Below are 57,671 nucleotides of genomic sequence, written 5' to 3'. Positions count from 1 at the left end.
ATCAATTTACGTCGAATCCTTATTTGAAGCGGATGTTTACGGATAAGTGATGGCGCATCCTTTTCTATTAGGGGAAGCCTTGATAGACTAAGGGATAAAATATACAGGAATGGCTGTCATGGACGGCTATTCCTGTATTTAAAATTGCGCACAAGGATAGCTCATTTGTTTCGCTAGAGATCCTAAATCTTCTATAGTATTGTTGCTTCTTCTTCCATAAAATGTCCGCAGGAACTTCACCCCGAACGAATCATTGGTATCTGTATGGCCTGGCGCAAAATAAGTTATACCAAACACACCCTCTGGATTTAGCGATGCTCTGCCCAACTCCAACGTTTTGCCAGCACGCATAATTCCTATGCTTACATAGGACATAAGATTTTCATCCGGGGAATACATCGTCTTATATCAAAGTTTGCGTTTGAACCCACGTAGGGGCGAAGGCTTACGGACATCACAGCCGTTATTTGTGCCAAAATCGCATGTTTTGAAGGCTTACGGACACAGAAGCCCTTAACGAGGCTTTTTTCTCCTGTTTGAACCCCATTCAGGGCAAATAAGGGATCTCATGTCCGCAAGTTTTTGGAATGGCCTCATTTCAGGGGAATAAAGGATCTCATGTCCACTACCGCTTCGTTCAAAATGTTCATAACTGCCTAAAGCCCTCTTCAGCGTCGGAATCTGGCCAGTCCCATGTACGTTATTACGTAATTAAGTAATAATGAGACATGTAGGTCAATCCAAGTCAATAAAGACTAAGGAAAGCAATTTGACACATTAATAAGTTCCTATAAAATGTAAATATGCAGGTTTCTAGGCCACGCTTGGCGGGCAAAATAATAACTTTTGAAGCAGGCTCATAAACATGGTAGACTTTTAAAAGGCTATCTTTTCTACTATATTGGACTTAAGTACCATGAAAGGGTGATTGCAATGCGTTATGTGGTGATTGGCGGAAGTGGGCATGTGGGTACATATTTGGTTCCTATGCTAGTACGTTTGGGTCATGAAGTGATCAATGTAAGCAGAGGAAGTCGCCAGCCGTACGAGGCAGATCCCGCGTGGAATTCCGTTAAGCAGGTTACTGCTAATCGCGGTGCTGAAGAGGCGGATGGCAGCTTTGGGCCGAAAATTGCTGCTTTGCAGCCGGACGTAGTTATCGATATGATATGTTTTACGCTGGATAGTGCGAAGCATCTAGTGGAGGCTCTTGAAGGACATGTTCAGCATTTCATCAGCTGTGGCACCATATGGGTGCACGGTACTCCCGTGGAAGTGCCTGTAACTGAAGAGCAGCCGCGACGTCCCTTCGGTGATTATGGCATAGAGAAAGAGCAAATCGAGGCCTATTTGCAGCTTAAAGCGAGAAGAGATGGCTTTCCGGCTACGGTGCTGCACCCCGGGCATATTGTAGGACCTGGATGGGCACCGATCAATCCCGTTGGGCATATCGATCCGCAGGTGTTTGTTCGCTTGGCCACTGGACAACCTGTCACCCTCCCGAATTATGGACTGGAAACCTTGCATCACGTTCACGCTGAAGATGTGGCGCAGTCTTTTGTTAAGGCATCCCAGTACTGGAGTCAATCGATTGGCCAAAGCTTTCACATCGTATCTCCAGCAGCTGTAACGCTAAGGGGCTATGCAGAAACAGTGGCATCATGGTTCGGACAGGAAGCGAATCTATCTTATGGACCTTTTGAGGTTTTGCGCCAGTCCATATCTCAGGATGAGGCCGAAGTGATTTGGGATCATATATCCCGCAGTCCAAACTGTAGTATAGAGAAAGCAAGACGTCTGATCGGGTACAGCCCGCGGTATACTTCTTTAGAAGCCGTGCGCGAGTCGGTCAATTGGTTGATAGCTCATAAAGTGATTGAAATTTAAATATCGTAAAAATGGCTATGTTATTAATGTTACGTTTATGTTATATTTAAGCAGGGCTATGTTTTAGATATTCTAGCTCTCGACAAGAGAAGTTTTGTGATTCTTGATTTAAGAACTGAGCGCCGGTTTCCGCAGCTGTCTTGTGGGCGAGGCGTGTCGGTGATTTTTTTTGTGCGGAGATTTCCAGATAATTTGCAAAGGATGTTTTCGCCAGCCTCTCTTGGTAAAGTATAGTAAAGGTAAGGCTTACAAAACAGCATATGGAGGTTCGCAGTGAAAAATATTGTTAAAAGAGTAATTGTAGGTGCAAGTAATCCGCCGACTGATGAAAATATAATGGTGTCAACACAGCAAGTTATCCGCAAAGCACTAGATATTATGGGTTACAATGAATCGTTCTATGAATTGTTAAAAGAGCCTCTACGGCTTCTTACGGTTAGAATTCCTGTTCGTATGGATGATGGCAAAGTGCAGGTATTCACCGGATATAGGGCACAACATAATGATGCAACAGGTCCTACCAAAGGTGGAATTCGCTTTCATCCAAGTGTAACAGCAGATGAAGTATCGGCGCTGTCTCTCTGGATGACGATTAAATGTGGAATTTTCGATCTGCCCTTTGGCGGCGGTAAAGGCGGTATCGTGTGCGATCCGCGGAGCATGTCCGTTGGTGAGGTTGAACGTTTGGCAAGAGGCTACGTAAGAGCAATCAGCCAAATCGTCGGTCCGACCAAGGATATTCCGGCCCCAGACGTTTATACGAACGCGCAAATCATGGCCTGGATGCTTGACGAATACAGCAGTATCCGCGAGAATGATTCTCCGGGCTTCATTACGGGCAAGCCCATTGTACTAGGCGGCTCCCGCGGCAGAGAAAAAGCAACCTCGCTTGGAACCGCTATTGCGCTACGGGAAGCGGCTTTGCTGCAAGGAAAGTCCTTGGAGGGTCTGAAGGTCTGTATTCAAGGGTTCGGTAATGTGGGCAGTAATCTGGCAGAAATCCTGCATTCTTGGGGAGCAACTGTCGTAGGAATCAGCGATGTGAATGGCGGTATTTACAATGAAGAAGGATTGGACATCCCTTATTTACTCGACCGGCGTGACTCCTTCGGTAGTGTAACGAACCTGTTTTCAACTCGCTTATCGAATGAAGAGTTTTTGGTGCTGCCATGTGACGTACTCGTTCCAGCTGCCATGGAGAACCAAATCACGCTTGATAATGCAGATGCCATTCAGGCACAGCTTGTTGTAGAAGCTGCCAATGGACCGACGACGCTCGAAGCATCGGAAAGACTGCATGAGCGGGGAATTCTTGTGATTCCAGACGTGCTGGCCAATGCTGGTGGTGTAACCGTCTCGTATTTCGAGTGGGTGCAGAACAATCAGGGCTACTATTGGGCAGAAGAAGAAATCAACAAACAACTGGAAAATAAAATGGTGGAAGCCGTTCATAACGTACTCGAAAACGCAAAATCACGTAAAATCACGCCACGCTTGGCCGCTTATATGGTCGGCATCAGGAAGGCTGCGGAAGCAAGCAGATACCGTGGATGGCTGTAGGCTTTAGGTTTTTACGTACTTTTATAGATGTTAACAACTAATGCAAAGGGACCCTGAGGGTTCCTTTTTTTAATTTCTATTCTAAATATGAAATCAGGTCAACTGATCCTACAGAAGCAACAGAGGAGGAGAAGATGACAAATCTTTCTTGACAAATAGGGTAGGGGGCTATACTATATTGTAGTGACGAGATGTTTTTAATTCTGAGTTGCATGAAAAGGGAGGAAGAAAATCATGAATAATCAAGCACAGGCTTTACCGCAAGCAGATCCCAAGCGCTGGATGGCGCTGGCTTTACTATGCCTTGCCAATTTTATGGTGATTATGGACACATCCATTATCGGCGTTGCACTGCCAGCCATCAAAGGAGCGCTCGGTTATTCGCAGGCAAGTTTGCAGTGGGTTTTCAATGCGTATGTCATTTTCTTTGGCGGGTTACTGCTGCTCGGTGGCCGATTGTCCGATCTATTTGGCCAGCGACGCATATTCATGTGGGGATTTTCCATTCTGACGCTTGCCTCTTTGCTGGCAGGACTCGCATGGAACGAGGAGTCGCTTAATGTGGGCCGCGCCTTGCAAGGATTAGGTGCCGCATTAATAGCCCCATCCGCGTTAACGATTGTCATGATGCTCTTCGGCGGCAACCCCAAAGAATTAGGGAAAGCATTAGGTTTCTGGGGCGCATCAGCTGCTGCCGGCGGTTCGGCCGGCGTGTTTCTCGGTGGGGTCATTACCGAGTGGCTAAGCTGGCAGTGGACCTTTCTCATAAACGTACCCGTTGGTATTATTGCGTTACTCCTGTCTCCTGGAATTTTGGCCAAGGGAATGCGAAGAAAAGGCAGCATTGATGTGATTGGCTCCATCTTTGTCACAGCGGCCTTGGTGCTGGTGGTATATGGCATTGTTACTGCAGAACACAATGGATGGGGAGCGCCGTCCACGTTGTGGACGCTTATTTCAGGAGTCGTGTTATTTATCCTGTTCCTGATCGTTCAGGCAACTAAAAAAGAGCCGCTTGTTCCACTGAAGATTTTTAAAGCGCCCAATCTGGCTGCAGGCAATATCGCGCTCATTATGCTGGCCAGTGGTTGGATTCCGCTGTGGTATTTCCTCAATCTCTATATGCAGCAGGTGCTAAAGTTTTCTGCCTTCGCCGGAGGAGTCGGCTTGCTGCCGATGACGATTCTAATTGCTATCTTCATGATTTTGATTACCGGTAGATTAATCGGAAAATTCGGGATGAAAGCAAACCTGGTCATTGGATTGATTGCACTCGGAGGTTCGATGCTTCTGTTCGCTGGCAATACGCCGGTTGATGGTAACTTCATCGCCAACGTTCTTCCGGCATCCTTGCTTGGTGCACTTGGCATGTCGCTTGCCTATATTCCGGCTACGATGTCCGCTATGTCGGGGGCAAAACCCGAGGAAGCAGGGCTCGCATCGGGTCTCGCCAATACGAGCTACCAGATTGGTTCAGCTATCAGTTTGGCCATCATGGTTGCGATTGCGGGCTCAATAACTGCTTCCCAAAGCGGTGTTGACCCGGTCGCCGCGCTAAACGAAGGCTTTCAACAAGCGTTTTTGTGGTCAGGTATCGTCGCTTTTGCAGGTGCAGTTCTAGCGTTTCTGTTTATCCGTTCGCCCAAGCAGGGTGAAGCAAACAACACGGCAGCCATGTAATCCATGAATCGGGCTTCGGGCCAAATCGTCGTAGTTGACTGGAGACCGTCGAATTAATAAATTTATATTTTCTTTGCATAGGGTTGGGGGGTATGCTATAATAATAAAAAAGGAGGGATTTCGATGAGCGAAGAAATGATACTCATGGAACAAGCGATGGAGCAAGATCCGGGCTGCTGCTCTCATGGAGAAGGTGAGCGCAAGAGCCATCATTCCGATAAAGCCAAGAGTGGTCTGCTCAACCGATTGAATCGAATCGAGGGACAGGTTCGCGGCATTAAGGGCATGATTGAGAAAGATATTTACTGTGATGATGTGTTGAATCAGATCGCTTCGGTGCAAGCTTCATTGAACGGTGTCGGGAAGCTGCTGCTTGAATATCATATGAAAAGTTGTGTCATCGAACGGATTCAAGAAGGGGATACGGAAGTATTAACGGAATTAATGACGACGATCAATAAACTGATGAAATAAAGCTCGGACCGATTTCAAGCAGCAGCAATGCTGCTTTTTACACCCTTATAATTATAGGGTACATGGGTACCGTAAAAAATTATTGACTTAATATAGGGTAGAGGGGTATACTACAGGCAGGAAGATCATTGGAATGATAAAGGAGCGAGTTGAACATGACCAAACAAACATTGCAAGTTGAAGGTATGAGCTGCCAACATTGCGTAATCTCCATTGAAGGCGCGCTGAAAGAAATCAGGGCAGCCGGCAAAGTGAATCTGGCAAGCGGCACGGTGGATGTATCGTATGAGGAGAACGTTGTCACCCTCAAGGCTATTAAAGAAGCGATCAAGGAACAGGGATACGACGTCGTTTAATCCACCTATGACGAGATAAGGGGCGAACACCAATGGCAACAGCAATCGCAACAAACCAGAAGAACAATCAAACGACCTTGCAGCTCACGGGCATGACGTGTGCTGCCTGTGCGAATAAGATCGAGAAGGGGCTTGGCAAACTCGACGGCGTAGCAATCGCAAACGTAAACTTCGCTTTGGAGAAGGCAAGTGTGACGTATGATCCGGCGAAGATGGATGTCCAGCGGTTGGAAGAAACCATCAAAAAGCTTGGCTACGGCACGGCAAAAGAAGTCGTCGATTTCAGTTTGGAAGGCATGACCTGCGCGGCTTGCGCAAATAAGATCGAGAAAGGCCTCGGCAAATTGCCCGGCGTCACGAACGCTTCCGTTAACTTTGCAATGGAAACGGCGCGGGTTGAATACAATGCGGCGGATGTGTCTATTGCCGATATGCAGCAACGCGTGGAGAAACTTGGCTATAAAGCAATTACGAAGCAAGACGAAGCCGATCCAGCGGAGCATCGTGAGAAAGCTATTCGGCAGCAAAAGCGGACATTGCTTATCTCAGCCGTTCTCTCTCTTCCGCTGCTCTGGTCCATGGTAAGTCACTTCACGTTCTTATCCTGGATCTGGATGCCGGATCTATTTATGAATCCATGGTTTCAACTGCTACTTGCCACACCGGTTCAATTTTACATCGGCAAGCAGTTCTATGTGGGCGCGTTCAAGGCGCTGCGTAATAAAAGCGCGAATATGGACGTACTGGTTTCGCTCGGCACGTCGGCTGCCTACTTCTACAGCGTATACTTAACGATTGAATGGGCTTCGATGGGCAGCATGGCTCATCACGGTCCCTCGATGTACTACGAAACGAGCGCGGTTCTCATCACCCTAGTCATTCTCGGAAAGCTGTTTGAATCGCTGGCCAAAGGCCGCACATCTGAAGCCATCAAGACGCTGATGGGCCTTCAGGCGAAAACTGCCCTTGTAATTCGGGACGGACAGGAGTTGACGATTCCGGTTGAAGACGTGCTTGCTGGCGACATCGTGGTCGTGAAGCCCGGCGAGAAGATCCCGGTGGATGGGGAAGTGCTCGAAGGCAGCTCATCGGTTGATGAATCGATGCTGACCGGCGAGAGCATTCCAGTTGATAAGAAAGCCGGAGATACCGTCATTGGCGCTACAGTCAACAAAAACGGCAGATTGAGATTGAAAGCGACAAAGGTCGGCAAAGAAACGGCGCTTGCCCAAATCATTAAAGTCGTGGAAGAGGCACAGGGCTCCAAAGCACCTATTCAACGGGTAGCAGATGTGATTTCCGGCATCTTCGTGCCCATCGTCGTAGGAATCGCGGTTGCCGCGTTTGTTGTCTGGTACTTCTGGGTTACCCCTGGCGATTTCGCAAATGCGCTGGAGAAGGCGATTGCGATCCTGGTCATCGCTTGCCCTTGCGCACTGGGGCTCGCTACACCGACATCGATTATGGCGGGGTCCGGCCGCGCGGCGGAGCTTGGCGTGCTGTTCAAAGGGGGCGAGCATCTGGAATCCACGCATAAGATCAATACGATCATTCTCGACAAAACCGGCACTGTAACCAAGGGGAAGCCAGAACTTACGGATGTTGCCGCTTCAAATATGGATGAATCTGTTTTTCTTCGCTTGGTTGGCGCTGCCGAGAAGGACTCCGAGCATCCGCTTGCGGAAGCGATCGTTGCCGGAATCAGAGCCAAAGGCATCGAACTTCCGGCAACGGAACAATTCGAGGCGATTCCGGGCTTTGGGATCCGCGCCGTCGTCGAAGGCAAAGAAGTCCTGGCCGGTACGCGCAAGCTGATGGCGAAATATGAAATTTCGGTTGAACAGGCGCTTGACCGCATGACTCGGCTGGAGGAAGACGGGAAAACGGCGATGCTGATCGCGATCGACCGCAAGTATGCAGGTCTTGTCGCGGTGGCCGATACGATCAAAGAAACGTCGAAAGAAGCCGTAACGCGGCTGAAAGAAATGGGCATTGAAGTCATCATGATGACTGGAGACAACGAACGCACCGCACAGGCGATAGCCAAGCAAGTTGGCATCGATCATGTTCGCGCCGAAGTGCTTCCGGAAGGCAAAGCGGAAGAAGTGAAGAAGCTGCAAGCGCAGGGCAAGAAAGTAGCGATGGTCGGCGACGGCATCAATGATGCCCCGGCGCTGGCTATGGCAGATATCGGCATGGCGATTGGTACCGGTACGGATGTGGCTATGGAGGCCGCGGACGTCACCCTGATGCGCGGCGAACTGACGAGCATTCCAGATGCGATCTACATGAGCCGCAAAACGATGAACAATATCCGGCAGAATTTGTTCTGGGCGCTCGGATACAACACGCTCGGCATTCCAATCGCCGCGATTGGACTTCTCGCCCCTTGGGTGGCGGGAGCAGCGATGGCGCTCAGTTCGGTGTCCGTCGTACTTAACGCTTTGCGGCTGCAGCGGGTCAAGGTGCGCTCTGCATCCTCCAACTTATAATGAAACGGAGTTGTACGAACCATGAAGAAGAAAATCATCCTCGTCGCTGCAGCGGTACTTGCTTTTAGCGTATTGGCTGCATGCGGCAAAGCGGAGGACAAGAAGCCAGCAGGCGGAAATAACCATGCCGGGCATGCAGCAAGCAGTGGGCAAGAGAACGCCGAGAAGTCAGCAGGAAATGAGAAAAAGGAGGCGGGAGACATGGAGCACGGAGGCGGCCACGGCGATCATGGCGCAGCTGCGAAGCCTGCATCGGAGGATCTTAACGTATCGTTTACCTTCCCCGCAGGCGCCGCAAAAGCAAACGAAGAAACGGAATTGACTATTCAAGTTACGGAAAAGGACGGGAAAACGGTCAATAAGTATGATGTTAATCATGAAAAATTGCTTCATCTCATTATCGTCAATCACGATTTGTCGTTCTTTAACCACATTCATCCAGAGTTTAAGGGAGACGGCAAATTTACGGTGAACACTTCGTTCCCGGCTGGTGGTGAGTACAAGGTATTTTCGGACTTTATTCCGACTGGCGGCGCCAATACCACGCTTAGCGAGTGGGTGAAGGTGGAAGGCAAGGAAGGCAAGCATACCGCGATTGCAGCTGACGCGAAGCTGGTGAAAGAAGTCGATGGCAAGGAAATCGAGCTGGCAATGAGCGCCACCAAGCCGAAAGAAGACGTGACCTTGACTTTCAACATTCGCGATGCAAAGACGAAAAAGGGAATCGATAATCTGCAGCCGTATTTAGGCGCAGTCGGCCATGTTGTGATTCTATCGAAGGATGCGGAGCAGTATCTTCATGTCCATCCGATCGACGAGAAAGCGACCGGACCGGAAGCTCAATTCGCGACTTCTTTTCCACAAAGCGGAACGTACAAAATTTGGGGACAATTTCAGCACAATGGCGAGGTCTTCACTGTTCCATTCGTCGTCAATGTGAAATAACGGAGGCACAAAGGGAGAATGATCATGGGAGAAAAGACGAAACTGGCGGTATCACCTGCCATTCAAGTCGGGGGAAGTCTCTTTACGCCGAATCAGCTTGCCAAGATCGGTACGATCGCCAGTTCGGACGCCAAAATTGAAATGACCTCGTTCAAGCAGCTTTACGTGGAAGTGCCTCTCGATAAGCGGGAGGCTATCCAGGAGGAGCTGGAGCGAGCCGGACTGGAAGTGTACCCGGCAGGGTTTGCGACCAAGAGCCTGATTGCCTGCAACTTCTGCAAAGGCGCGGAAGAAGCCGGTCTGGAGACGGCTCGCAACTTGAATCGGGCGATTGCCGGCATTGCGACGCCTACGCCATTGAAGGTTGGCTACGCAGGCTGCGCGCTGGGCACGAGTGAACCGCTGCTGAAAGATATAGGCGTTGTTAAAATGCGAGACACGTTCGATATTTACGTCGGAGGAGAGCCCAAAGGAATCAAGGCCGCGATGGGGCGCCTGCTGATCACCGGCATAACGGAAGAACGGCTTGTTCCTGTCGTATCCACGCTGATCGATTTATACAAGGAACAGGCGAAAGGGAAAGAAAAGTTCAGCAAATTCGTGGACCGAATTACGATCGAGCAGTTAAAACAAATTGTCGTGTAAAGGAGCGAACTTTTATGCTGAAAATCGATTCGAAAGCACCAGTCAAAATGTACACGATTCCGACTTGCAGTGATTGCCAATTTGCCAAGCGCTACTTCAATGAGCATCAAATTCCCTACATCGACTTCAACTGCGAAGAAGATGTGAATTATGCGAAAGAAGTGCTGGAGCTGACCGGCAAGCAGATCGTACCGACCATTGTCATTCAAGACAAGATATTCGTTGGTTTCTCTGAAAACTTGAACGAGATAAGCAAGCTCCTGCAATAAACTTATGACCCGGTCAATTGACCGGGATTTTTTTTTATATAACGGTCTTAAGAATGAAAGGCAGGATCGCATCAATCGGATGAACTACGATGTAAACTGTCTATAAAAAGATTGTAGACAATCATACACTATGCGTTTATACTAAATGTAATAAGATCATCGAGTTATAATTTTTCAATTAAGATCCCGAAAGGATGGGTTACCTTTGACAGAGATGAAAAGTCAGAACGTAAGAAAAATGAGCTTCGAGGGCGATGCTCTGCGGATGTCCATGGATTGGACTGTGTCCGATTTGGATAAAGTACAAGTATTAGTAGAGAGCACACAAGGCTCAAGTCATCCGAGCTCCTATCATCTAGGAGAGCTTGTTTCTGAAATGGAAAAGGGTGTTCTGCAGAGCGGCGGTAAGCCGGCAATCTACACGACCACTGATATATGCGACGGCATTGCCCAGGCACATGGGGGCATGCATTACTCACTCGCTTCGCGGGATTTCATTGCTTCTATGGTAGAAATTCATGCGGTGGCGACCCCTTTCGATGCCATGGTGCTAAGCTCTGCAGGGGATAAGGCTGTTCCTGCACATTTAATGGCGATTGCCAGATTAGATATTCCATCCGTTTTCGTACCGGGCGGAGCCATGGGCGCGGGTCCTTGTATGAAGTCCAACGAAGAGCTGTGGCATATGAGCGTGGAAGTAAAAGAGGAAAAAATGACGAAGGAAGAGTTTCTTGCTTTCCAACGCGCTTGCTGTCCAACCTGTGGCGCATGCCAATATATGGGAACTGCAGCGACTATGCAGGTTATGAGTGAAGCGCTTGGTCTGGCGCTGCCTTGGTCGGCACTTATTCCGGCTACGAATGCGGAAATTCGCCGTATGGCTAGAGCAGCTGGTCAGCAGGTGATGACGCTGAGTAAGAACAATTTGCTGCCTTCGCATATTTTGACGAAGAAAGCTTTTGAGAATGCAATTATGATTCATTCCGCCATTGGTGGCTCACTAAATGCAGTTATGCATTTGATCGCGATTGCAAGGGAAGTCGGTATCCATTTGTCACCTGAGCTGTTCGATGCCATTCATAGAGAAATTCCGGTGCTTGTTGATACAAAAACTGCGGGTAAATATCCGACAGAGCTTTTCTGGTATGCAGGTGGCGTACCGATGCTGATGAAGGAGCTGAAGGCGCATCTGCATCTGGATTGCATAACTGTAACAGGAAGTACTGTCGGCGAGAATCTTGTGCAGTTTGATAAGAGCGAGATGCCTCGTTTTGCCGAAATGTTCCTGGCCAATTACAAGCTGAATAAGCGTGACGTTATTTATCCAATATCCAAGCCGCTTAAGAATGAGGGATCAACCGCCTTATTGAAAGGCAATCTGGCACCTCAAGGCGCAACAGTGAAGAAATCCGCGGTCGTTGAAGAAATGATGGTCCATCAAGGACCTGCGAGAGTTTTTGACGATGAAACCACTGCAGTGAATGCACTAATCGACCGTACACTCCAGCCAGGAGATGTAATTATTATCCGCTACCAGGGACCAAAAGCGATTGGTATGCCGGAAATGTTCTATATGTCGGAGCTGATTGCTTCAGATCCTCTGCTGTCCAAGACGACAGCGCTTGTTACGGACGGCCGTTTCTCTGGGGCTACAAGAGGCCCTTGTATCGGTTATTTGTGCCCAGAAGCTGTAGATGGGGGACCGATTGCATTTGTGGAAAATAACGATATCGTGCATATCGATATTCCTTCGCGTACGCTTTCCATTATTGGAGCCGATGGTGTGGTGCTTACAGAAGAGGCGATGGAGCAGCTGCTTGAGGAGCGTAAAGCACGGTGGACCGCGCCGGTTATAAAGCACAAGGGTGCACTCGGCCAATATACACGCCTTGCAAGACCAGCACTTGAGGGTGGATCGATACAGCTGTAATCTGGGAAAGAAATCGGACTTAAGCCGTCATAGGAAAACCTACGGCGGCTTTTTATGTTGTCACGGAATAGCTATTTACAAAGCGCTAAAAAAAAAGTATCATTTTAATAATGAAACTAATGTTTCTATCAGTGAAACAGTGAAGGTTTTTTTACAAATATTTGCCGTCACTGGGCTTGACACAATCAAATCATATTTTGAAGGGACGATGAATCATGTCAATAGCTAAGAATGTTGCAGCAGCTCCACAATTTCCACTTCCATTTTCACATTCTGTACGTGCGGGGGACTTCGTGTATGTATCCGGACAAGTAGGTGTAAATCCTGCTACCTTGGAAATTGTAGGCACTACGATTGAGGAGCAAACCAAGCAAAGCTTGCGGAACATCGAAATCATTTTGGAAGCTGAAGGCCTTACGCTGGATCATGTTATTAAATCAAACGCTTATGTAAGCCACACGGAAGATTTTCCTGGCTACAACCAAGCTTATAGCGAAGTATTCAGCAAGCCATATCCGACCCGTACTACAGCGCCAGTAGATTTGGGCAAGTATCTGGTAGAAATTGACGTGGTTGCTTACGCACCATCCAAACGGACTGAAGGCTAGTATACGCATAAAAAGATTGTGAATAAACAAGAAGCTTGAATATGGACCGCATACCGATGGGTGCGGTCTTAACATATAAGAACACGCATAAAGGTACCCTCTGCTCTGATGTAAGACGGCAATTGCGCTTGTCCTTAAGGACCGTGCTGCCCTCCACCCTTTTTTTAGGAGAGATGATCAAATGAAAATTGCAGTTATTGGTGTTATACATGAAACGAATACATTTGCTCCTGGCTTGACACAGATCGAAGCCTTTCAGTCCGAATGGGTGCATGGCAACGAAGCTTTTCTTCACCGCTATTCCGGTACACGAACCTCCATGGGTGGTGCCATAGATGCTGTTGCAGCGGCGGGTGCTGAGCTTTCCGTAGGCTTCTATACAGCAGCGACGCCAAGCGGGATGGTTACCAAGGAAACAGTGAATACGATCATCGAAGCACTTGTGGAATCGGCTGATACTTCCGCTGACGGCATAGTGGTCATTTTGCACGGTGCTATGGTGGCAGAAGGCATGCCGGATGTGGAGGGGGAAATTTTACGCCGCGTCAGGGAAAAGATGAGTGCTTCCCAGCCGATCGCGCTGACCCTGGATTTGCATGCCAATATCAGTAAGCAAATGGTCGAAAATGCTGATATTATCGTAGGCTACGACACTTACCCGCATATCGATATGTATGAAAGGGCGGATGAAGCTGTACAACTGCTAGTTCGTACCCTAAAAGGAGAAATCAAACCCGTCAACGCTTTGGCACAGCCTCAAATGATCGTGGTTCCACAGGTGATGCTGACCGATAAAGAAGGACCGATGAAGGACATTATGGACCGGGCTTTTGCTATTGAACAGGATCCTAAAGTACTGAATGTTACTGTAGCTGGTGGATTTCCGTACAGCGATGTTCCCGATGCAGGAATTGCTTTTGTCGTTACAGTTGATGGGGATTTGCAGCTTGCCGAGCAGTATGGCGCGGAGCTGAACAAGCTGGCTTGGGATCTTCGGGAGCAGCTGAGATATGCAGATCATCCTCCTGATCAAGCCGTAGCCATGGCGATGGAGTTAACAGAGGGACCTGTCATTCTTGTTGAAGGCTCTGATAACGTCGGCGGAGGAGCTCCGGCTGATGCAACGCATACACTTGTTCATTTAATCGATCCCCCGAAAAAAAGTCTGATCGTCATTTACGATCCGGAGGCCGCTCTGGAAGCTCACCGTCTTGGTGTCGGAGCTGCATTTGATGCAGAAGTTGGCGGTAAAAGCGATAAGCTGCACGGCGACCCGGTTCGTATACAAGGCGAAGTGCGACTGCTGTCTGATGGGAAGTACACCCATATCGGCAAGTACATGACTGGCAAATGGGCGTATATGGGGAAAACGGCCGTTATTGAAGCCGGCAACCTGACCTTAATCATAACAGAAGAGCGTTCAGCGCCTTGGGATCCGGGCCATGTAAGCTCAGTTGGCTTGCGTGCAGAGGATTTCCATGTAATCGTCGTTAAGTCTGCGGTTGCCTGGAAGACCGCGTTCGGCTCCATTTGCCGCGCTATCGTGCCTGTTGATACGCCTGGATGCTGTGGGTCTAATCTTTCACACTTTAGCTATGAACAGCTTAGACATCCCATATTTCCGCTGGATGTATTTCCAGAGTAAATTTTATCAGCAAATCAAGAACTACTAATTCTAGGAGGCAATCATAATGATTAAAACGGACATCACAAAAAGTAAATTCGAACAAGCCAAAGCACATCTTGCCGGAGGGGTAGCGAGCTCATTACGCGCTTCCATGAAGCCTGCTCCGCTCTATGCCGAATCCGCTAAAGGCGCCCGCCTTCGCGACGTTGACGGTAATGAATATATCGATTATTTGCTGGCATACGGGCCGCTGATTCTTGGGCACGCTCACGACGGATTGACAGAATCCATTGTCAAAGCCATGCGTCAAGGCTATACTTATGGTTTACAGCATGATGGCGAGATTGAGCTTGCTGATCTGCTGACCGAGATTCTCCCTTGCGCTGACAAGGTTGCACTTAGCGGTTCCGGCACAGAGGCAGTAATGCTGGCGCTTCGTCTATCCCGGGCTCACACTGGCAAGCGCAAAGTAGTACGTTTCCACGGTCATTATCATGGCTGGTCCGATTCCATCTTCACTTCCTTCCCAAGCGCAGGCTTGGCTCAGAATGATGCAGGGAGCGACGGCGCAAGCATTGTGCCTGGAACAGCCGGTCAAAGCGAGAACAGCCTTGAGGATATCATCCTGCTTCCTTGGAACGATCCTAAAGTGCTGGAAGAAACGCTTCGCGCTCACGCTGCTGATATCGCGGCAGTTATTTCCGAGCCGGTTATGTGTAACTCAGGCTGTATTCAACCGAAAGAGGGCTACCTGGAGCTGATGCGCCAATTGACCACAGAGCTGGGTATCGTGCTTATTCTTGACGAAGTCATCACTGGCTTCCGTTTAAGCCTGGGCGGTGCTCATGGAAGATTTGGCATTAAGCCGGATCTGGTTACAATCGGTAAAGCTATGGGCGGGGGCATCGCAATAAGTGCCGTTGCTGGCAACGCGGAATTGATGAAACTGATTGACGACAGTACAGTTAGCCACTTGGGAACACTGAACGGAAATTGTGTATCGACAGCAGCCGCGCTGGCTACGCTTCGTGAGCTGGCGAAGGACAATGGTTCCGTGTATGAGAAGATGGAGCAACTGTTCATTACACTGGCTTCCGGCATTCGTGAGCTTATGAAGAAACATAACCTTCCAGGTGTCGTAAATCAAATCGGACCTGTATTTCATATGATGTTTATCGATGCTGAGGAAGTAACTGATTTTGAAACTTTCAACAAAAAAGATGGAGCCAAGTACGCCAAGTTTGCCGAAATCATGCTCGATGAAGGCATCTTGATCCGTCCAAATGGTCTCTGGTATATATCGACAGTTCATGGCCAGGACGAAATTGACCAAACCCTGCAAGCCATTGACCGCTCCTTAGCCCGTCTAAACTAGCAGGCTGGGAAGGTTGGAGGGATTGGACCTTTTGTAACTGCCGCATTTTGCATAAAAGGTGGGTAAGCAGTGGGACAAAATAAACAGGATAAGGCTGACGTTGACAAAGAGAAGATGGACAAAGAGAAGGTTGAAAAAGATAAGGGTGATAAAGAGAAACAGGATCGTTACTCTATTCATTCCATTGAGAAGGCTCTTGATGTGATCGAGGTTTTATCGGAGCATGATTCTCTAAGTCTAATCGAGCTGGTCGAGCTGGTGAATCAACCGAAATCTTCCCTTTACCGGATCATCCTTACCCTGGAGAAAAGGGGATTCATCAGCCGGAGCGAAGAAGACGGCAAGTACTGCCTCGGCTTCAAGCAGCTAGTGATCACGAAAAACTTGCTTGAGCGAAGTTCCCTGCGAACCGCCGCATTGGCAGAAATGAACAAGTTACTCGTTACCTACGGAGACACGGTGAACCTATGTGTGCTTTCCGAGGACGAGGTCCTGTACGTGGAAATTATTGAAGGCACTTATGCGCTGCGAATGACAGATAAGGTGGGTTCTAAATCTCCTTTTCACGCAACGGCGACTGGCAAAGTATTGACCTCTCACCTTCCGGTAGAGGAAGTAAAACGGATGGTCCGCCAAAAAGGGCTGCCGAAATTTACCTCTCATACACTAGATACAGAGACATCGCTGCTGCAGGAATTGGCACGAGTTAAACAGCAGGGCTACGCCATTGACGATGAGGAGATTATCGAAGGCGCCCGCTGCATCGCTGCACCGATCTTTAATATGTTCGGCCGTGTCGAAGGGGCGATCAGCATTTCAGGTGCGCGGCACCGTTTCCCTGATGACCGCATTTCGACGATAGCCGAAGATATGATGATGACCGGACACCGCATATCGCAGAAGCTTGGACATGTGCAATAACATACGACACAAACGCTCTCGTCTTTTAAGACGGGGGCGTTTTTTTGTTCGTGTGTGTGGTTTTATTGGCTCAACACCCGAGCCAGTACTTGAGTAACCTTAGCTCAAACCATCAGATAGGCGTGCTGACTGACCCCAATAACCTCAAATAATCGAGGATTCAAGGCAACGTGATGTGCATGGCAATTGCAGAGCAAATGTATGGCAAATGTATGCCAAATGTTTGCCATATCTGCTTGCATATACATGCCACATCTACATGGTCAAAAAAACTGCAAATATACATCATTTTAGGGCACTTTTTAACCAGATAAAAGGAAGTGTTTCAAAAATACAGGAATTTTCCCTTTCCTAGCCCGTTTCGGTAACCCAAGCCCCTAAATTGCTGCACAATTGCAGGAATTCTTGCTCTTCATCCGATTTTGAGGTGAAATTCCTGCACTTATGCAGGATTAGAAGCATTCGAGCTGAGACTTCTCTCCAAACTCATCTAAACCTAATTTTCTACGTTCAAGCATTTATTTGGAGGGAGCCTCAAGCCCAATGTTGTCAGGTTAATAGGCAAGTGGGAAGTTGGGCTTTTCCCAATTAAAAGGGAGGCCTAATCCGAAGCAGCGGAATGTATTGGAAAAACCATACACAATTTGCTTGAGTGTGGCTGAAGCGGCAGAATGTAGGCGGAAAACCGACCATATTGTGCTTACACGTGGCCAAAACAGTAGAATGTAGTTGACAAACCAATTACTTTGGCCGGCTTAACCTGACAACATTGGGGGGAGTCTGGAGACTGGAGCGAGTAATTATCAACTACACAGTGCAGCTTTGCAGTAAAAAACGAGCGATATCACCCTTCATTCTCCAAGGGAATCAAATAGGAAGGGCAGTTTTTCCATATGCCCACTATCCCTTTCCCTCAGAAAGCAACTTCTGCTGGCAGTCCGTTTGAGCGTGGAATGTTCGGCCACTTTGCCAGCCCGCCTCCCCGAAAGGAGTGTGTGCTTGACTTTAACGATGTTTTTCATTGTTAAAGTAAGGTTGTGGAGGCTACCTCGTACATTTAATGATGAACATCGCTAAAGTAAGAGTGGTTTGGCATCCTTTCCTAGAGTCTAATTGAGCCTGCTTCTGGTCAAATAGGGGATCTGATGTCCGTATGTTTTTGAAATGGCCTCATTTGAGGGGGATAAGGGATCTCATGTCCACTACGGCTTCTTACAAGCCGACTATAACCAGCCTTGGCCATCTTAGCCAGCCCCCTAGCCTAGCAAGCTTAGTATACTTACATCTTCAAACTCTGGCCAGCCCCCAGCATGTTGGTAAAAAAGAATGACAAGAGCTCTTATCGGAAATCCTATATAGAATGATGATATGCAATTAACAACAATTTTTGATTGAAAAAATCATAATTATGAAGTATAGTTGCATTATAATGATGAAAAGCGAGGTAATTCTATGACATTAGTCTCTTCAACTCCTTTATTGCAAACTGCCCGGGCAAATGGCTACTGTATCGGTGCCTTTAATGTGCACACACTTGAAATGCTGCAGGCGGTGGTCGAAGCTGCAGAAGAAACGGAATCGCCGCTCATTATCCAGTCTACGGTTGGTACGGTTAAACATTTGGGAGCGGACTATATTGCTGCCGCTGCGGAAGTGGCTTCAAGAAATGTTAAGGTTCCTATTGCTTTGCATTTGGACCACTGTATGGATCTATCTACTATTGTTCAGTGTATCCGTGCGGGCTATACTTCGGTTATGATCGATGCTTCCCATTCCCCGTTCGAGGAAAATGTCAGACAAACCAAGCAAGTGGTAGAGCTGGCTAAGGCGATAGGCATTAACGTAGAAGCCGAGCTTGGCAAGGTAGGCGGCGTGGAGGATGATATCGTCGTGGCCGATAACGAAGCGCTGATGGCTGATCCGGACGAGTGTGCCAAGTTTGTCGAACTGACAGGTGTACCTACGTTAGCACCAGCTATCGGGACTGCTCATGGTATATATAAAGGTGAACCTAAAATTGATTTTGACCGGATCGCAAAAATTGCTGCCAAAGTAAGTGTTCCACTTGTTCTGCATGGCGGTTCAGGCATTCCAGAGGAGCAGGTAAGAAAGTGTGTTGCCCTTGGTATGGCCAAAATGAATGTGGCTACCGAACTAAGAATCGTTTTCAGCGACGCTATCAAGGAAGTTTTTGCAGCCAATCCGGAGGAGAATGATCCGCGCAAATATATGATTCCGGCTAAACGCGCCCTCAAGGAAGCAGCGATTGAAAAAATGCGTCTTTGCGGTTCCATCGGAAGAGCGAAGGACTTTAGATAAGGATAAGGGATAAAGGATAAAGACGGGCAGAGGTGAAACGACAACGTGATCACAACGGTTACCTTGAATGCTGCAATTGACAAAACATATGTCCTCTCCGATTTTCAGCTGGGCAAGGTGAGCCGGATCGGTCAGATCCATGCCGTTGCTGGAGGGAAAGGCATTAATGCGGCCAGAGTGCTTCACCAATTGGGCATTAGAACGCTGGCAACAGGTTTTGTCGGCGGCAGTAATGGCGATTTTATTTTAAAAAACTTGGATCAACAGCAGATCAGCCATGATTTCGTCAAAGTGGACGATGAATCCCGCATTTGTCTTAATATTATGAACGCATCGAATGGTGAATCTACAGAGCTTTTGGAAAAAGGGCCTCTCATTACAGAGCAGCAACTGGCAGAGTTTCGTCAGAAAATTGTGTTGCTGGGACAGCAATCGCGGATTGTCATTTTCTCTGGCAGCATTCCCGCGGGCTTGTCCACATCGGTTTATGCAGAGTTAATAGAGGCTTTGCGTAAAACGAACGCTGCTGTTTTCCTTGATACAAGCGGTGATGGCTTAATTCACGGTCTGAAAGCTGCTCCTTTCTTTATGAAGCCAAATGAAGATGAAATCGCACAGCTTACAGGCAAGCGTCCTGAGAATGAGACAGAGCTGGTTCAATCACTGCATCAATTAGCTGATAGCGGTATCGAATGTGCATCTGTTTCACTTGGTGCTTCCGGCTCGATGACCGTATACAAAGGTACGATATACCGTGTGCGGGTACCTTCCATAGAAGCTTTAAATCCGGTAGGCTCAGGTGATGCCTATGTGGCAGGAATGGCTGCTGGTATATACCAGGAGCTGCCGATAGAGGATTGCTTGCGGCTTGCAGCGGCTTGCGGCACGGCTAATGCGCTTTCTGCGCATGCAGGTTTTGTGAAGCGGGAAGACGTAGATGCTTTCTTGAAGCAAATCGAAATTGTACAGTTATAAACGAACATAAAAGAGGAGCGATCAATATGGAACAATTCGGCGCAAAAACTTATCCTGAAATATCGTCACAAACAGAAGCATTAGAGGCAGCTTTAGCTGCAGCAGAATCCAGCCAGGAATGGATTACGAAATATCTTTGTAATGATGCTTTTGATGAAGTTGTATTCATCGGCTCAGGCTCTTCCTTTTATCAGGCGCAAACTATGGCTTCCACCTACCGGGTATGGACGGGAAGAACGGCATCAGCATGGCCATCTTCTGAAGTTTTCTTGTTCCGTGATCAGGCGCTGGCGACCAAAAGAAACTATTTGCTCATTGGCGTATCCCGCTCAGGCGAATCTTCTGAAGTGATTTTAGCCCTGAAATCCGTAAGTGATCTGCCCAACTGGACACTATGCGGCATCACCTGCTATGAGAACAGTACAATGGCTCAGCTATGCCCATGTCTGGTTTCTCCTAAAGGTAAAGAAGAAAGCACGGTTATGACCAAATCATTCAGCAGCATGACTTACATGATGCAGGTTGCTACTGCTATTGCTGCCAAGCATGACAAGGCGGTTGAAGATCTGAAATCAGTTCCACAGCTGAGCGCCGCGGTAGTGAAAAGTGCAGATGGCTTTGTAAAAAACATAATTGATACTAATGATTTTAATAAATATATCTACCTTGGCATGGGAGCTTACTTTGGTTTGGCCCAAGAAGCTTGCTTGAAAATCAAGGAAATGTCCTATGTCTGGACAGAGAGCTACGGTACGCTGGAATTCCGTCATGGTCCTAAATCTGTAGTCGACGAAGGTACATTTATATGCGTTCTGCTTTCTGAGCAAGCGAAGGACTATGAAATCAAGGTAGCTGCAGAAATGAAAGCATATGGTGCTTCTGTTCTGTTGATTACTGCAGAGCGTACAGCTGAAATGGATTTTGCTGATGCTGTATTTGAAATTGGCGGCAAGCAGTTAAGCGATGAAGCAAGAAGCGTGCTTTACTTGCCAGCTTTGCAGTTCTTGGGTTATTATTGCGCTATTAAGAAAAATGTGAATCCGGATAATCCACGTAACTTGACGCAGGTTGTGATTATTTAAGCGACCGGTCTATATGGAGTGAGGCAAGTAAATGAGTGACAAACCGATATCCAAAGGCCAGCTTCGGCGGAATACGATCATGCAGATTCTTAAACAGAATGGCCGAATAGCGCTGCAAGATATTCTTCAGCAATTTCAGTGCTCGGAAGCTACGGCTCGTAGAGATCTGGATGTTTTGGCTGAGCAGGCAAGTGTGATCCGTACGATTGGAGGAGCCGTCTATGACGGCTTGTCCTCGGTTCGGGAGGTTTCCTTTGCGGAAAAAACGGACATTTCCTGGCTGGAGAAGGAAGCGATTGCAGCCAAGGCAGTGACCTTGATCGAAGAAGGCGACATTGTCGGCTTAAGCGGAGGAACTACCACATATTTAATAGCCAAAGGGCTGAAGCATATGCAGGGCATCACAGTGGTCACCAATGCTGTGAATATCGCGATGGAACTATCTGATGCTGAGGATATTCAGGTCGTACTGACCGGCGGTATTATGCGCAAAAAAAGCTTCGAGCTGTGCGGACCTTTGGCCGTCCAAATGGTAGAAGCGCTCCATATCAACAAAATGTTTCTCGGCATCGACGGATTGAGCGCTGCACACGGCATCAGCACCTACTCGGAGCTTGAAGCCCAAATCGCCAAGACGCTTATGAGCCGATCTGCGCACACATATGCTGTTTTTGATGCCACGAAGGTAGGGCGCAGCTCCTTGTTTTCCATTGCCCCCTTATCTGCACTGTATGCTTGTGTCACCAATGAGATTTCTGACAAAATGCTTGCAGCCAGCCTGGAGGAGCATCAGATCCAAGTCTATTTAGCGAGCACGACTACGTCGTGAAGATGAGTATGTAGCAAAACGACTATGTAGTGAAAAGGCAAGTATGTAGCAATAAACGACTGCGTAGTGAAAAAGTAAGTATGCAGCAATAAACGGCTATGTAGTGAAAAAGCAAGTATGTAGCAAAAAACGACTATGTAGTGAAAAGGCTAGTATGTAGCAAAAAAACGACTATGTAGTGAAGATGATAGTATGTGGCTATGTAGGGAGTCGACCCGGGTGAGGTGATAGCATGAAATATTTGATTGGCATAGATTTGGGTGGAACAAATGTGGTTTGCGGCTTGCTGAATACCGATCTGGGGGTATTGAAGCAGGTGAAGATTCCAACAGAGCGGCATCTTGGCTATCAGAATGTACTTCATCGTATTGCAGAAATGATAAAAGATTTGCTGGTTGGTGAAGGCATTAAAACCGAGGATGTTGCAGCTGTAGGTGCAGGTATTCCGGGCTTGATTAACCCCGATGAAGGCATTTCGATTTTTGCTGGCAATATGAATTGGCGCAATATGCCAGTTGCTCAAGATCTAAGCGATTTAATTCATCTTCCTGTATTTATTGACAATGACGTGCGAATGATTACATTAGGAGAAGCGCTGAAAGGAGCAGGGCGGGGATTTCGCCATGTTCTGGGTATTACGCTCGGTACGGGAATGGCAGGGAGCATCGTACAGGACGGCCAATTATTTTACGGCGGAGGATATATGGCTGGGGAAATCGGCCACTTGCGTGTAGACGGTGAATCGTTCCCTTGTGGCTGTGGACTGAAGGGCTGCTTGGAAACCGTGGCATCGGCAACAGGTATTGCCCGCTTAGCTAAGGAGCGTATTCAGCAGGGGGCATCCAGCGTACTTTCGGAGCTTGCACCAAGTGTGGAAGGCATTACTTCTGCACTTGTTTCCGAGGCCTATGATCGGGGAGATTCTGTTGCTGTCGAGGTCATGAATTACGTGGGACGAATGCTTGGCAGAGGTCTTATCAGTGCGATCCACTTGATCAGCCCGGATGTCATCGTCATCGGTGGAGGCGCGGCACATGCTGGAGAGCGGCTGCTGAAGCCGATGCGTGAGGAGCTGCAGGCTGGATTAATAGCACCCTATTGGGAAAGGTTGCAAATTCGGCTGAGCGAGCTCTCGGATGATGCAGGACTTGTGGGCAGCGCTAGCTTTGCGTATCGACGCTTAAATAAATAGGGCTAAGGAACAAAGAGCAAAGATCAAAGAGCACACAACAAAAAGCAAACAACAAAGAGCAAACAACAAAAAGCAAACAACAAAAAGCAAACAATTATGCAACATTGTTATCTGCATATCGATATTACTGAGAAAAAGACCTTGGTCAGGAGACCTGGGTCTTTTCTTTATCAGAAATGAAACAAATACTTCTGAATTGTAACTTTTCGCTCGAGGTTCCACATCGAAGACATCTCCAGACTTGCTTTAACGATGTTTTTCATCGTTAAAGCATCAGGTCCTTCTCAGCTGCGCTCCCTTTTCCTCCCCAGCGCCTGCACCCGCTAGGAAGTCTCTTATAACCAAGAGAAAAAAACCTTGCTGGCAGTCCGTTTGAGCTTGGTGTTCGTGTGATTCGTGCGATTGTAGCTAAAGAGGGAATGGCTGTGGGTGGAAGAGTGGTAGCGTCCGCCTTTAAAGATTTGTTCCCACCTCCTCATCCATCACAATCAAGGAACAAATCTTTAACAGCGGCTGGAGCCCACAGCCATTCCCTCCGTAATGCACAAACGCCATGAACACGCTCATCAAAGGACGCCCAAGCAGGGCGTTTTTCTTAACTATCCCTGCTCCAAGTAGTAAATTAATGCATAGTACTTCGTACAGACATCGGTTCTGTTGCAATATGTATGCGGCTCATCCGCGGTAAAGTGGATCCCGTTGCCTGCTTTGACCGAGTAAGAGTCCTGCTCCAGCTGAACCGTCAGCTCCCCCTCAATCACAAATATGTACTCCTCAACTCCTTCGTTATGAGCCTCAGAGCTGTGAATGCAGCCGGCATCCATTTCTACCAGGTATATTTCAAAATGCTTCTGTTGATTATAAGGGAAAAAAGGAAAGGAACGGTAGGCACCATCCGCTTCGTGCAGGGCTGTAAGATCTTCAAGCTTAACGATTTGGACCTTGGCGGTATCCGTTTCAATAAGAGATGTAAATGAGATCCTTAATCCATTGACGATTTTCCAAAGAATAGAGATGGTTGGATTGGAATCTCCCCGCTCGATTTGGCCGATCATAGCTTTACTGACGCCAGTCAGTTCCGCAGTCTGATCCAGGGAAAGGCCTCTGGTTTTGCGGATGGCAAGCAGATTTTTTCCTATTTTTTTGTGAATCGGTTCTTCTGACTCCATTGTTGGCATTGTTGCCCTCCGATTGGTTCTTAATTTCGATTTTATATTCTATTATACGATGAAGGGTATGCGCAGACAAATGCCAGACCCAAACTTGTCTAACCCGCTCACACACAAATATTTTTAAAAGAAAGCTCAATAAGGTATTGTGCGTTATATGATACGTATGTATAATATAATAAAACGAAAAGAAGCGAGCAGGTGCTAATATGGAACAGACAATGATCGGCCTTGTTAAGGAAAATCGGGCGAGTGGAGCGGTGCTGAAGCATGTAGCGGTTCCGGCCTATGGTCCTGACGAAATATTGGTGCGAATCAAGAATACATCTATTTGTGGCACTGATTTGCACATTTATAACTGGGATGCCTGGGCGGAAAGTGCGGTGGTCACACCAAATGTGTTTGGCCATGAATTTTCGGGAATCGTTGAAGCGGTGGGAGAACGGGTTACGAATGTCATAGTAGGTGATCACGTATCGGCTGAGGGGCATATGGTATGCGGTATGTGCAAATCATGCCGGACAGGGCAAGCTCATGTATGCCCGAATACGCGCAGCTTTGGCATTTCAGCACCAGGTTGCTTTGCCGAGTTCGCAGTCGTTCAAGCTGCTAATGTGATCCACAATGATCCGGCCATGTCATTCGAGCTTGCATGTCTGCAGGATCCGCTGGGGAATGCCGTACAAACTGTTCTCTCAGGCGACATAGTTGGCAAATCCGTTGCAGTCATAGGCACAGGCGCGATCGGACTGATGGCTATAGCAGTAGCCAAGGCATGCGGAGCGGGTCCTATTATGGCTGTTGACATTAATCCTTTCCGTTTGCAAATGGCCCGCGACATGGGGGCGGATTGTACGATTAATAGCAAGGAGACCCCAATGGTAGAAGCGATCAGAGCATACACGCATGGGGAAGGGGCGGAGGTAGTGCTCGAAATGTCCGGGCATGCAGCCGCGATTCGGGATGGCTTTGACGCGGCGGCCCAGGCGGCGCGGGTTTCGTTATTAGGTATTCCTAACGGAGATGTTCCGCTTGATTTGGCTAAGCAGATTATTTTTAAAGGCATTCGTATTGAAGGAATTACAGGCAGGAGGATGTATCAGACTTGGTATCAAATGAAAGGGCTCCTCGATACTGGCCGGCTGAATTTAAATGGTCTGGTTACGCACCGCTTCACTTTGGACCGCTATGAAGAAGCGTTTGAGCTAATGAAAACGGGGCAATGTGGCAAAATAGTTTTCAACCATGAATAGAAATCATTATAGTGTATGATAGGTTTCACATAGGAGTCAAAGAGGCGAATGTAGAAAGGGATGTATGTGATGAATAAGCTTAACCATCTTCTTACCGAACTGGAGCTTTTGAAAAAAGAAGGCCGCTATCGTCCGCTAACTGTTTGGGACAGTGCGGCAGATACGTGGATGGAGCTCGGTTGCAGAAGGATATTGCAGCTGTCCTCCAACAATTATTTGGGTTTAACGAATCATCCCGATATGAAAAAAGCAGCAATTGAAGCGATCGAAGAATACGGAGTGGGCAGCGGGTCGGTTCGTACGATAACGGGAACTCTGCGCATTCATGAAGTACTTGAGCAGGAGCTGGCGGCGTTTAAAGGTACGGAGGCGGCACTTGTTTTCCAGTCAGGCTTTACAACAAACCAAGGAATTCTAGGTTCAATGCTGGGACAAGAGGATATTGTCATCAGCGATGAATTAAATCATGCCAGCATCATTGACGGGATTAGACTGACTAAGGCAAACAGAGCGATCTTCGCTCACAAAAATCTCGACCAGTTAGAAGAGCATCTCAAAGCAAGCGGCTCTTACCGTTCCAGAGTTGTTGTCACCGATGGCGTATTCAGCATGGATGGTGATATCGCGCCTCTGCCTGAAATTGTTGAGCTTGCGGAGCGTTACGATGCCATTGTGTATGTTGACGATGCGCATGCAAGCGGCGTCCTTGGCCGCAATGGTAAAGGATCTGCTGATCACTTCAACCTGCACGGCCGTGTTCATATTCAAGTCGGGACACTATCTAAAGCAATTGGGGCTGTGGGTGGCTACATGGCTGGTTCGCAGCTGTTGAAGGATTTCCTGATCCATAAAGCACGGCCGTTTCTGTTCAGCACTTCCCAGCCTCCGGCTGTTGCCGCGACATGTCTCGCAGCGATTCGGGTGCTGCAAAGCAGTTCAGATCGCATGGAGCGTCTGTGGAGCAATACAGAATATTTCCGCGGTAAAGTGCGTTCACTTGGCTTCGATACAGGACAAAGTGAAACGCCGATTATTCCCATTATTGTCGGAACGCCTGAGAAGACCATGCAATTTTCTGATCGCCTTTTGCAGGAAGGGATCTTTGCCCAAGGCATCGTGTATCCGACGGTTGCTCTGGATAAAGGCCGGGTAAGGCTGATTATTACGGCGAATCATACGATCGAGGACCTCGATTTCGCACTGGATCGGCTGGAGCTTGCGGGTAAACAGTTTGGACTGCTGTAGGATAGCTTAACTTTTTGGGATTAACATTTTGTAACACAAATGAAATATTTCTGTTAAAGAACCTTAACAATAGGTGGGTAATATACTGTCATAACCCCCTTTTAATATAAACACCTTTGAACCTGGCCAATGGCCGGGTTCCTTTTTTTTGCAATGGACCCCCAAAAGTCGTCCCAAACAAAAAAATGTGAACCTGCCACCTCGGCAGACTCACATTTAGCTGTTATTTGTATAATGTTATCAATTCATTCATTCATCAATTCTTAGGTGTTAGCAAGCAAGCACCATCTTTGCACTCACTGTACATTTTTTTGACGCCGCGGGTTGGCAGGGTTCCGATGATTTCGTTGCAGTGCCGGCATAAGATCGTGCCTAATTCTACTTGCTGCTGGACGGGTATTACAGTGCTTTCTACAGTGCTTTCATTTTTCAATTCCATTTTGATTTACACCTCCATGGTTTTAGACGCTGTGTACATTTCATCCAAAATGAGCCTTCTGCTGTCTGGGATTGCTAACAGCTCGCAGCTTTTTAAATAATTGACAAAATCAATAACGCGGCAGGCATAGCCCCACTCATTGTCATACCAAGCCAGGAGCTTTAGCTCATTGCCCATAACAATCGTGGACAAAGCATCAACAATCGCTGATTTATCGTTGCCTACGTAATCGGTGGAAACGAGTGGCTGGTCGCTCCAATCGATAAAACGGCCTATTGAATCAGATCCGTCAATCGCCTGAAGAAAGGCTTCCTTCACTTCTTCAACAGTGACGGAGCGTCCCAGCTGTACAGTTAAATCGATGATGGAAACGTCCTGCGTTGGAACCCTGAGTGAAGTTCCGCGCATTTTTGGAGCCAGATGTGGAAGTACGTCTTTAAGCGCTTTTTGTACACCTGTGGAGGTTGGAATTATGGATTGGGTGCAAGCTCTGGCCCTCCGTAAATCGGGATGTGAATTATCCAGGTGATGCTGGTCATTTGTATAAGAATGGATCGTAGTCATCCAGCCGCTTTGCACCTGAAAGGCTTGATCAAGTACTTGCAGGACAGGAGCAAGACAATTCGTTGTGCAGGAGGCTGTGGAAAGCAGAAAATGTTTCTCGGGATCATAGTCAGATTCATTTACGCCCATGACAACCGTGAGGTCCATTTCCTTGCCTGGTGCCGTAATGATGACACGTGAAGCTCCTGACTCCAGGTGACGGCTCGCGCCAACACGATCATTGAACTTGCCTGTAGCATCAACTACAATATCTACGCCATACTTATCCCAGCCAATGAGTTCAGGATTGCGGGAGGAAGTAATGCGAATTCTTTTACCATTAATGATTATATGATCCTGTTCGATTTCAATTACAGCATTCCATTTGCCATGAACGGTATCGTATTGAAGCAAGTGGACCAACGTTTCCACCGGACTAACTGTATTAATGACGGCAATATCCAGGCCGTGAATGTTATCGAATGCTCTTCTTAGCAATAATCTGCCGATTCTTCCGGTTCCGTTGATTCCTATTTTCATGAAAACAAACCCTCCTATAAAAGATATGCTATATAAATATATAATACACAATAATTAAAGGGATGCATAGTGTATATAGTGTATTATTTAATTGTTTTTGCAGAAAAAAACCGTCCGATGATGATTTTGGGCGGTTTTGATGCATTATTAGCGATAATATTGTTATTTAATTGATTACATATAAGCTAGTTAGGGAGAATCTCGACACGAATAGGTGAGCAGTGGTAACCGTTACAATCACTTTCCTCACAGGGACATGCGGATACAGCGACTATGAGATCCAGCTCTGCCCTCATCAGGATATAATCGCCTGCCTTGGATAAAGGAGCTTTTACCTCAATATTTCCTTGCTCATCGACGATTGTGTTCATAAAAATATTAAACGTGTAGTGCTGATCAGGCTGCGGAATTCCGAACGGGGCAAGCGCGGCATTTAAATTGTGATAGCAGCTAGCATGATTCGTTTTATCATATAAAAATGTATACATTTCAGGACGGCAGGCTGAATTGATGAGATCATGCTTGCCGACAGTATCCTCCAGGATAGTGAGCAGGGGAGTATACATGTTGGAGTACAGAATATCACTGGGCTTAAGGTTCATGGACCGCAGGGCATCCATAGTAACACTTGGATCCAGCCGCTCTTTCAGGTTGCTTGTCCGATAGGCAACGAAGTCAACTACCTGCTGACCCTCCTCATCTATCACTTTTATCAATTGCCCCTTTTCAAGCAAAAAGCCGCGGCCTTCTTTTGCTGGAACCAGCAAGGTCTGATGCGTTAGCTGATGTTTCATTGACTCACTCCTCATTAAGCTTTCCGCTTTCGCTTTCCTAAACAGTTTGGCTTTCACAGCAAGGACTTATTCCAGACTTGGGTAAATCATGAATAACTTCAGTGGATATTACCAATGATATATGGGAAGTAAAACTTTTGGGAGGTATTTAGAACGTATGCATAACTCATATTTTCAACCAGCTTCGGCGCCGAATTCAAACATGAATCCGAACATGAATTCAAGCATGAATTCAAACATGAATCAGGCGATGCGTCCAATCCAAACAGGCATGAATCAAGGAATGAATGCTAACATGAATTCAGGTATGAATCAGCAGAACATGAATCATGGTGGACATGAAATGTTTGATGCCCATGAGATTTTGGCTGGCTTTATTAGCTTGTTGGATCAATATGTACTGTTTGAACCTTTGATTCAGGACCAGGAGCTGAAGCGTATTCTGCATACGCAGCATCATTTTATAACGGACCTGTATAACATTTCAGTTGAAGCTTTCTCAACCGGAATGGATCCTTCGCATCCTACTCAAACTTATAAAATGGATCAAAATAACCAAGTGGTCTATGGCTTGCAGAAGATGTCTCCGAAGAAACCAATGACTTCGATAAACGAAGTTAAGGACGCAGGCATTTCCGCTTATATGCTAGGTCTAGTTAAATCTACTGGATCGCTGCTTGCAATGACTTCTTTAGAAATTACTAACCCTGTGCTGCGCCGTATGATGGCAGATAGTGTGCCTAACTTTATTGAAATGGGCTATGAGCTTTTCCTTTATCAAAATAAAAGACATTACTACCAGGTACCTCAGCTTGCTCAGCAGGATATGGTACAGATGCTTAATAGCTATGCGCCTTCTAATTACCTCGTATAATGAATAGGCTCTGACTCCAGCCAAAGAACCTTTCAAATTAAATTTGGAAGGTTTTTTTGGCTTTATGCTCAAGAAATCAGCCCATTAGAGGCTCGCAAAATTAGTTTTCCTTTAAGGAAATACCAAGGGGTGACTTATGCCAAAACGGCGAGGACATTTACAATGGTGGCATTTATCGTTACTCGGAATGGGATGCACAATCGGCAACGGCTTTTTTCTAGGAACCAATATTGCTATACAAAAAAGTGCCTATAGTGTGCTTGTTCTCCTAGTCCTTGCTGCCTTGGCTACATACGTTGTTTTCGATGCTTTAGCCAGAATGACCGCAGAACAGCCAGAAAAGGGCTCGTTTCGAACCTATGCCAAGCAAGCTTATGGCCGATGGGCAGGCTTTAGCAGCGGCTGGATCTACTGGTCCTCAGAGATGCTGATTTCCGGAAGCTCCTTAATGGCGCTCTCCATTTTTACACAATTTTGGTTTCCGCAAGTTGCCCTTTGGATTTTAACCGCCATCTATGCCGGTCTTGGACTAATCGTCTTAATTTTGGGAGCAAAAGGTTTGGAACAAACGGAAAACTTCCTTGCTGTAATGAAAGTATCTGCTATTGTATTATTTATTTTCCTGGCCCTATCGATATGGCTTGGCTGGATTGACCTGCATGCGGCCATAACAGGGCCTTCCATAAAGTTGTTTACTTTTTTTTCACCGGATTTTAAAGGGATGTGGATGGGATTTATTTATGCTTTTTATGCGTTTGCAGGTATTGAAGTCATGGGCTTAATGGCCGCTGGATTGCGTGAGCCCAAGAATGTTAAAAAGTCTGGCAGGGTGATGATCATATCTGTAGCTTGCCTCTATGTGGCATCGATTGGGCTGCTGCTTGTTCTGGTACCTCTTGAGCGGCTGCAGCAGGAAGGAAGTCCGTTTATATTAGGCTTAACAAGTCTGGGCTTGCATGTACTCGTTCATATATTTAACGGTGTACTCATTCTTGCGGGATTTTCTACATTAGTTGCTTCCCTGTATGGAGTCACGGTGATGTTAACTGCTCTCGCAGAGGATGGGGACGCCCCACCAAGCTTTGCCGCCAAGAAAGGACAGCGAAAGCTGCCGTATCCTGTTTTGGGATTAACCGTCTTGGGTTTAATAGCTTCGATTATGCTGGCTTTATGGGTACCCGAGCATATATTTGAGCATATTGCCACAGCTGCAGGACTCGTGCTTCTCTATACCTGGTCCTTTATTTTAATTTCTGTCCACAGGGTCATCAAGCTGTCTATTTGGGGGTGGATCAAAGGAGCAGCTGCTTTGGCCTTAATGGCTGCAGCCGTATCGGGGACATGGATGGAAGCGGCGAGCAGACCCGGATTCTGGGTTAGCTTGCTTTTGGTAGTTATGGTTGCTGTTGTGACTTTCTTTATGAGCCTGAAATGGAAAAAGCAAGAGATTCAGTAGAAGTGAATTTATTTCAGTGAGTGAATCCTCGAAAAAGGGCACCTGGATGGAGCCTCCTGATCATCGCGCAAAAAATACTGCTTCCACTCTAAGTTATCTTTCTGACCGTACCAGTTTAAGGAAGGGTGAGCAGGGATTCCATCATACTCCACTAACCGGCTGCGGATCGCCTGCTTCATTTTTCGGCCAAAAACCGTAGAATCATTAATCTCCTCAAACACCCAGCGCGGCTGAAAGGCTAACAGAAAGGTAGAGAAGTGTCTGCTTTTGCGTGCTGTATGGGCAGGGGTTGCACAAAAAGTGAAATACGGATGCCCATCGAAGCAAAACTCCCAGGAAGCATGAGCAGGATCAGTTGAAATATGCTGTGGCCATTCTTTCTCGTCATGCTGACTAATCCGGTTTAACAAAGTCCAGAATATTTGCTCATAGTCCTGAACAGTGTATGGACCCGCTAGAGCAGGAGGTGCTTGTGAAAACACAACCAGGGAAGCATACTTGCCTGTTTCTCTGGAGCACTGTCCATATTGTTTCAACAATGCTGCGAGCTCTAACGGAGTTGTCAGTGCTTCAGGGTCACCTACAAAACCGAATCGCAGGTTGTCGGATAGAAAACCGTGTCTTCCAGGAATGCATGGGTACATATTGCCCTCATCGTTAATCATCGCCTTGAAATCCTTGAAAGCCTCCATCTGCCAAGCGGATAATTCCGCTTCGTGCTGATCCAGCCAGCTTTTGGCATACAGTTCGGACATTGTAATAACCCCTTTCATCATGTATGTGTATGATGGGGAGGGGCACTAGGTGAATGTCCTGCTTTTTTAACCAAAAACCGCTTTAAAAGCCTGATAGCCAAAATAAAGTCCAAAACCGATCAGAGATAGGCTGGCAAGCCCGGAGATGGACTGGATAATCCGCTTACTGCCAAACTTAAATAACGTACTCGCAATAGCGGCCATAATGAGATCCCACAGCAAGATGCCGATAAAAATGCCCAAGCTGTAAATAAATACTTGCTGCATGCCGTGAGATTCCACTGTTTTAGCTAGAACGGACCCATAGATGCCTAGCCAAAATAAAATATTAAGCGGATTCGTCAACGCCAGCAAAAAGCCTGACATAAATGATTTAGAAGCAGATCCGTCCGAAGATGCCTTCGAGGCATAACTGCTTCTGATATTCAGCAAGCTTTCAATGCCTGTATACAGAAGAACGAAGCAGCCGAATAACCACAGAAATGTTTTCAAAAATGGAGTATCCAGAAAGTGGGCGAGCCCAAAATAAATAAGCAGCATATATATGGCATCCGCAACCATTGCCCCTAATCCTACAAGCCAAGCATGGAGAAATCCGAGCTTAACCCCCTTGTCCAATTGTGCAGCATTCACAGGTCCGATAGGTGCGGATAACGATAATCCCAGAATCATATAGGTAATAAAAACATTCACAATCAGCCACCTCCAGATGAGACTCGTACAAGTTATATTATTCTGGGGGAGAGATGAATAGAATGCTAGGCGGTTTGAAATGATAGGCTGTTATAAAAAGCAATTGTGGCGTCCTATGAGGTGCATGTGGGTGACTGGGGCGCATTGCAGAGGGAAGGGCTGAAGGTTATTGTTGTCAGGTTAAGCAACTTCTCAGGCGATACGCCGAGCAACCCGAGCAACGGCACGCGGAGAGCGGACGGATTTCTAACGGACAATTTTGCACCTTAGACGCGTTTTTTTCATCCGTCGTCCATCTAACGGACATGAGCGACTCTTAGCCCGCTCAACAAGGGGAAAATACGCTCCGTTAGGGCTGTAAGAGGCGCTAATGTCCGTTAGAATTCCAGCTGGGCTTTTGGGGGGCGCTAAGGAGCGCTGGTGTCCGTTACAGTCACTGGCTTCCCATTCGCGTCCGCTGCCCTCGTTATCCTGACAACATTGGGGCTGAAGGTTGGGCTGTGAGTTCCAAACGCTGTTAAAACAAGAACACATTATACATTATTGCTTTACCGCTGCATAATCTAACTGTATCCATTACACATATTCACTCTACCACTACAGGTTCCTTCTAAAACGTATACTTTCCAGTAACTTCATCAAAAAAACGAGGCGACGGAAGCTTTTAACAGCTTTCGTCGCCTGGTTTTTAAACTAATCAGATGGCTCTGTTCAAATAAGTTGTTGCTTATCGCCTGTGGATAATTGGATTGTGTCGCCTGATGCAGATGAAAGTGGTTTGCATTGCTTCCCATCCCAATCCAACCCAACCCATCGCCCATCGCCCGTCCCCCGTGTGACTTAACGATGTTTTTGATCGTTAAAGTAAGAGTTTCCAGGTCCACACCCACTTTAATGATGTTTTTCATCGCTAAAAGAGAACAAATGGCCGCTCTGGGTGGAAAAAAAGGATTTTAACGATGTTTTTCATCGTTAAAGTAAGGTTGTGGAGATGACACAGTGCTTTTAGCGATGAAAAACATCGCTAAAAAGCACTGCTTCATCCTAGAGCCAATCCGTGTTCCATCCGCAGCTCATCCTCTGCGCCAGCACTAGCGTCCTCCCAAAGCATGCACCATTGCAGGATAAAAATATTTCCCATCAAGAAGAGCGTGCCTTGTTGGCTGTCCGTTTGAGCGAGGCTGTTCGGCACTTTGTAGCTGAGAGAGGGAAGGGCTGTGGGTGGAAAAGCGATAGCGTCCGCCTTTAAAGATTTGTTCCAACCCTCACATCCATTCTAATCAGAGGAACAAATCTTTAACAGCGGTTGGAACCCACAGCCCTTCCCTCTGCAATGCACCCCAGTCACTAACATGCACCTCAAAGGAAGCAACAAGGCATTTTTCTCAATTAAGTTGTATAAGCAGTCGTTAGAGGAACGGTTCCTCCTCCAGTAAACTGGCTGTTATAGAGATCTGCGTAGAAGCCCTCATTGGCTAGCAGCTCCTCATGGCTGCCTTTTTCGATCACGCTGCCTTTATTCATAACGAGAATCAGGTCTGCGTCGCGGATCGTGGAAAGCCGGTGGGCAATTACGAAGCTGGTTCGTCCTTGCATTAAATGATGCATGGCTTTTTGGATATACACTTCGGTTCTGGTGTCCACACTGCTTGTCGCTTCATCCAGTATCATAATGGCAGGATCGGCCAACAGTGCACGGGCAATCGTCAAGAGCTGCTTCTGACCTTGCGAGATGTTGGAAGCTTCCTCATTGAGGATCGTATCATAGCCATCAGGGAGCGTTCTGATAAAGTGATCAGCATGAGCAGCTTGGGCGGCCTGAACGATTTCTTCCTCCGTAGCACCTTCGCGTCCGTAAGCGATATTATCCCGGATCGTTCCATTGAATAACCAGGTATCCTGAAGTACCATGCCGAACATGCTGCGCAGCTTGCCGCGCTTCATGTCTGTTATATCAATGCCGTCTATCGTTATTGTCCCCTCATCGATTTCGTAGAATCGCATCAGCAGGTTGATGAGTGTCGTTTTGCCGGCTCCGGTCGGTCCAACAATCGCGATCGTCTGGCCTTGTTTGACATCAATATTCATATTTTCGATTAATGGGGCATCTTTTTTATAACCGAACTTCACATTCTGGAACCGAACATTGCCTTTGGGAGCAGGAATAACCTTCTCATGAACAGCTTCCGGAACTTCTTCCTCCTCATCAAGGAGCTCGAAGATTCTTTCGGCTGAGGCTATGGTTGACTGAATAATATTGGCAATATTGGCTGTTTGGGCGATCGGCATGGAAAACTGCCGCGCATATTGAATGAAAGCTTGAATATCTCCGATTTGGATCGCATTTCTAGTGACCAATATGCCGCCAACTACGCAGATCAGCACATAGCCGATGTTATTAATAAAAGTCATCAGAGGCATCATGATACCGGAAATAAACTGGGCTTTCCAGCCCGAGTGATACAGCTTTTCGTTAATTTGATCAAATTCCGCAATCGACTTGTCCTCATGTCCAAAAGCTTTGACGATCTTATGGCCTGTATACATTTGCTCCACATGACCGTTAAGCTCTCCTAGCTCCTTTTGCTGTCCTATAAAATATTTCTGCGAACGGGAAGCAATCGCCTTAATGACAAGAAAGCTTAGAGGCAGCGTTAAAAGGAGAATCACTGTCATAAGCGGGCTGATTGTCAGCATCATGACAATAACCCCAAGGATAGTAACTATGGAAGTAATCAGCTGTGTGAGACTCTGCTGCAGGGTGTTGCTGATATTATCAACGTCATTTACGGCCCGGCTAAGGATTTCGCCATGTGTACGCTTATCAAAGAAGGTAAGCGGTAGACGCGAAAGCTTATCTTCCACTGCTTTGCGGAGATCGTATACCGTTTTCTGGGCGACTCCAGCCATAATATACTGCTGAATGTAGCCGAATACGGCGCTTATCACATAAAGGCCAATCAGAATCAGAATAAGCTGGATGATATATGAGAAGTCGAAAGCATCTGTGACACCATTCATTTTCTGCATAACACCTTCAAAAATCTTGGTGGTCGCATTACCCATCAGCTTGGGGCTGACGATGCTGAAAACTGTACTAAGGATAGCCGTTAACAGCACGGCGAGCAGCTTTACGCGATGAGGATACAAATAACCGATAAGCCTCCTGAAGGAGCCTTTGAAGTTTTTGGCCTTCTGCACAGGCATGCCCATCATGCCCGGCCCTGGCCCTTTACCCATTCCGCCGAATCCGGGTCCTGGTCCACCCCCCGGTCCACCTCCAGGTCTTGGGGTATCTGCCCCTGTTTGCGGAGCTTTGTGCTCTTCACTCATGCGATTTCCTCCTCTGAAAGCTGTGAGGATACAATTTCCCTGTATACCATACAGGTATCCATAAGCTCGCGGTGATTGCCAATTCCGGCAATTTGACCTTCGTCAAGTACGATAATCTGGTCTGCATCGATAACCGTACTAACTCTCTGCGCCACAATAAGTACAGTGGAGGAGGTAGTTTCCTGCTTAAGCGCGGCGCGCAGCTTGGCATCTGTTTTGAAATCGAGAGCCGAGAAGCTGTCGTCAAAAATATAAATTTCAGGTCTTCTGACCAACGCACGAGCGATGGATAGTCGCTGCTTCTGGCCGCCTGAAACGTTCGAGCCTCCCTGGGAAATGAGGGAATCGTAACCATCCTTCATGCTGGAGATGAATTCACCTGCCTGAGCGACTGCCGCGGCGTGCTTCACCTCTTCGTCGGTGGCATCTTCCTTCCCATAGCGGATATTATCCGTTATGGTGCCCGTAAAGAGGACGGCCTTCTGAGGTACAAACCCCATGGAAGCCCTAAGGCTTTGCTGGGACATCTCACGTACATCAATGTCATCAATCCGAATGCTGCCGCTGTCCACGTCATAGAAGCGGGGAATCAGACTGATTAGTGTAGATTTACCTGATCCAGTACCTCCAATAATAGCTGTAATCTCTCCTGGTCTGGCTTGGAAGGAGATATTGGAGAGTGCGGGCTTCTCAGCGCCTGGATAACTAAATGTGACTTGATCAAACTCAACCAGGCCTTTCTTAGTGCCAGCGAGCTTGGCTCTTGCTGGATCCTTGATTTCAGGTGCCATATTCAGAACTTCGTTGATCCGGACCGCTGATGCCGAAGCGCGGGGAATCATCACGAACATCATGGAAACCATAATGAGAGAGAACATAATTTGCATCGCGTACTGGATAAACGCCATTAAATCGCCCACCTGCATATTACCCTCACTGATCCGAATGCCTCCAAACCAGATGATGGCAATAGTAGACAGATTTAGAATCAGCATCATTACCGGCATTAAGGCAGCCATAATTTGATTAACCTTGATGGCCGTGTTCGTTACATCCAGATTAGCTTCATTAAAACGCTGCTTCTCATGACTGATCCGATTAAAGGAGCGAATGACCCGAATACCAATCAGACCTTCGCGCAGCACCAGATTTAATTTGTCAATTTTGCTCTGCATCACTTTAAAGAGCGGAATTCCCTTCCGGGCAATGGCAAAAATCGTCCCGGCGAGGATCGGAATGACGGCTACAATAACGAGTGACAGCTTGGCGTCCTTTGATACGGCCATGATGATACCGCCAATGCAAAGCATCGGCGCCATAATCATCATACGCATGATCATGATCAATACTTGTTGAACCTGGGTGACATCATTGGTTGTCCGGGTAATAAGTGAAGCTGTACCCACTTTATCGAATTCTTGCAGTGAGAAATTTTCCACATGGGAAAAAATTTTGCTGCGCACAAGCTTGCCAAAGCCAGTGGATACCCTGGAGGACAGGTAGCTGGCGATAATGGATACAATGGTGCCTCCGGCTGTAACAAGCAGCATAAAGCCGCCGATCTTCCAAATGAAGGGCGTATCTCCTTTGATGATGCCGAAATCCACAATATCCGCCATCAAGGTTGGGAGATAGAGCTCTGAAAGAGACTGTAAAAACACCAAAACCAGAACAAAAGCCACAGAAACACGGTAGGGCTTTAAATACCGGAACAGCTTAATCATACTTAGCGATCTCCCCTTTCTCTTTATTACTTTCTTATTTGTCCTATGGAAACTATAAAGGATGTTTGTAAACTGAATATAAACGAGGCTCCCGTTGGCTAAAATAAACAAGAGCGTGCTTTCCATAACTATCGGAAAAGCCACGCTCATAAATTGTAGTAGGAGCAAGCAGAACACGTAACTACCGAATAATTACAACGCTACAACTTGTCTCTGCTTGTTTTTGTAATAAACCCATTGCGTAAAACCAATTTCCTTCAGCCGATTGCTGACAAGGTCCCAATCGTCGCCAATCCGCTCAGGAATGTGTGAATCTGACCCGAAGGTTACCTCAACGCCGTAGTGTAAAGCTCTTTCCAGGATATCATCGGAAGGATACCAGCCGCCAACGTCTTTAGTCTTGCCTGAAGTATTAATTTCGATAGCAACGCCTTCTTCGCCGATTACTTTCAGTGTTTCATCCACCTTAGGTGTGGGAATATGTGTGAAAGCAGGGTAAAAGCCCTTCATCGCATCAATATGGCCGAGAATCTGAAACATTCCCGATTTTGCCGATTCCTGAATCAGCCGGTAATATTCCTCTTTATGCTCGATTTGCTGCTGATCGCTGAGCCCCTTCCAGCGGGTGCGGTTAAAGATGCTGACTCCGCCTGTGATATGTACAGAGCCGATAATATAATCAAAATCGTAAAAGCTGTATTGCTTACGGTAAATGTCGGCAAACTCAGGGAAATAATCGGATTCCACGCCAAGCAGCACATCAATTTTACCGGCAAACTCTGCCTTGAGCTGAAGCACCTCAGCTATATAATTAGGAAATTCACTTCTTGCCATAGCAATACCAGGCATGGGTTGGTCCTCCACACTTCCAAAAAAAGGCGAATGATCGGAAATCCCGATCACGGAAAAATCTGCAGCAACAGCCGCTTCAATGTAGTCTCTTATTTTACCTTTGGCATGACCGCAGCGGTCATGATGCGTATGCAAATCAAATTTCATTGGTTTTCTCCTTACACGTTTGATTATTCCAAGTTATTCCGAACCCAGGAACTGGGTTTCCGGCATCCCTTTTAAGTCGCTTAAAAATTGCTGCATCGCTGAATTTAAATAACGCCCGGATTTATATACTACACCTACCGGGTGAGTAATATCCAGTTCATTTACCTTCAGCATCTTGAGCGATCCATGACGGAGCTCACTGAGCACCGAAAGCTTGGAGATGACAGCTACGCCGAGATTGAGCTCCACCATACGTTTAACCTCTTCGCTGCTGGAAAGCTCCATAATAATGTTCGGCATAATATTCAGGGTTTTGAACACCTGGTCAACAAAGCGTCTGCCAGCCGTTTCCGGAGATAGCATAATGAAAGGGATGTTGCGCAGCTTCTCCATTGACAGGTGCGAGAAGCGGCTGAGAGGATGCTGTGAGGACACAATAAGCTCGAACGTATCGTAATAAAGCACAGACGTTTCGAGTGCAGGGTTTTTCTCGAATAAATAAGCGATCCCGATATCCACTTGGCCATTCTCAACACTATGCATAATTTGGGATGAGGTCATGGAATGAATGGTTGTTTTGATCAGGGGGAACTGGTCCTGGAAATAGGAGAGGACCCTGGGCAATATTTGCATAGCGATAGAGGTAGTGGTGCCGATATGAATGTGACCTTGTGGCGTATGGTTCAAATCGTCGAGCCGCTGCTTCAGATCATTTACCGTTCTTAAAATCTTCTCGGCATGCTCCAGAAAAATGCGGCCGCTGTCCGTAAGCGTGACAGGCTGATTGCGATCGATAAGAATACTGCCAAACTCTTCTTCTAGACTTTTGATTTGCGCAGAAACAGCGGGCTGAGTCAGATTAAGAATTTCTCCTGCTTTGCGGAAGCTCATCGTTTTGGAAATAGTCAGCAGTGTTTCCAACTGATTGATATTCATAAGCGCCCCTTTCTTTATAGATAATATTTATCGTAATTGTAAAGGGAATAAAAAGCTTTTCTAACAAACATTATATGATATAAAAAAGGGCCGCTGCAAATTTTTTCGCAAGAAAGGCGGAAAAGAAAGCCGCAGCTCCCTTAAAGGGAAGACGGCGGCCTATAGCTATTCCCGAATACTTCCAAAGAAAATTCGTGCAAATCCTTGCAAATCAGATGCGGTTGGACTCCCGCCCGGGAAAGCTGCTCCTTGACATTGTCAGAGGTTGCTACACCGGTTAGCACGAGCGCCGTTTTGCAGCCTGCAAGCTCCCCGCCCTTGATGTCCGTATCGGCATTATCACCGATTACCCAGACATCTGAAGCAGCCAGGCCGAGCTTGCGGATGGCATAGTTCATTATAATCGGGGAAGGTTTCCCGATGATGACAGGCTGGACGCCGGAGGCAGTCGTTATCGCAGCGGCGAGCGAGCCTGCTCCCGGCATAAAGCCTGGGCCTGAGGGCAGCATGTGGTCGGGATTCGTCAACACATATAGCGCACCTGCTCTGAGGTGGTTAACGGCTGCAGTAAGCTTGGCGTAGGTGAAATCACGGTCAATGCCCTGAACGAGTGTCTCAGGGTTATCTTCCGTAAGCTCAAATCCGGCAGCTTCAAGGGCTGTCTTAAGGCCAGTTTCACCGATGACGGCCACTCGTCTGCGTTCAGCGTATTCAGAACGTTCAGGATTCTCAGGATGCTCCAGCAAATATTGGGCAGCAGCTTGCGAAGATGTGTAAATAAAGCCGGGAGGGACATCGATACCTAGCTCGGCAAGGTGCAGAGAGACTTGCTCCGAAGTCCGTGAAGAATTGTTGGTAACTAATAGATAAGGAAGCTGGTTCCTATGTAAATTTGCAATAAATGCGGCAGCATGAGGGATAGGCTCATTGCCGCGGTAAAGCGTCCCATCCAGATCAATCAGGTATCCTTTCAACTTAAATCACTCCTATTTAATCATAGTAACAGAACGCGCCGCTCCTTCCAAGACCTTCTTGCGTATACGCCATTTTGACTATTTTTCAGAAAAAGGAGGGACGTTAGAACTGGTTTTAGCAGCACAAATAGGAAAAAACACACAAAACCAGTATACTTGTCCTAAAAGTTTAGGTATAATGTAGAAAAAAGTCGAAGTCTGCCAATTGTTCATAAAGGAGATCGAATTTATGAAAGCGGAGTACATCAATCCCTTTTTGGAGTCTGCTAGAATTGTAATTGAGCAAGTTGCCTATATTCGTCCTACAACAGGGAAGCTCGGCATCAAGGATATGAAGTTTGAAGAAAACTATATTTGGATCCAGATCGGGATGACAGGGCAAATGCAAGGGGATATTGTTTTTGGATTAGCTGAAGATGTAGCTTTGCGGATGGTCTCAGCCATGATGGGCGGATTTGTAGTAACTGAAATGGACGAAATGGGCCGCAGTGCTATATCTGAGCTAGGCAATATGATCAGCGGTAACGCCAGCACGATGCTTTTCAATCAAGGCGTCAGAGTCGACATTACCCCACCGAAAATCGTCCAGTCAGCCACAGCGGCGTCATTCATTCCCAAGAAGGCCTTGTCTATTCCTTTGATTATGGATAATATTGGAGAGCTAGATATACAAGTTTTAATCACCTGATGAATATATTACATACATAACCAAACCGTTAACCAAATCGTTAAAAAAACAAACCCGAATAAAACCGACAGGAGACTATCTCGGTGAAAATTCAAAACAAAGTTGTCGTGATCACAGGTGCATCCAGTGGAATTGGTGCCAAAATGGCAGAGACCTTTGCCGCGAAAGGTGCTATTCCTGTATTAACGGCCAGATCGATCACCAAGCTGCAGGAGAATGCCTCCCAGCTTTCCGGCGAACATGCGATTTTTAGGATGGATGTTACGGATTCCTTACAGGTAGCGGATACCGTAAAGCTTATCATTGAGAAGTATGGCCGAATCGATATTTTGATTAATAATGCAGGTTTCGGCGTTTTTGAGAATTTCCTGGATACTCCGTTAGAGCAGTTTGAAGACATGATGAACGTCAATTATATGGGGATAGTCCGCTGCACCAAGGCGGTCCTGCCCTATATGCTCAAAGCGGGAAGCGGACATATCGTTAATGTAGCTTCAATCGCGGGTAAGCTCGCAACGGCCAAGTCTTCTGGCTATACGGCTACGAAGCACGCAGTGCTGGGCTTAACGAACAGCTTGCGCCAAGAGCTGGTTGGCACTGGTGTATCGCTGACTGCGATCAATCCGGGACCGATCAATACACCGTTCTTTGAACGTGCTGATCCAGCGGGTACTTATGTAAAAAATATTTCCTGGTTTATGCTCAAACCGGAAAAGGTCGTAGCTGAAATTATCAAAGCGATAGAAAGAAACAGGGCCGAGAAAAATATGCCGCCGATTGCCGGATTTGGCGCTAAGCTCTCGCAGCTTTTTCCCCGCACCTTTGACTGGTTTGCCTACCGGATGCTGAATAAAAAATGACAAAAGAGCGGATCCCCGAAAAGCGGATTTTCGCTCTTTTCCCGTTAAAGGACAAGTCTAAGGGTTATACTGAAAGAAGCAGCAAATAGTTCCCCTCTAAATTTATTCTTTCTGATCAGTTTGATTCTTTTGAGCTTCTTGAACCTTCTGATCCTTCTGATCCTTTTGAGCCTGATGGAGCGCTTTGATCTCCTCGAATATTCGCCGCACCTCCGCTTTGCCCTCAGGATGAACCTGGTTCCAATGACTTGTGAGTGCAGGCATAGATTTATGAATATGATGATAAGTTGCCCAAATTTTGATCTTGGCGGTCATTTCCGGTGAGCTGTCGCCTGTTAGCAGCTCTGCTGTTTTTTCCACAAGCGCTTCGAAGTCACGTTCAAATTCTGGATACATAAAGGTCACGCCTTCCCGTGAAAATAAGGATTAACTTGAATTAATTATTTCCAGTCTAGCCTAGTGAAAAGCCACTGTCAAAAATGCATTCCGCAATAAGGAAGGAAATAAACGATGATGAGCATGCCAATAGAAACGATACAGGACGGCCAAATCTTGGATAAAACAGCGGTCCGCTGTTATGCCAAGGACGTTTCTTTATATATAGTCACTTATAGCAGCCAAGGCCTCCAGGTCAAGGGATTTCTGGCTGTTCCGGAAGGAGTGGGCCCATTTCCCGCTATTATTTATTGCCGCGGCGGCATTCGCCGTGTTGGGATGGTGCGCAAGCGTAGAGTTCTGTCCATAGCCCGGAGAGGTTACGTCGTGTTTGCTCCTTTTTACAGAGGTAATGAAGGTGGAGAGGGGCGTGAGGATTTCTGTGGAGAAGACCGTTTTGATCTGTATCACGCGCTTACGCTTGTGCACGCATTGCCGGAGACGTTGGCGGAGCCCATTCCCTTGATCGGATTTTCCCGTGGAGCGATGATGGCACTGCTTGCAGCTAAGGATTGTACTGGCGTAGGTCCGGTTGTTGTATGGGGTGGCGTCAGTGATCTGCTGCATACCTATGAAGAAAGAGTCGATCTTCGCAGGATGTTGAAGCGGGTGGTCGGGAATCCCCATAAACAGGTTGAGGCGTATACAGACAGATCACCTGTTTACTGGGCCCGGGGCATCCAATCCCCGGTTCTTATAGTCCATGGCAAACAGGATGAGCAGGTGAGCATTAGCCAGGCTGAGAAGCTTGCGTCAGCGCTGGAAGCAGCAGGTAAGGAATATGCAATGGAACTCTTTGAAGGAGCAGGACATCGCTTTTCCAAGGAAGATGAAGTGGAGGCTATGAATGTCATTTTTGCTTGGATTGAGAAAAAAAGAGAAATGATTCGACAAAAAATGTAGAAAAAATTTAAAATTTGTATAAAAATAGCATTTTATTACGAATTGTTTATCATTTTTTTTGTGTTTAATATTGTTAACTGGCCGAAGATGCCCTAATATGAAACTAGAGGACGAATTTGTCTGTTTTGATTCATACCGTCCTGGGGGGCTTTTATGTCGAAGTATCTAATAACGCTGTTTACTAATGATTTTTATACTTTGGATAAGGGTATACAGGAACAGATATATCAGGAATATTATCTGCTTGTTTACCCGACTATTTATTTTATTCTTAGAGATCATGCCGGAGTGGAAGATATTATTCAGGAATCCTTTTTGCGTGCAGTCAGCAAGGCTCCTACGCTCAAGGAAAAGGACAAGTACGAAAGCTGGCTCAAAAAGCTGACGCGCAACGTTACATTGAATCATCTAAGGAAGCATAAAAGGAACCGCAACGAGCTTGAAGAAGGCGGCGTCTTCATTATCAAAGAGTCCGCTCCTGTAGCTGAGAAATCCGTTCCGCTGGAAAAGGAAGTCGAGCTTAAGATCATGCGTGAAGCTATTGTTGAGTATATCAATCAGCTTAGTCCTTCTTATCGGCAAATCATCGCAATGAAATGGATACATAATTTATCCTACAAAGATATGGCAAGTGAGCTTGGTGTATCGGAGGGAGTAATCAGGCAGCGCTTATATCGGGCCCGTGATGCCATCAAGCAGAAATTGCTGGAAGAGTGGGGTACCATGAATGAGTAGTGAGAACACGAATAACGAATTCGATGAGCTCCTTAGACTAACTGTAATCCGGGAGTACGCTGGAACAGCAGCTGAAGTCAGCTACAATCAGCACTCATGGACCCTTGTTCAAAAAAGCCTGGAGCAGCGCCAAATCCGCCGAAAAAAAATACTGAGATTGCAGACGATCGGCCTGATTCTGACAACCTTGATTTTATGTTTTTGTGTATTTTATTCTACTCCTGCAGGAATTTGTCCAATTAAATGAACGGGATCCTGTGAAACATGGATCGCCGTGAAGTGAAAGGGTAATGAGGCAGTAGGCCAAGCCAATAGGGCACAATAAGCCTTTGAAAGAGACCATATGGTGAAAGGAATATGCCAGCGGCAGCGAGGCTGCTCGCCCTGTGTGGTTAGTTAATCCTGGATATCTCACCTAAGGTCGCTTTCTTGCCACCTGCCACTTCATTTCAGTAAAGCGGCACCGTGAAAACCAACTTTCTATCTCTCTGTCTTTCATTTTACTCCCACTGCTGAGCTCCGACTTAACATAAAGCAGAAAAACCGCGATTTTCAAAATTACAGCAATCCATTTTACGCAAATATGATAATTATTCTCATTGATGGGACAGGTACAAGTGTATGAATGATCTGGATCGAGATGCGGGCAGCAATCCACGCCGTTTATCGGTTGTTCAAGAAGCGAAGGAAAAGATTGAGAAAACAATAGCCTATATGGAAGCGCACCTGCACAAGTCTATTACGAGAGAGGCCCTTGCTGCAGTTGCTGGCTTAAATCCGGAGCATTATTCGAGAATGTTCAGAAAATATATGGGAATGAGTCCCGTAGACTATGTCACCAAACTGCGGATGCAGCAAGCCCAAAGTTTGTTGAGGCATTCTAATAAATCAATTATTGAAATTGCCCATCTTGTTGGTTATGTGGACCCCTATTATTTCAGCCGCCGCTTTAAGCAAATGATTGGTGTTGCACCTACTTTTTATATGAATCGGCCTCAGCAGAGAATTCTGGCACTCGATTGTTATGGACACTGCCGGGCATTAGGCATTGAGCCGATTGGAGCAGATTCGCGGGATATAAGCGGGTATTTTACGGATTGGACCGGCCAGACAGAGGATATTGGTATCGAGGCTGAGCCTTATTTCGTGATCGATCAGCTTAAATCACTGCAGCCGGACATCATTATTACTTCAAGGAAGGAATGGGAAAAGCAGCTAAGCGAATTTGCATCAGCTCTCGTGGTAGGCGTGTATGAGGACCCTATTTATGAGCAGTTATTAAGCATTGCGAAGGGTTTAGACAAAGAACGGGAAGCACTGGATTGGGTGCGCCGTTATGAAGAGCAAGCTGAAGTGCTGCGGGAAAAAGTAACAGAGCGCATTGGTGGACAAACTGTCGCTATATTGAGAGTTAGAGATGGGTTATTGCAAATGTACGGGACTATGAATATGGGCTATCCGATATATAGTTCGCTTAAATTAACGCCACCAGAGAAGATGGCCTGGCAGAGCCGATGCAACGATCATCACCATTCAAGTGTAATCACGGTTGAGGAACTGTCTTATTATGAAGCTGATCATGTCTTTGTCGTGCTTCAGCCTGATTCTGGAGCAGAACTGTTATGGGAGGAAATTCAATCCTCGAAAGAATGGCTTGCATTTCCAGCCGTCCGTAACGGAGCTGTTTATCATGTTGATGTAAAACGATGGCTGGCTTATGATCCTGTGTCCATCAAGGAGCAAATGATTGAAGCTGCCAATTTCCTGCTTGGATAGCCTTAGGCGTCATAATAATCCATCATAGTCGCAATATGAATCTATGGATTAGAGAAAGCGGCAGCGTTACAATACTAAGTGATATTAATAATCGTTATCACTTGGGAGGGTATTATGCAACAAGAAATCAAAACATCTAGAACTGCACGGTTCACAGTATTCAGTATCCTTTTGCTGGTTATGCTATTAGCTGCCTGTGGAGTAAATAAGGACAAACCGTCAGAGACATCGTCCATAACGCCACAAGCGACGAATACGGAAAGTACGGAGACGGCAGCAGGATCCTCAGAGACTCCATCTCCTTCAGGGACCGAACAGCCAAAGACCAGAACAGTTAAGGATGATCTAGGCCGAAATGTAGAAATTCCAGTTGCTCCTAAGCGAGTGATTGCTGGAGAGTTTGCCAGTGAGCTGCTGGCAGTTGGCGTGACACCGATCGGTGCGGGAGACAATAGCTTCAAAATTATTTTTACGCAAAAAGAGATGGCCGGAGTTGAGAAAATCGGTGATCCACCGAACGCAGAAAAAATTCTCGAGCTGAGTCCAGACCTTATTATTGCGCCTACTGTATTTCAGGAGATCTATCCCGAGCCTATGGAGCAATTAGCGAAGATTGCACCGATATTTTACGTTTCCTTTGATCAGGACCCGATCTATGATATTTTCCCAAAAATTGCTGACCTGGTGGGAAAATCAACAGAGGCCAAGCAGTGGATCGCCGATTATGAAAAAGAAGCACAAACAGCACGAGAACAAGTCAAAACCGCGATAGGCGATGACACGGTTACCATATTCCGTGTTGAGAAAGGAAGACTGCGGGTCTACTTAAACCGGAATTTTGCCGGCTATATGCTGCACAGCGGCTTGCAAGTCCATCCGCCAGAGGCCGTGGCCGCCGAAATTGAGAAAAACAAAAATGGCTCAGCCTTTGAAATTTCATTGGAAAAGCTGCCAGAGTATGCTGCAGATCATATGTTCATTATCGTGCGTGGCGAAGGCGATGATCAGGGTGCTTTTCAAGAAATTGAGAAATCAGCACTTTGGAAAAACCTCCCCGCAGTCAAAAACAACAAACCTCACTTCCTCGACACAGACAAATACTATGGCTCCGACATCGTGACGATCAGAGAAACGATGAAAGAAGCTGTTGAAATGCTAACAAAATAGCTTGTGAGGCATTCATTGCAAGTGATAGCGAATGAGTTGGCGAGATAGGTGGCAAGATGGATGGAAAGTCAGATGATGAGGACAGATGGTAAGACGGATGACAAGGACAGATGGTAAGACAGGTGACGATGGCAGATGGTCAGAAAGGTGACGAGGAAATGGCAAAGACGATGACGAAGGACAGATGGTAAGACAGATGACGATGGCAGATGGTCAGACAGATGGCAAAGACGATGACGGAGACAGTTGACATTTAGATAACAAATAGACGCAAGGTGGGCTTCTTCATGCAAATGGAGGAGCTTCTTTTTTTAACAAATTAGAAGTTTGAGTTTTTTGGGGAAGAGCAATCGCCCTAGCAGCCATGTAGCATCCAAAGCAGCCCCCGTCTCCCCCATACTGAGCGTGCTCGCGACTTAACGATGTTTTTCATCGTTAAAGTAGGGTTTCCAGATCAAAGCGTCACTTTAATGATGATTTTCATCGTTAAAAGAGGACAAATGGCCTCTCTGGGTGGTTAGAAGGGATTTTAACGATGTTTTTCATTGTTAAAGTAAGATTGAGGGGACGACCTGGTGCTTTTAGCGATGAAAAAGAGGCTGTCGATTAACTGTGGATTAAAAATACGAACCTCTAAAAATCAATTTTTTGTGAGAAAAAAGTCGCTTTTCACCCCGAAAAGTCGATTTAAACAGGTTTAAGTGGCAAGTTTTGATCGATTTCAGTAAACGTTTTGAGTTGTACACAGTTAATCGACAGCCTCAAAAACATCGCTAAAGTAGCAGATCCCCTCAAGCTCTTCATCCCACTTCATCCCCAGCGCCTTTGTTCACTAGGAAATTTCCACTAACCAAGAGAAAAACCCTTGTTGGCTGTTCGTTTGAGCTTGGTGCTCGTGCGATTGTAGCTGTGAAGAGGGAATGGCTGTGGGAGGAAGAGCGGTAGCGTCCGCCTTTAAAGATTTGTTCCTACCTCATCATCGATTTCATTCAGGGAACAAATCTTTAACAGCGGCTGGAGCCCACAGCGATTCCCTCCGCAACGCACCCAAGTCACGAACACGCACATCAAAGGGACGCTGCAAGGCGTTTTTCTTAAGACATTTAACTGGAAGGGAGGATTAGATATCCCCGTGTCGAATAGAGAAATCTAAACATATTAAGGTAAGGAAAGAGGAATTGGAAATGGAGTATGGACTGAAGCTTTCAGAACAGGTAAGGCACCGCGTGTTTCAGCGCGACGAACGGAATAAGGCGACTATTGAGGTATCGGTTCACCTCATGAATCGGGTGACAGGCCGTCTGGAAGGTAGAATATCGACGGGGCCTTGGCGGATAATCGGACACGTAGAGCAGCCAATATTCACAGCTGTAATCGAAGACGTGCCGGTTGGTGAACATGAAATTCAGCTTCGAGTCGTTGCAGATGAGAATAATGTGGTCGCAGAAGGGGCAATCGGTCCTGTATATGTCGGAGATCTCTGGTTGCTGGCTGGCCAATCCAATATGCAGGGGTGCGGAAGGCTGATTGACGTCGAGGAACCACAAGCTGGCGTTAGCTGCTTCTATATGGGGGATAGATGGGATCAAGCAGAGGAACCGCTCGCTTGGCTGATGGAGTCGCCGGATCCTATTCACTGGATGCATTCGCCTGAAGGGATGGACGTAACCGAAGAAAAGCGACAAGAATATATAGCAGAAGATCGAAGGGAAAAGGATCGCGGTACCGGTCCGGGGCTGCCATTCGGTAAAATGCTGCTGAGTCATACCGGTATACCGGTAGGTCTTCTTATGGTCGCACATGGCGGCACTTCGATGAGTCAGTGGGATGCAGCGCTTGCGGGGGAAGGCGGACGTTCCCTCTATGGATCTATGTTACGAGTGATTCAAGCCGTCGGAGGTAAGGTGCGAGGCTGTCTGTGGTACCAGGGAGAAAGTGATGCCGATGATGAGTTGTCCAAGCTTTATTATGACCGCATGATCGAATGGGTAGCAAGCCTAAGAAAGGATTTGAGTGATCCCCATCTTCCGATTATCTATGCACAAATAGCTGCTGTTAACAATTGGGTATCCGAGGCAGCGTGGAATCGCATACAGGACGATCAGCTTCGATTGGAGAAGGTGCTGGGTAACGCTGCGGTTATCCCTACAATTGACTCCTTATTAGCTGATGTCATCCATCCCGATACCCATTCGCTTCGTAATATTGGCTATCGTATGGCATGGGCTGCGCTGCGGCTCGTTCATGGGTTAGCTCCGGTTCAGAGCGGTCCGCGTCTGAATGAGTTTCATTGGAATGAGGACCGCACGGAGCTGGTGTTGGAATTCGCAGGGATTAACGGCCGTCTAAAGCCGGTCAAGCGTGCATTCTCGTTCCAAGTGACCTGCGATGATCAACGTTTGCCGCTGGAAAGCTATGTGGACGAATTCGGACAACGTATCATTATCCGGCTTGAACAACCGGCTCCGTCATCCTGCCTGCTGTGGCATGGCAGAGGTTTTAATCCGGTCGTTAATGTACAGGACGAGCAGGGAATTCCGCTTCCTGTCTTCGGACCCGTATCTGTCTAAGCGGAAGATTGGACAGCAATTGCCCTTTATCTATGATATGAACAATGACCTGTAAGGTGGACACTTTGTGAGTGTCCACCTTACAGGTCATTTATGTTTAAGGGGGCCCGACATCGCAGGAGCAGTGTCAGGGAAGATGACAACAGAGTGCAAGAAGCACAACGATCTTCTCTTGTTCACAAAGTGAGCTGACCCTAGAATTGGATTTGAGGCCGGTTATCGAACAGACTAACCAATACTACGAGGAAGATCAGCTGCTGATGATTGGGCAGTGCCTGCGGTTTTGGCCGGCTTATGAATATTTGAAGGAAGTGGTTGAGATATCAAGTGATATGGGCTATTACAGGGAGATCAAATACTTTGCTGAGCACGTGGCGAAACGATCTCCAATGCTCATTGCGACTCCGGAGAGCACGATGCTTACAATCGCATTGATTGAAAAGGAAATTTTATCAGCAAACGAGCAGGGGAAATGGATCGACGATCAGAGGCTTCTTGCGCGATATTACGAGACGGCGAAACGTCTGGTAGATTATTTTATTTTCACCCCACTACGTATGATTTTTGGGGAAATGTGTACAGAGAAAATAAAGTATTTTCTTAGTGCTTAGGTTAAGATAAGTCCCCTGTTTAAGCACTACATGCTACCCGCGTACGTTCTTTAATAGGTGATTGGAAATGGAATATAATGAGGAGGACGTAGCCAAAGCGAAGGCGCGGGAGCGTTCTTTTTATTGAACTAGCGGGCAGTTTACGTTAATTACGAGTGGGTTTTCGAGTATTATGCAGGTTGCTAATATACACGATTGACATCTGAATTCTAACTGGCTACAATAACAATAATTAGGAAATGATATAAATGAAATCAATGAATGAACAAAATATGCTATATTTCGTTCAGAGAGGGATGTTTTGGTGTGAAATCCTACGAAACTTAGTATGTTGCCGGTTCAGGAGTGCGGTTAATGCCCGCCGGTTTGACTCGTTATAGTCAATTGAGCTGATTGTATCGCTAAATGCGAAGACAATAACTTGGGTGGTACCGCGATTAATTCGTCCCAATCTTGGGGCGTTTTTTTGTTGTCTAAAATAGAGTAAAAGGAGAAATATCAATGAAACTGTATACATCTGAAGAGATTAGAGCGAAGTATATTCAGTTTTTTCAAGAAAAAGGTCATGCCGTCATTTCTAGCGCTTCCGTTATACCCGATAACGATCCCACCGTATTGTTTACGACAGCGGGCATGCACCCGCTGGTGCCCTATTTACTTGGAGAGAAGCATCCATCTGGAACGAGGTTAACCAATGTTCAGAAGTGTATACGTACTGTGGATATAGATGAAGTCGGTGATGATACCCATTGCACCTTTTTTGAGATGATGGGCAACTGGTCACTTGGCGATTATTTCAAACATGAATCCATATCGTGGAGTTGGGAGTTCGTCACTTCGCCGAACTGGCTCGATATACCCAAGCATAAAATTGCGGTTACTGTATTCGAAGGAGATGATGATGCTCCCCGTGATCAGGAGTCGTACGAGATATGGTGTGCATTAGGTCAATGTGAGGCAGAGATCTTCTTCTTGCCTAGAGCCGATAATTGGTGGGGGCCAGCAGGTCAAACAGGTCCTTGCGGTCCCGATACGGAAATCTTCATTATCTCGGATAAAGAACGTTGCGGTCCTACATGTTCGCCAGCATGTGGATGTGGGCGCTATGTTGAATTCTGGAATAATGTATTTATGAAATATAACAAAACGGCGGAGGGAAAGTTTGAACCGCTTGATCAAAAAAACGTCGATACGGGAATGGGCTTAGAGAGAGTGCTAGTCGCTTTGAATGGAGGAACAGTCTATGATAGCGACCTGTTTACTACGATATTCTCACGAATTGCAGAACTGTCGGAGACGGCATACGAAAATCAACCCAAAGCGTATCGAGTTGTTGCGGATCATACCCGCACGGCAGTATTTATCCTTGGTGATAATTACGGCATTACTCCGTCTAATGTCGACCAAGGCTATGTGCTGCGAAGATTGATTCGCCGAGCTGTTAGTTTCGCAATGCAATTGAGTATTCAAGAAGGCGGTCTAGCGGATATCGCTAGCGCTGTGATTGACAAGTACGAGCTAATATACCCAGAGCTGCAAAGCAATCGCGATAAAATTATTAGGGAACTCCAGGCGGAAGAAGCTCGTTTTCAAAAAACGCTCGCGCAGGGACTTCGTGAATTCGATAAGCTTTCGATTTCATTAGTAAATGGTCAAATAGACGGTGCAGCTGCATTCAAACTTTATGATACGTATGGGTTTCCCATCGAATTGACCATGGAACTGGCAACAGAGCGTTCCATCGCCATCGATCTGGAAGGATATCTAGAGAAATTTCAGAAGCATAGAGAGTTATCTCAAGCCGGAGCAGCCCAAAAGTTTAAAGGCGGTTTAGCAGATAATTCTGCACAGACGGCAAATCTGCATACGGCAACTCATCTTCTGCATGCTGCACTACGAAAGGTTCTCGGAGATGAGGTGGCGCAAAAGGGCAGCAATATAACGGCTGAGAGACTGCGCTTTGATTTTTCGTTCCATCGTAAAATGACTGAAGAAGAGATCGTGGCAACCGAGCGGCTGGTCAATGAAGCGATTGCCGAAGGCGTCGGGATTACGTTCGAAGAGATGACGCTTGAAGATGCACGTAGAACAGGGGCTATTGGTCTATTCGAGAGCAAGTATGGCCAGATGGTAAAAGTATATACGATGGGCAAATTCTCCAAAGAGATATGCGGCGGTCCTCACGCGGTGAATACGGCTGACCTTGGTACTTTTAAAATTGTTAAGGAAGAGAGCTCGTCTTCTAGCGTAAGGAGGATAAAGGCAGTACTTGAAAGCACTGATGCTTTACGCTAACGAGGAAAGTTAGTTCAATAAATAGGCTTTTACCACTTTTGAGCAACGTGCTAAGTGGGGTTTTTGAATAGAAGAATCGTCAGCTTTTGAAAAATAAGTTTTAATAGAAACTGTTGTTATTTTGCTTCGCAGAGCTCTCTATTAATGATGATTGCAGAAAAGTCGATTTGTGTCGTGATCGGGTGTGGCTTATAATGGGTAAAAAGGAATAAGGGAAGAGGCTGCAAAGTGAGTAAGAGTTTTGAAGAACTATTAGTTGACCGGAAATATATCGATAGACTCCAGGAAAAAGGTGTAGATCAGCCAACTCCAATTCAGCTGGAGGCGATTCCAGCGATTGCTGAGGGTAAGGATACAATTGTGCAGTCCCAAACAGGCACAGGGAAGACACTAGCGTATTTATTGCCGGCACTCCAACGGATTGATGCCCAGCAGAAGAAGGTTCAGGTGCTTGTTTTGGTGCCTACCCGAGAGCTCGGAATGCAAATCATCCAGGAAACCGAAAGGCTGATTGAAGGTGGACCCATTCGTGCTCAAGCGCTTATCGGTGGAGCTGCTATAACCCGTCAGCTGGATAAGCTGAAGCTGCATCCGCATATTGTTGTGGGTACGCCGGGACGCATTATTGAGCTTGTAAAGCTGAAAAAGCTCAGCCTTCATCATATTGAGATGGTCATTGTTGATGAGGTTGATCAAGTGTTCGAGCTGGGCTCTCTGAATGAAGTGGAGACATTGCTGAAGGGGATGCTAAAATCTAGGCAGGTTGTCTTCGTATCCGCTACGATTCCGGCCAAAATTGCTGAAGCCGCCCGTATATGGATGAACGAGCCTGTGGTTATCCGCATCAATCCGGAGCAGCTCACAGCGGAGACGCTGGAGCATTTTTATTTTGTGAGTGATGAACGGGATAAAATTGATACGCTGCGGAAGCTCGTGAGATTGATTAATCCTACTTCTGCGATTGTATTTATTAATGCTACGGCTGATATTTCTGAGGTTGTGGGCAAGCTGCAGTATGTAGGGCTATCTGTAGAGGCTCTGTACGGTGAAGCAGGGAAGCAGGAACGCGCCAAGGTTATGGCTGATTTCCGCGAAGGAAAGTTCCAGCTGCTGTTAGCTACGGATATTGCCGCAAGAGGCTTGGACATTGAAGGGGTTACACATGTATTCCATTTGGACCCTGCGCTGAACGCGGAGCATTACCTCCATCGTGTCGGCCGGACTGGCCGAATGGGCCGCAAGGGCACGGCCATTTCGATCATTACGAGGAAGGAGCTCTTCATCCTCGATAAGTTCGAGCGGGCCCTCGGCATCACGATTGCGCCGAAGGCCATGTACGACGGCCGGGTTGTCGACCCGGCAGATGACCGCAGCGCGTCCGCGAGGCGCGACCGCAAAGCAGCCGCTTCCCGGCCTGCGGGCGGCGATGTGCAGGCATCGGCGCGCGGCAGAGCAGACGCAGGCGCAGCGCGGGTCAGCGCTGTTAGCGGCGCGCCAGCCGCGCGAAGCGCAAGTGCCGAAGCCGCGGGCGAGGCCGTCCGCGGCAGTGCCGCAGTCGCGAAGCCAGCGGCTGTTGCTGGCGCTGCGGCTTCGGCTGCTGCGGCGGGAGCCGGCGGTGCTGGTGGCGCCAGCGCCGGCAAGCGAGAGGCCGGGAAGAAGCCCGGCCAGAGCAAGGCTGCGCGCGAGCGTGAGCGCAAGAACAAGGGCGCGCCGAAGTGGCTCAAGGCGAAGCGCGAGCAGGAGTAGCGGAAGCAACGAGAAGGCAGCAACAGCAGCAGTAACAATAACAATAAAAGTAATGGCAACAGAACAGGATTGCGGAGGCAGGTGTATGAAATCTGTCTCCGCAATCCTTCATTTTTATGGCTGTAGACATTTTGCATGTTTTGAACATTGGATTCTTTCTTGCACGATCATATCTTTTATTCACAGTTCTTGCAGCTCTTGCTCACCTATCGAACATATTTATACTTTCTGTGTTTCCCGGCTGCACCGGACGAGAGGGCACCAGCGTCAGCGGAAGGCTGTTAAATTTCGAGCGGAACAGACGTACCGTCATCGGGTGCAGGAGGCCGACTGTTTTCCGCCAGTATTTGGCGGAGCTTGGCCTGTAGCTGCAATGACTTCTGTTGTGCCGGCTGGTTCGTCCATTCGGCGAACGACTTCGCGACATCCGGTGTTTGAAACCATTTTAGCAAGGCATGGGCTTGAGTGACCTGTTTGCTGAAAATCAGCAGTTGATCGCGGATCTCGGCTTTCGCCGGCATGCGCACTGTCAACGCATCGAGCAGAAGGTTTTGTTGAGCCAAGTGGTAGAGGGCGGGATAGGCACGTTTCAACTGCTGCAGCATACGGAGCATGGCCTGCTGGATCAAGCGATGCGCACCGACCATGGCCATTCCGGGCTGGCAGGCGAACGAGTCGACAATCCAGGATTTCCCCCGTTCGCCCCATAGCCCCAAGCTGTACATTTGAGCGAGAATGTAGAGGTGGGAGGCATGAAAGAGGGCCAGTCCTATGCGATGGTGATCCAGTGCGGTCGTGCTGTGGTCAAAACCGAAAAATTCTACCGGTAAACCGAGGAATCGTTTGATGAACAAGTCCCCGAAGATCTTTTCTTCTGTTAATCGATCCGAAAGATTGTAGTAGACTTGAACGAGGCGAATCTTGAGCTTGAGTGAAGGGGCATAGGGATGCTGGCCGTGACTACTGTAGAGAAAGGCACACAACAGGTCGGCGTATGTAAAATCGATCTTCTTTTCAATCTGGCTCCAGTAGGAATGTGGAGGAAGTTTGGAATAGACGTGCAAATCCGCAAAGGAAGTTAGATCAAATGATTTATAATGAACCGGTGGCTTCACAGGAAAACCTCCCCCAAATAGTGATGGTAACATTTTACCACATAAACGAGAGTATTTGTGAGTAAAAGGGATATTTCGTCCCTGTTTCGGCTGAATTTGGTTGCTTTTCATTAACATATAACATTTGCATTTCTGGCTCATAACTCTGCAGCATCGTGCACCAGCTTGACTTATAGTGGGAAGAGGAGGGTGGATATAGATGTGGAAGAAGCTTATTTTGACGGTGACGGGAATCATCATTCTTTTGATCATACTTATTGGTGTTCTAATCGTTTATGTGAAGCCGGATCAAGCGTTGAATCTGCAATATAAAGAAATAGTGATCATGGATAAGGTCGCCGATATGGTGAAAAAGCGTAAGATGGAGGTTCAACTTACCGAAGAAGATATTAACAATCTGCTCAAGAAGCAGCTAGCCCTGCAAACGGATGCTATGAATGACGTGGAAATCTTAGGGGCACAGATTCATCTTCAAGGACCTCTCGTTGAGGCCGATGTAAACTTGCGTTGGAAGAACAAGGTGCAGATAGCAGCTAAGCTTTTTTTTCAACTGGAGTGGGATAGTCCTGTTCTGGAGATTGAACATTTGGAAACTCGAATTAAAAACTTTCAGATCCCAAACTCTTACTTTCATCTGGAACCGATACGTATTCCTTTGGACGAGAGCTTGCCGAAACCACTGGGAATTCGTGAACTGCTTTTTAATGAGGATTCAATTTTAATTCATTTTAAGCTGTTTTAAACTGTTTTAAGCAGCTTCCATGCTTCTGAATTTACAAGCTCCTTAGCATTAATTTATCTGGATTTCTTGTGTGGATGGTATGTAATTTTAATTTCTTTATCAAGACCCCCCAAAACAAAAAGATATGGGCGAACCTTTGTAGCATAACCAGGAACCCTTCGCGAAGGTCCTTATGTAACATTGCTGGTCACTATCATAATTCGAATAAGGAGCGGGAACTTGATGAAGAAAATTTTATTTAAAAAGCTTGTAGCCACTGGCTTGGCGCTAACGATGGTATTGGGAGGCGGCACAGCTGCTTTTGCCCATGGGAAAGATTACAACGATAATAAAGGTAACTCCTACACTAAAAATGATCAAAGCAAAAATAAGAACAACAAGAACGATAACAAGAATAACAACAAGAATGACAAAAAGAATGAAATCCGCATTAATTTTGACGATCTGAAAGGCAAGGATATTGAATGGGCTCTGAGATATATTGCAAGCCTGGCTTCCCAAAGAATTTTTGAAGGATATGAAGACGGCACGTTTAAGCCTTACAATGTAATTTCCCGCATTGAAGCTATCACAGCAGCGGTCAGATTAATGGGTCTGCGTGAGCAAGCAGAATCACCGGCTGAAATGGCAACGAAGCTGAATTTCAAAGATGCGGACAAGATCCCAAGCTGGGCAGTCGGTTATGTGGCTGTGGCTCTAAAAAATGATCTGTTCAACGAAAATGACACATCCGTCCAACCGCAAAAAAATGCGGACCGTCTGTGGGCAACTACCCTTTTGGTTAAAGCACTGAAGCTTGAGGGTGAAGCAAAAGCCAAGATGAATGAAAAGCTGCCTTTTAAAGATGCGGATAAAGTTCCTGCCGGCTCTGTCGGATACGTAGCTGTCGCGATTTCCAAAGGATTGATCGATGGATTCGAAGACAATACCTTCAGACCTAATGATAATGTTACTCGCGCACAGTTGGCTGCTTTGCTGGATCGTACGGGAGAACAATTCGGCGAAAAAGACACTGTAACTGGAACAGTAGCAGCAGCTGTGGCTAACAACGTACTTCCAATTACGAAAAATGGCAGCACGGTTCAACTGGTACTCGATCCTAACGCATTTATTTTCCGTGGAGGCGTAAAAGTTA

52 protein-coding genes (2 of these 52 running past the window's edge) are annotated in these 57,671 nt (G+C 46.9%); 38 read left to right on the top strand and 14 right to left on the bottom strand.

All coding sequences use genetic code 11. The features are described from left to right. Positions 1-50, top strand: partial view of a hypothetical protein gene (locus J2Z66_RS24200; RefSeq protein WP_209975221.1) — the 3' end only. Its footprint begins 1,879 nt before the window's first position; the window shows 50 of its 1,929 coding nt (coding positions 1,880-1,929); its start codon lies off the left edge, out of view; it ends in the stop codon at positions 48-50. Positions 51-138: 88 nt separating this feature from the next. Here the strand turns inward: J2Z66_RS24200 and J2Z66_RS24195 are convergent, their stop codons facing one another. After that, entirely contained in the window at positions 139-375 is a 237-nt protein-coding gene (locus J2Z66_RS24195; RefSeq protein WP_209975219.1) for a hypothetical protein, read from the bottom strand. Between the two features lie 558 nt (positions 376-933). Between J2Z66_RS24195 and J2Z66_RS24190 the strand changes: the two genes are divergently transcribed. The 19 genes from J2Z66_RS24190 to J2Z66_RS24100 all read left to right on the top strand — a co-directional run bounded on the left by J2Z66_RS24190 (position 934) and on the right by J2Z66_RS24100 (position 23,166). Beyond that, positions 934-1,887: an NAD-dependent epimerase/dehydratase family protein gene (locus tag J2Z66_RS24190; RefSeq protein WP_209975218.1), complete on the top strand. Its 954-nt coding sequence runs from the start codon at positions 934-936 to the stop codon at positions 1,885-1,887. 336 nt (positions 1,888-2,223) lie between these two features. Further along, positions 2,224-3,447, top strand: a complete 1,224-nt coding sequence (locus J2Z66_RS24185) for a Glu/Leu/Phe/Val family dehydrogenase (protein ID WP_209975269.1) — start codon at positions 2,224-2,226, stop codon at positions 3,445-3,447. A gap of 234 nt (positions 3,448-3,681) precedes the next feature. After that, positions 3,682-5,127 carry a DHA2 family efflux MFS transporter permease subunit gene (locus J2Z66_RS24180; RefSeq protein WP_209975216.1) on the top strand — a complete coding sequence of 482 codons (1,446 nt, stop codon included), beginning with the start codon at positions 3,682-3,684 and terminating at the stop codon, positions 5,125-5,127. Positions 5,128-5,271: 144 nt separating this feature from the next. Further along, a complete protein-coding gene (locus J2Z66_RS24175; RefSeq protein WP_376774468.1) occupies positions 5,272-5,601 on the top strand; it encodes a metal-sensitive transcriptional regulator in 330 nt (109 codons plus the stop codon). Between the two features lie 155 nt (positions 5,602-5,756). After that, positions 5,757-5,957 (top strand): copper ion binding protein, encoded by a 201-nt coding sequence (locus J2Z66_RS24170; protein WP_209975212.1) that lies wholly within the window; start codon positions 5,757-5,759, stop codon positions 5,955-5,957. 32 nt (positions 5,958-5,989) lie between these two features. After that, on the top strand, positions 5,990-8,449 hold the full coding sequence (locus tag J2Z66_RS24165; RefSeq protein ID WP_209975210.1) for a heavy metal translocating P-type ATPase: 2,460 nt from the start codon (positions 5,990-5,992) through the stop codon (positions 8,447-8,449). Between the two features lie 21 nt (positions 8,450-8,470). Further along, entirely contained in the window at positions 8,471-9,394 is a 924-nt protein-coding gene (locus tag J2Z66_RS24160; protein WP_209975208.1) for a DUF8832 domain-containing protein, read from the top strand. Between the two features lie 24 nt (positions 9,395-9,418). After that, positions 9,419-10,039 (top strand): NAD(P)/FAD-dependent oxidoreductase, encoded by a 621-nt coding sequence (locus J2Z66_RS24155; protein ID WP_209975206.1) that lies wholly within the window; start codon positions 9,419-9,421, stop codon positions 10,037-10,039. Between the two features lie 14 nt (positions 10,040-10,053). Further along, positions 10,054-10,308 carry a glutaredoxin family protein gene (locus tag J2Z66_RS24150; protein ID WP_209975204.1) on the top strand — a complete coding sequence of 85 codons (255 nt, stop codon included), beginning with the start codon at positions 10,054-10,056 and terminating at the stop codon, positions 10,306-10,308. Positions 10,309-10,522: 214 nt separating this feature from the next. Then, positions 10,523-12,238 (top strand): dihydroxy-acid dehydratase, encoded by a 1,716-nt coding sequence (gene ilvD / locus J2Z66_RS24145; protein WP_245375803.1) that lies wholly within the window; start codon positions 10,523-10,525, stop codon positions 12,236-12,238. Positions 12,239-12,453: 215 nt separating this feature from the next. Then, positions 12,454-12,846, top strand: coding sequence for a RidA family protein (locus J2Z66_RS24140; RefSeq protein ID WP_209975201.1), 393 nt, complete (start codon positions 12,454-12,456; stop codon positions 12,844-12,846). 181 nt (positions 12,847-13,027) lie between these two features. Then, positions 13,028-14,491, top strand: coding sequence for a M81 family metallopeptidase (locus J2Z66_RS24135; protein WP_209975199.1), 1,464 nt, complete (start codon positions 13,028-13,030; stop codon positions 14,489-14,491). Between the two features lie 46 nt (positions 14,492-14,537). Then, positions 14,538-15,848 (top strand): aspartate aminotransferase family protein, encoded by a 1,311-nt coding sequence (locus J2Z66_RS24130; RefSeq protein WP_209975197.1) that lies wholly within the window; start codon positions 14,538-14,540, stop codon positions 15,846-15,848. Between the two features lie 69 nt (positions 15,849-15,917). Then, positions 15,918-16,769 (top strand): IclR family transcriptional regulator, encoded by an 852-nt coding sequence (locus J2Z66_RS24125; protein ID WP_209975194.1) that lies wholly within the window; start codon positions 15,918-15,920, stop codon positions 16,767-16,769. Between the two features lie 1,452 nt (positions 16,770-18,221). Further along, positions 18,222-19,088 (top strand): class II fructose-1,6-bisphosphate aldolase, encoded by an 867-nt coding sequence (gene fba / locus J2Z66_RS24120; protein WP_209975191.1) that lies wholly within the window; start codon positions 18,222-18,224, stop codon positions 19,086-19,088. Between the two features lie 45 nt (positions 19,089-19,133). After that, positions 19,134-20,063 (top strand): 1-phosphofructokinase, encoded by a 930-nt coding sequence (pfkB, locus tag J2Z66_RS24115; RefSeq protein ID WP_209975189.1) that lies wholly within the window; start codon positions 19,134-19,136, stop codon positions 20,061-20,063. A 26-nt stretch (positions 20,064-20,089) separates the two neighbouring features. Continuing rightward, entirely contained in the window at positions 20,090-21,145 is a 1,056-nt protein-coding gene (locus tag J2Z66_RS24110) for an SIS domain-containing protein (protein ID WP_209975187.1), read from the top strand. 31 nt (positions 21,146-21,176) lie between these two features. Then, complete coding sequence (locus J2Z66_RS24105) at positions 21,177-21,974, top strand: DeoR/GlpR family DNA-binding transcription regulator (protein ID WP_209975185.1); 798 nt, start codon at positions 21,177-21,179, stop codon at positions 21,972-21,974. A gap of 232 nt (positions 21,975-22,206) precedes the next feature. Continuing rightward, entirely contained in the window at positions 22,207-23,166 is a 960-nt protein-coding gene (locus tag J2Z66_RS24100; RefSeq protein WP_209975183.1) for an ROK family protein, read from the top strand. A 599-nt stretch (positions 23,167-23,765) separates the two neighbouring features. Here the strand turns inward: J2Z66_RS24100 and J2Z66_RS24095 are convergent. Next, entirely contained in the window at positions 23,766-24,344 is a 579-nt protein-coding gene (locus tag J2Z66_RS24095; RefSeq protein WP_376774464.1) for a helix-turn-helix domain-containing protein, read from the bottom strand. Between the two features lie 200 nt (positions 24,345-24,544). Here J2Z66_RS24095 and tdh point away from each other — a divergent pair, with 200 nt between their 5' ends. Beyond that, positions 24,545-25,588, top strand: coding sequence for an L-threonine 3-dehydrogenase (gene tdh, locus J2Z66_RS24090; protein ID WP_209975182.1), 1,044 nt, complete (start codon positions 24,545-24,547; stop codon positions 25,586-25,588). Between the two features lie 69 nt (positions 25,589-25,657). Next, positions 25,658-26,833 (top strand): glycine C-acetyltransferase, encoded by a 1,176-nt coding sequence (locus J2Z66_RS24085; protein ID WP_209975180.1) that lies wholly within the window; start codon positions 25,658-25,660, stop codon positions 26,831-26,833. A gap of 256 nt (positions 26,834-27,089) precedes the next feature. On the opposite strand, the gene J2Z66_RS24080 is transcribed toward J2Z66_RS24085, so the two are convergent. The 3 genes from J2Z66_RS24080 to J2Z66_RS24070 all read right to left on the bottom strand — a co-directional run bounded on the left by J2Z66_RS24080 (position 27,090) and on the right by J2Z66_RS24070 (position 29,149). Next, on the bottom strand, positions 27,090-27,272 hold the full coding sequence (locus J2Z66_RS24080; RefSeq protein ID WP_209975177.1) for a GapA-binding peptide SR1P: 183 nt from the start codon (positions 27,270-27,272) through the stop codon (positions 27,090-27,092). A 6-nt stretch (positions 27,273-27,278) separates the two neighbouring features. Next, positions 27,279-28,355, bottom strand: a complete 1,077-nt coding sequence (gene gap / locus J2Z66_RS24075) for a type I glyceraldehyde-3-phosphate dehydrogenase (RefSeq protein ID WP_209975175.1) — start codon at positions 28,353-28,355, stop codon at positions 27,279-27,281. Positions 28,356-28,540: 185 nt separating this feature from the next. Beyond that, positions 28,541-29,149 carry a DUF1989 domain-containing protein gene (locus tag J2Z66_RS24070; protein WP_209975173.1) on the bottom strand — a complete coding sequence of 203 codons (609 nt, stop codon included), beginning with the start codon at positions 29,147-29,149 and terminating at the stop codon, positions 28,541-28,543. Between the two features lie 271 nt (positions 29,150-29,420). Here J2Z66_RS24070 and J2Z66_RS24065 point away from each other — a divergent pair, with 271 nt between their 5' ends. Together J2Z66_RS24065 and J2Z66_RS24060 are read left to right on the top strand one after the other, a co-directional pair. Next, a complete protein-coding gene (locus J2Z66_RS24065) occupies positions 29,421-30,023 on the top strand; it encodes a spore coat protein (RefSeq protein ID WP_209975265.1) in 603 nt (200 codons plus the stop codon). A gap of 136 nt (positions 30,024-30,159) precedes the next feature. Then, the gene (locus J2Z66_RS24060) at positions 30,160-31,479 is read left to right on the top strand and encodes an amino acid permease (protein WP_209975171.1); all 1,320 of its coding nucleotides are present in this window, start codon (positions 30,160-30,162) and stop codon (positions 31,477-31,479) included. A gap of 8 nt (positions 31,480-31,487) precedes the next feature. Here the strand turns inward: J2Z66_RS24060 and J2Z66_RS24055 are convergent, their stop codons facing one another. Then, positions 31,488-32,234 carry a YqcI/YcgG family protein gene (locus tag J2Z66_RS24055; protein ID WP_209975170.1) on the bottom strand — a complete coding sequence of 249 codons (747 nt, stop codon included), beginning with the start codon at positions 32,232-32,234 and terminating at the stop codon, positions 31,488-31,490. Positions 32,235-32,300: 66 nt separating this feature from the next. Continuing rightward, positions 32,301-32,927 carry a LysE family translocator gene (locus J2Z66_RS24050; protein ID WP_209975168.1) on the bottom strand — a complete coding sequence of 209 codons (627 nt, stop codon included), beginning with the start codon at positions 32,925-32,927 and terminating at the stop codon, positions 32,301-32,303. Positions 32,928-33,053: 126 nt separating this feature from the next. Here J2Z66_RS24050 and J2Z66_RS24045 point away from each other — a divergent pair, with 126 nt between their 5' ends. Beyond that, positions 33,054-33,197 carry a hypothetical protein gene (locus J2Z66_RS24045; protein ID WP_209975166.1) on the top strand — a complete coding sequence of 48 codons (144 nt, stop codon included), beginning with the start codon at positions 33,054-33,056 and terminating at the stop codon, positions 33,195-33,197. A 1,119-nt stretch (positions 33,198-34,316) separates the two neighbouring features. Here the strand turns inward: J2Z66_RS24045 and J2Z66_RS24040 are convergent. The 5 genes from J2Z66_RS24040 to J2Z66_RS24020 form a co-directional block, all read right to left on the bottom strand. Continuing rightward, the gene (locus tag J2Z66_RS24040) at positions 34,317-36,260 is read right to left on the bottom strand and encodes an ABC transporter ATP-binding protein (RefSeq protein ID WP_209975165.1); all 1,944 of its coding nucleotides are present in this window, start codon (positions 36,258-36,260) and stop codon (positions 34,317-34,319) included. Continuing rightward, entirely contained in the window at positions 36,257-37,984 is a 1,728-nt protein-coding gene (locus J2Z66_RS24035) for an ABC transporter ATP-binding protein (RefSeq protein ID WP_209975163.1), read from the bottom strand. The genes J2Z66_RS24040 and J2Z66_RS24035 overlap by 4 nt, the downstream gene beginning before the upstream one ends. A 192-nt stretch (positions 37,985-38,176) precedes the next feature. Beyond that, positions 38,177-38,983 carry a histidinol-phosphatase gene (locus J2Z66_RS24030; protein ID WP_209975161.1) on the bottom strand — a complete coding sequence of 269 codons (807 nt, stop codon included), beginning with the start codon at positions 38,981-38,983 and terminating at the stop codon, positions 38,177-38,179. Between the two features lie 33 nt (positions 38,984-39,016). Further along, a complete protein-coding gene (locus J2Z66_RS24025; protein WP_209975159.1) occupies positions 39,017-39,919 on the bottom strand; it encodes a LysR family transcriptional regulator in 903 nt (300 codons plus the stop codon). Positions 39,920-40,059: 140 nt separating this feature from the next. Beyond that, on the bottom strand, positions 40,060-40,893 hold the full coding sequence (locus tag J2Z66_RS24020; protein ID WP_209975157.1) for an HAD-IIA family hydrolase: 834 nt from the start codon (positions 40,891-40,893) through the stop codon (positions 40,060-40,062). 229 nt (positions 40,894-41,122) lie between these two features. Here J2Z66_RS24020 and J2Z66_RS24015 point away from each other — a divergent pair, with 229 nt between their 5' ends. Together J2Z66_RS24015 and J2Z66_RS24010 are read left to right on the top strand one after the other, a co-directional pair. Continuing rightward, positions 41,123-41,581, top strand: coding sequence for a chemotaxis protein CheX (locus J2Z66_RS24015; protein ID WP_209975155.1), 459 nt, complete (start codon positions 41,123-41,125; stop codon positions 41,579-41,581). A gap of 83 nt (positions 41,582-41,664) precedes the next feature. Beyond that, complete coding sequence (locus tag J2Z66_RS24010) at positions 41,665-42,441, top strand: SDR family NAD(P)-dependent oxidoreductase (RefSeq protein ID WP_209975153.1); 777 nt, start codon at positions 41,665-41,667, stop codon at positions 42,439-42,441. 102 nt (positions 42,442-42,543) lie between these two features. On the opposite strand, the gene J2Z66_RS24005 is transcribed toward J2Z66_RS24010, so the two are convergent. Further along, the gene (locus J2Z66_RS24005; protein ID WP_209975152.1) at positions 42,544-42,837 is read right to left on the bottom strand and encodes a DUF2573 family protein; all 294 of its coding nucleotides are present in this window, start codon (positions 42,835-42,837) and stop codon (positions 42,544-42,546) included. A gap of 114 nt (positions 42,838-42,951) precedes the next feature. On the opposite strand from J2Z66_RS24005, the gene J2Z66_RS24000 reads away from it, so the two are divergent. The 9 genes from J2Z66_RS24000 to J2Z66_RS23960 all read left to right on the top strand — a co-directional run bounded on the left by J2Z66_RS24000 (position 42,952) and on the right by J2Z66_RS23960 (position 54,679). Continuing rightward, positions 42,952-43,779: an alpha/beta hydrolase family protein gene (locus tag J2Z66_RS24000; protein WP_209975151.1), complete on the top strand. Its 828-nt coding sequence runs from the start codon at positions 42,952-42,954 to the stop codon at positions 43,777-43,779. 153 nt (positions 43,780-43,932) lie between these two features. Beyond that, positions 43,933-44,514 carry an RNA polymerase sigma factor gene (locus tag J2Z66_RS23995; protein ID WP_209975149.1) on the top strand — a complete coding sequence of 194 codons (582 nt, stop codon included), beginning with the start codon at positions 43,933-43,935 and terminating at the stop codon, positions 44,512-44,514. Continuing rightward, complete coding sequence (locus J2Z66_RS23990; RefSeq protein WP_209975147.1) at positions 44,507-44,761, top strand: hypothetical protein; 255 nt, start codon at positions 44,507-44,509, stop codon at positions 44,759-44,761. The genes J2Z66_RS23995 and J2Z66_RS23990 overlap by 8 nt, the downstream gene beginning before the upstream one ends. Before the next feature lie 374 nt (positions 44,762-45,135). Next, entirely contained in the window at positions 45,136-46,290 is a 1,155-nt protein-coding gene (locus J2Z66_RS23985; RefSeq protein WP_209975145.1) for an AraC family transcriptional regulator, read from the top strand. A gap of 114 nt (positions 46,291-46,404) precedes the next feature. After that, on the top strand, positions 46,405-47,457 hold the full coding sequence (locus J2Z66_RS23980) for an ABC transporter substrate-binding protein (RefSeq protein ID WP_245375793.1): 1,053 nt from the start codon (positions 46,405-46,407) through the stop codon (positions 47,455-47,457). A gap of 1,184 nt (positions 47,458-48,641) precedes the next feature. Next, a complete protein-coding gene (locus J2Z66_RS23975; protein WP_209975143.1) occupies positions 48,642-50,027 on the top strand; it encodes a sialate O-acetylesterase in 1,386 nt (461 codons plus the stop codon). Between the two features lie 200 nt (positions 50,028-50,227). Further along, on the top strand, positions 50,228-50,638 hold the full coding sequence (locus J2Z66_RS23970; protein WP_209975141.1) for a hypothetical protein: 411 nt from the start codon (positions 50,228-50,230) through the stop codon (positions 50,636-50,638). 501 nt (positions 50,639-51,139) lie between these two features. Beyond that, positions 51,140-52,933 (top strand): alanine--tRNA ligase, encoded by a 1,794-nt coding sequence (locus J2Z66_RS23965; RefSeq protein ID WP_209975139.1) that lies wholly within the window; start codon positions 51,140-51,142, stop codon positions 52,931-52,933. Positions 52,934-53,161: 228 nt separating this feature from the next. After that, positions 53,162-54,679, top strand: a complete 1,518-nt coding sequence (locus tag J2Z66_RS23960; RefSeq protein WP_209975137.1) for a DEAD/DEAH box helicase — start codon at positions 53,162-53,164, stop codon at positions 54,677-54,679. A gap of 281 nt (positions 54,680-54,960) precedes the next feature. Here the strand turns inward: J2Z66_RS23960 and J2Z66_RS23955 are convergent, their stop codons facing one another. Further along, positions 54,961-55,794 (bottom strand): transposase, encoded by an 834-nt coding sequence (locus tag J2Z66_RS23955; protein WP_209975135.1) that lies wholly within the window; start codon positions 55,792-55,794, stop codon positions 54,961-54,963. Between the two features lie 199 nt (positions 55,795-55,993). Here J2Z66_RS23955 and J2Z66_RS23950 point away from each other — a divergent pair, with 199 nt between their 5' ends. Together J2Z66_RS23950 and J2Z66_RS23945 are read left to right on the top strand one after the other, a co-directional pair. Continuing rightward, on the top strand, positions 55,994-56,536 hold the full coding sequence (locus J2Z66_RS23950; RefSeq protein ID WP_209975134.1) for a hypothetical protein: 543 nt from the start codon (positions 55,994-55,996) through the stop codon (positions 56,534-56,536). A gap of 222 nt (positions 56,537-56,758) precedes the next feature. Further along, positions 56,759-57,671 carry the 5' portion of an S-layer homology domain-containing protein gene (locus tag J2Z66_RS23945; RefSeq protein ID WP_209975132.1) on the top strand. 320 nt of this gene lie beyond the right edge of the window, so the window shows 913 of its 1,233 coding nt (coding positions 1-913); it begins with the start codon at positions 56,759-56,761; its stop codon lies off the right edge, out of view.

This window comes from Paenibacillus eucommiae, from assembly GCF_017874215.1.
GTDB classification, from domain to species: domain Bacteria; phylum Bacillota; class Bacilli; order Paenibacillales; family NBRC-103111; genus Paenibacillus_AI; species Paenibacillus_AI eucommiae.
Note: the sequence above shows the minus strand (reverse complement) of the source record. Positions and strands in the feature narration are given on the sequence as shown.

Bases quoted from the DNA above. Each gene is read 5' to 3' on its own strand.
- J2Z66_RS24040 (WP_209975165.1), bottom strand. From the start codon at position 36,260: ATGAGTGAAGAGCACAAAGCTCCGCAAACAGGGGCAGATACCCCAAGA.
- J2Z66_RS24135 (WP_209975199.1), top strand. From the start codon at position 13,028: ATGAAAATTGCAGTTATTGGTGTTATACATGAAACGAATACATTTGCT.
- J2Z66_RS24065 (WP_209975265.1), top strand. From the start codon at position 29,421: ATGAATCAAGGAATGAATGCTAACATGAATTCAGGTATGAATCAGCAG.
- J2Z66_RS24015 (WP_209975155.1), top strand. From the start codon at position 41,123: ATGAAAGCGGAGTACATCAATCCCTTTTTGGAGTCTGCTAGAATTGTA.
- J2Z66_RS24150 (WP_209975204.1), top strand. From the start codon at position 10,054: ATGCTGAAAATCGATTCGAAAGCACCAGTCAAAATGTACACGATTCCG.
- J2Z66_RS24170 (WP_209975212.1), top strand. From the start codon at position 5,757: ATGACCAAACAAACATTGCAAGTTGAAGGTATGAGCTGCCAACATTGC.
- J2Z66_RS23965 (WP_209975139.1), top strand. From the start codon at position 51,140: ATGAAACTGTATACATCTGAAGAGATTAGAGCGAAGTATATTCAGTTT.
- J2Z66_RS23985 (WP_209975145.1), top strand. From the start codon at position 45,136: ATGAATGATCTGGATCGAGATGCGGGCAGCAATCCACGCCGTTTATCG.
- J2Z66_RS24000 (WP_209975151.1), top strand. From the start codon at position 42,952: ATGATGAGCATGCCAATAGAAACGATACAGGACGGCCAAATCTTGGAT.
- J2Z66_RS24025 (WP_209975159.1), bottom strand. From the start codon at position 39,919: ATGAATATCAATCAGTTGGAAACACTGCTGACTATTTCCAAAACGATG.
- J2Z66_RS24085 (WP_209975180.1), top strand. From the start codon at position 25,658: ATGAATAAGCTTAACCATCTTCTTACCGAACTGGAGCTTTTGAAAAAA.
- J2Z66_RS24195 (WP_209975219.1), bottom strand. From the start codon at position 375: ATGTCCTATGTAAGCATAGGAATTATGCGTGCTGGCAAAACGTTGGAG.
- J2Z66_RS24070 (WP_209975173.1), bottom strand. From the start codon at position 29,149: ATGAAACATCAGCTAACGCATCAGACCTTGCTGGTTCCAGCAAAAGAA.
- J2Z66_RS24100 (WP_209975183.1), top strand. From the start codon at position 22,207: ATGAAATATTTGATTGGCATAGATTTGGGTGGAACAAATGTGGTTTGC.
- J2Z66_RS23950 (WP_209975134.1), top strand. From the start codon at position 55,994: ATGTGGAAGAAGCTTATTTTGACGGTGACGGGAATCATCATTCTTTTG.
- J2Z66_RS24095 (WP_376774464.1), bottom strand. From the start codon at position 24,344: ATGCCAACAATGGAGTCAGAAGAACCGATTCACAAAAAAATAGGAAAA.
- J2Z66_RS24190 (WP_209975218.1), top strand. From the start codon at position 934: ATGCGTTATGTGGTGATTGGCGGAAGTGGGCATGTGGGTACATATTTG.
- J2Z66_RS23975 (WP_209975143.1), top strand. From the start codon at position 48,642: ATGGAGTATGGACTGAAGCTTTCAGAACAGGTAAGGCACCGCGTGTTT.
- J2Z66_RS24055 (WP_209975170.1), bottom strand. From the start codon at position 32,234: ATGTCCGAACTGTATGCCAAAAGCTGGCTGGATCAGCACGAAGCGGAA.
- J2Z66_RS24185 (WP_209975269.1), top strand. From the start codon at position 2,224: ATGGTGTCAACACAGCAAGTTATCCGCAAAGCACTAGATATTATGGGT.
- J2Z66_RS24060 (WP_209975171.1), top strand. From the start codon at position 30,160: ATGCCAAAACGGCGAGGACATTTACAATGGTGGCATTTATCGTTACTC.
- J2Z66_RS24130 (WP_209975197.1), top strand. From the start codon at position 14,538: ATGATTAAAACGGACATCACAAAAAGTAAATTCGAACAAGCCAAAGCA.
- J2Z66_RS23990 (WP_209975147.1), top strand. From the start codon at position 44,507: ATGAGTAGTGAGAACACGAATAACGAATTCGATGAGCTCCTTAGACTA.
- J2Z66_RS24165 (WP_209975210.1), top strand. From the start codon at position 5,990: ATGGCAACAGCAATCGCAACAAACCAGAAGAACAATCAAACGACCTTG.
- J2Z66_RS24160 (WP_209975208.1), top strand. From the start codon at position 8,471: ATGAAGAAGAAAATCATCCTCGTCGCTGCAGCGGTACTTGCTTTTAGC.
- tdh (WP_209975182.1), top strand. From the start codon at position 24,545: ATGGAACAGACAATGATCGGCCTTGTTAAGGAAAATCGGGCGAGTGGA.
- J2Z66_RS24030 (WP_209975161.1), bottom strand. From the start codon at position 38,983: ATGAAATTTGATTTGCATACGCATCATGACCGCTGCGGTCATGCCAAA.
- gap (WP_209975175.1), bottom strand. From the start codon at position 28,355: ATGAAAATAGGAATCAACGGAACCGGAAGAATCGGCAGATTATTGCTA.
- J2Z66_RS24080 (WP_209975177.1), bottom strand. From the start codon at position 27,272: ATGGAATTGAAAAATGAAAGCACTGTAGAAAGCACTGTAATACCCGTC.
- J2Z66_RS24035 (WP_209975163.1), bottom strand. From the start codon at position 37,984: ATGATTAAGCTGTTCCGGTATTTAAAGCCCTACCGTGTTTCTGTGGCT.
- J2Z66_RS23995 (WP_209975149.1), top strand. From the start codon at position 43,933: ATGTCGAAGTATCTAATAACGCTGTTTACTAATGATTTTTATACTTTG.
- J2Z66_RS24105 (WP_209975185.1), top strand. From the start codon at position 21,177: ATGAGTGACAAACCGATATCCAAAGGCCAGCTTCGGCGGAATACGATC.
- J2Z66_RS24155 (WP_209975206.1), top strand. From the start codon at position 9,419: ATGGGAGAAAAGACGAAACTGGCGGTATCACCTGCCATTCAAGTCGGG.
- ilvD (WP_245375803.1), top strand. From the start codon at position 10,523: ATGAAAAGTCAGAACGTAAGAAAAATGAGCTTCGAGGGCGATGCTCTG.
- J2Z66_RS23980 (WP_245375793.1), top strand. From the start codon at position 46,405: ATGCAACAAGAAATCAAAACATCTAGAACTGCACGGTTCACAGTATTC.
- J2Z66_RS24140 (WP_209975201.1), top strand. From the start codon at position 12,454: ATGTCAATAGCTAAGAATGTTGCAGCAGCTCCACAATTTCCACTTCCA.
- fba (WP_209975191.1), top strand. From the start codon at position 18,222: ATGACATTAGTCTCTTCAACTCCTTTATTGCAAACTGCCCGGGCAAAT.
- J2Z66_RS24180 (WP_209975216.1), top strand. From the start codon at position 3,682: ATGAATAATCAAGCACAGGCTTTACCGCAAGCAGATCCCAAGCGCTGG.
- J2Z66_RS24175 (WP_376774468.1), top strand. From the start codon at position 5,272: ATGGAACAAGCGATGGAGCAAGATCCGGGCTGCTGCTCTCATGGAGAA.
- J2Z66_RS24005 (WP_209975152.1), bottom strand. From the start codon at position 42,837: ATGTATCCAGAATTTGAACGTGACTTCGAAGCGCTTGTGGAAAAAACA.
- J2Z66_RS24110 (WP_209975187.1), top strand. From the start codon at position 20,090: ATGGAACAATTCGGCGCAAAAACTTATCCTGAAATATCGTCACAAACA.